Source organism: Cerasicoccus arenae (genome assembly GCF_014651635.1).
In the GTDB taxonomy this organism is placed as follows: Bacteria; Verrucomicrobiota; Verrucomicrobiia; order Opitutales; family Cerasicoccaceae; genus Cerasicoccus; species Cerasicoccus arenae.
In genome coordinates, this window is record NZ_BMXG01000025.1 from 1 (window position 1) to 57,671 (window position 57,671).

A 57,671-nucleotide genomic window follows, 5' to 3' on the forward strand; every position below is an offset into this window, starting at 1 on the left:
CCAACCCCATAACCCTCCCCCCCCTCACTCATGGAACCCATCCAATATTTCAATCGCTACACCGGCCAAATCGAGACCGAGCAAGTTTTCGGCGAACAATGGCTAGCCTGGGCCTACGGCACGCCGCTAGGCCGGCTGACCGTAGAACTCGCCGCCAAGCGCGTGTGGTTCTCCCGTTGGTATGGCTGGAAAATGAGCCGCCGAACCAGCGCAAGCCGCGTATTCCCGTTCATCAAGCAATATGGCTTGGACATCGCAGAGTTCCGCAAGCCGCCGGACTATTTTGCGAGTTTCAACGACTTCTTTACCCGCCAACTCAAAGACGAGGCGCGCCCCATCGACAACGATCCCGCCAGCGTGGTCTTCCCCGCCGATGGCAGGCATTTGGGCTGGGCGGACTCCTCGGCGGTCAACCAAGTATTCGTCAAGGGCCAGTCCTTCGACTTAGACGCCCTGCTCGGCGACTCAGCACTGGCCTCAAAATTCCGCGGCGGCGCTCTAGTGCTCTCCCGCTTGTGCCCGACCGATTATCACCGTTTTCATTTCCCGGCTGAAGGCGTGCCTGACGCCCCCCGCCAAAGCCCACGTACCATCCCCGGCCCCCTGTATTCCGTCAACCCCGTGGCCCTCCGCCAGCGCATCGAAATCTTTTGGACCAACCGCCGCGTGGTAACAATCCACCACAGCGAGAACCACGGAGACATTGCCTTGATCGAAGTCGGCGCAACCTGCGTGGGCTCTATCCAGCAAACACATGTCCCCGGCCAATGGACGGCCAAAGGCGGCGAAAAAGGTTATTTTGCCTTTGGTGGCTCCAGCACAATCACGCTTTTCGAGCCGGGAAAGATCGTTCTGGATGAAGACTTACGGGCCCATACCGCAGCCGGACGCGAGCTTTACGCCCGCATGGGCGACCGGATGGGCCAATCTGCCTAGTGCCCACGGAACCGCCAACCTTGCCAAGAAATGTATGGCCGAATGGGACTTACTTACCCGCCATTTCGCGAGAGGCCGTGTAAAGCCGTTCCGCCAGCCGGATGATTTTCTTCCGGTAGACAATCGTGTCGCGCCAGGCATCAGGAATCCCACCAATGCCATAGTATGCCCCCGCCAGCTGGCCATAGACGGCAGCGGTGGTATCGGCATCCTCACCCAAGTTAACCGCAGCTAACGCACCATCGGCGAAATTGTTTGTGCTAGCAAAGGCCCACATCGCGGCTTCAAGACAGGCAACGACCTCCCCCCTCCCCCGTATGGCCGGAGGGGCTTTATCCCAATAAGAACCTCTGGCAACCGACTCAATCTCGCCAGTCAAGGGCTGGCTCAACCAGCTACCGCGCACTGGTGAATAACCAGGCATCAGCAACTCTTCCTTACTCACGCCCTGAACGGCACCCACAATGAGCGCGCCAAAATAACGACAAGCGTCGATGCAAAGCCTCGTGGCATGCGTCAAGCGACTGCTCTCACCAGACATCAAAAGCGCCTCCTTAGGCTGCTCCATATAATAGAGCGGTACCGGTGCCAAACGCATCAGGGAACCATTGCTAGAGCTGGCCTCCGAGGTCAGTCCAGCAAAGGGAGCACCTTCGGCCTCATAATATTCGATCGCCGCACGAGTAGTCGCACCAATGCCAAACGCCGCCTCACGGCAGCTCCAATAGCCCGCCCGCCACCACTGGCGAATGCGGTCCATAGCGTCAGGTGCGTCAAAGCCGTTACGAGCCACAAGGCTCTCGGCCAAGCACATCGCTAACGAAGTGTCATCCGTCCATTCTCCGGGCTCGATCTGGTGAAAACCGCCCCCGGAAAAGTTGCTTACTTTTGGAAACATGCCCGGCGCGAGTCCTTCCACCGGTGCCCCAAGCGCGTCCCCAATGGCCAAGCCCAACAGACTGCCGTAGTAACGTTCGAGTGGATCCATCCCTTCCGCCATACCCACACTGTAAGCTAAGTCAGTGCCAATTCAAGAACGGAAAATCCGCCCCCCCTGAGCAAACCACTACGTTTTCGGCATTTCACACAGTTCGGCTGAGCCGCCATGCACGAGAACCGGATGTTGCTTGAGCAAATCTACGATTTGCTGCTTATTCTCGGCATCAAAACGCATGTAACCGACAATGTGATCGGAGGACGGAGCCGAGGGCTCCCCTAGCATACAGCGTTCCCCAATAGCGCTACCACCATTGAACAATCCACTTGCTCGAGCCGCGCAAAAAAAGGTTTCCCATTCCTCCGCAGTCGATTGTGTTTTCGCGTTTCCGTGGATGAACAGGATATATTGTTTCATAGCGAATTCCCCTCTGCCAACGCTTTAGCAGCTATCTTTGATTTAAGTGTGGCAATGGCTTCGTCCACTGAAACCGTGCCTTCAATACCCTTGCCAATGCGAGAGCGGATCGAGACATTTCCAGCTTCGGCCTCCTTCTCGCCACAAACGAGCATGACTGGAACGTGGTCCATCTCGGCACGACGGATCTTGGCACCGAACTTTTCGTCATGGCGGTCAATACTAGCCCGAATACCTGCGTCTTTGAGCTTGGCCAAAAGATCGTTGGCGTAATCGGCTGTCTTGTCCGAGATCGGTAACACACGGACCTGCTCCGGCGAAAGCCAGAGCGGAAAATTGCCCGCAAAGTGTTCGATCAGCACGCCGCAGAAGCGTTCCATCGAGCCGAAAGGAGCGCGGTGGATCATCACTGGGTGGTGCGGCTGATTATCTGCGCCGATGTAGGACAGGTCAAAGCGGACAGGCAGCACATAGTCGATCTGCACGGTGCCGAGTTGCCATTCGCGGCCAATGACGTCCTTGACCACGAAGTCGATCTTCGGACCGTAGAAAGCCGCCTCTCCAGGCTCCTCGGTGAATGGTACGCCAAGGGTGCTGGCGGCACGGCGACAGGCATCTTCTGCCTTATCCCATTTTTCGGCGTCGCCGGTAAACTTGCTGCTATCAGGATCACGCAGCCCAACGCGTACGCGGTAGTCATGCATGCCAAGCGTGGTAAGCACCGTTTTGACGAGAGACAGGCAGCCCATCACCTCGTCGCTGACTTGATCCTCGGTGCAAAAAATGTGGGCGTCGTCCTGGGTGAAACCGCGCACGCGGGTCATCCCGTTTAATTCACCAGACTGCTCCCAGCGATAAACGGTGCCAAATTCCGCCAAACGTAACGGCAGATCACGATACGAGTGCTGCTGAGAGGCAAAAATCTTGATATGGTGCGGACAGTTCATCGGCTTCAGCATGAAACCATCCAGAAGCTTGGTCGGGTCCATCGTGCGTTCGATGCCGATAGTTTCGCGGCCAGTGCGGCGATTGATTTCCTCCGCAAAATGCGGGGAAACGGCTTCCAGCCGCGCCGTCAGTTCGGCGCAGGAGCATCCCTCGTGTGCAATGCGTTCGAGGGCATCTGGCTCAGCGATGGCGGGGAATTGCGATTCCTTATAATACGGAAAATGGCCCGAAGTTTTGTAAAGCGCGAGCTTGCCGATGTGCGGTGTGAAAACCTGATCGTAGCCCTGTTTACGGAGTTCGTCGCCAATGAACGTCTGGAGTTCTTGCCGGATAATGGAGCCTTTGGGTGTCCAAAGGATCAAGCCTTGGCCGACGTCTTCATCGATAACAAATAGTTTCAGATCTCGACCGATCTTGCGGTGATCACGGGCCTTTGCCTGCTCAAGCGCGTCAAGGTATTGCTCCAATTCTTCCTTGTTGGGGAATGCTGTGCCGTAAATGCGCTGAAGCTGCTTATTCTTCTCGTTACCACGATGGTAGGCACCAGCAATACTCAGTAGCTTGAAGGCCTTAATCTTCTTCGTGTAATTGACATGGGAGCCGGCACACAGGTCAATGAACTCACCGTTGCGGTAAAACGAAATCGCATCACCCTCGGGAATGTCTGCGAGACGGCCGAGCTTGTAGCGCTCCTGCCCACAGCCTTTGATAATTTCCACGGCCTCGTCGCGGGTGACTTCCTGACGCTCGAAACGCTGGTTTTCCTTGATGACGCTTTTCATCTCGGCCTCGATCTTTTCGAGGTCTTCAGCGCTCAACTTCTGGTCGAGGTCGAGGTCGTAATAAAAACCGTTATCTGTGGGTGGCCCGATGTCGAGCTTGGCCTCGGGAAAGAGGCGCAGTACTGCGGTCGCCAGCACGTGAGACGCACTGTGCCGCAACTCTTCGAGCGGAGTCATCTGGGCTTTCATGGGATTTACTTCGTTTGAGCTTTCAGAAAAAGCAGAGGATAACAATGGATTCCGCTGTCGCTGTCAACCTGTGTCCACCCCATTACGGCACCTAAATTGCTACTTTCCGCATTTGACGCGGCGTTTTGTGCCGTTACCATGTGGCGTAATCTCCTGCCATTTATGAAAGTTCATTATTTCGCAACAGCCCTAATCGGCGCAATCTGTATTTCGGGTTGCACACAGCAACACGATGACCCGGCGCTAGCCGGATTCCACTCAACAATGCTAGGTGACGCTGGCGTGTTCTCAATCAAGGACGCTGATGCCCTAAAGGGCTACGATTCGATTTATATCAAATCGGTGACGGCAAATCCCTCCGCTGGAGCACGTAATTTGGATCCCAGTGAGATTGCGGCCTTGGAATATGCTCTGCAAGGTGCGATCAAAAGCCACATCGGCGGAGCCCTACCCATCGTAGAATCACCAAGTGTAAACAGCCTGAGTTTGGTGGCGACAATCAATGAAGTCGAAGGACTGTCTCCACTTAACGGTGCCACCATCACGGCCAATAACCTTGCAGATAACGCTAATCATTATGGAGCCGGTGCAGCAGCAGGCATAGGAACCTTTGACAGCCAAATCTCCGGCTCAACCTTGCGAGTCAGCCGTATCCAAGTGAAAATAGAACTACTTGGCTCCAATGGGGAAATGCTCGCAGTGTTCTCTGACAGCAATTTCGGCAGTGATATCGAATACAGTGCCAGCGGTATAACCAACTGGTCGCGGGTATCGGACGCATTTAACCGCTGGTGCAACGAACTTGGCAGCCAGTTAGCTAATGCGACAGCTAAATAGATTATTCAGCCACGATATCTTAAGTCTCCGCTTATCAAAAAAACCGCAATGCATCGTGCATTGCGGTTTTTTTATAAATAGAAGGAATTACGGGGTCGGACCGAATTTCCGATTCGGCATTACTCCTCAGTAACTCCGCGAATAATCTGCCATTTGTAGAATGATTGCCCCTCACCAATCGGCAATATGCGCTCGACTGGAACTCCCGACGGAGACCAATTTTCAAGGTCCTGACTCTGCCATAGTTGAATGCTCACTTCGACTTCAGTGCCGTTAGCATTGAAAATCGATTCGGCACCGAATCCACCCAGAGCATCGCGGGTGTATAGGCCCCACTCGGATTGTGCGTCATGGCTATTGATCAACGCGGCAATCAAGCTATCTCGTAAATCGTTATTAGGGCTGAGAGGATCTAAGCCGTGATCGACTTCAACTCCGTCGTCGAACAGGTCACCATCCGTGTCAGCCAGCAACGGGTTCGTTTGCTCAGCTTGCTCTTCAATGTTCGTGAGACCATCGTTATCGGGGTCATCACTCGCAGAGTAATCCAAGGAACCAAAACGTTCTAATTCCCAGCTATCGGACAGCCCATCCTTATCAGTATCGATGATATTCATCGCGATTGCGAAATCGCCCTGATAGTCGAGTCGAGCCCACACCTGATTACTATCCACATCCACACCCCAAGAGCCGACTGGGTCAGAGGCCAAAGGAGCGCGTAGCAATGGATCTGTGGCAGCAGTTCCGAGAATCGCCTTGGTTGCATTCAGCCAATTACCTGGATCAGCATCGCCAGTATCTTCGTCTAAGAAAGCAACAATCGTCAGGGCCTCCTCAATTGCAGGAGACATAGCGCCGTCGTCGTAATCAAGAACCAGTGTGTATGCGTCGCAACGGTTGCGACCCGGTGTTTCACGCATACCATTCAAGCTCACGATATCAGAGACGATATCCCGACCATCGGCAGCATACCAATCATCACGTTTCCACCAACCAGTTGTGATGTTGCGATACTGACCAAACGAAGTCGAACCGTAAGAATGCGTCGTCGCATCACTGTTAACACCGTCAATGACTCGGACACTTGTTCCGAGGAAACCTTCCACTTCCGGCGCGCTATCCATGATGTTGCGATCATTGTAATTTTCACCCGATGCAACAGTGAACTGTAAGCCATTACGCGAGTAGGTGTAGGCGTCCCAGACCGACCAGTCATTGAATGTTCCATTACCATCAGTGTCCGGCGACATGTATGTCTCAACACTTACAAACGGCCCATTGATCGTCACCAGCAAATAGGCGATCGGACGTCCGGCAATCGTCGTACTGTCGATCAGGCAATTAATATGCTGATCTTCGACAGGGCTACGGCTCAGTGCGTAGAATTTTTCCGACGCCGAACCGCAAGTGAAGTTGAACATATAAGGCTTGTTGCTATCGCTCAAGTTGATCGCCATCGAGCGGTCATAGATGTGATTATGCCCACTGAACCAACCATCAATTTCATATTGTTTGCCCGCTTCGATATACGGCTCTGAGCCTCCAGAAACGAACTCGCTCATCGCTGGGTGAAGGGCTGAAGCAAACAAACCGGAGTGTGAAAATCCGAAGATATGCGCACTTGGATTCGTGCTACGAATCTCAGCGAATTTTTCAGCAACCCAGTTGGAATAATTCTCAGCTGCACCACCGTTCCATTGGTCAACCGCGACGAAGAAGGTGTCATGACCAGCATCGTAGACATAGCAGAAGTTGCTATTATTCGGCGAAGATTCACTACCACCCGGGACGTCACTCGGATCAATGACCGCCCCATCACCTGAGAACAGGTATGGAAACGCTGCCGCCCAAGCCGACACATTGCTGGAAGTATGCTGATAGGCGTTGGAGTCATGATTGCCACGCACTGGATAATATCCAATGCCATTCTCGGCCAATGGATTGACGAGCAAAGCCTTCAAGTCTTCCAACTGAGCAAACTTCGTATCGCCATTGGAACTGTTACCATCCGTGATATCACCCACATGAATGATGAACTTCGGCGCATGTGCGATAAACTGTGCAGCGATCGCACTGGCTTCATCGACTGGCACCCCGTTCGTGCTTCCCTGTGTGTCAGGAATAACACCGAAGACCAACGCTTCGTCATTACCAGGCATCGAAGCGCGCGCTAGTTCAGCAGGCTCATCAACAAAGATATGTAACTCCGCCGTTGTCCGCCCATCGTCGTTATCAGTAACGGCGACGATAAATACGTTTAAGCCGACGTCTGTCACTCCAGGCGTGCCACTCAACGATCCATCAGGATCAATGGTCAGCCAGTCCGAGCCACTAACCTTACTGAAGAACATCTCATCACCGTCGGCATCACTAGCTTGATCCGCAATCGAAGCCGCGTAGGCGTCACCTGAACGACCATCCGGTGCGTCGATTTCCTGATTATTGAAGATCGGTGCATTTGGATCGAGCAGCGAAACAAGGTTCAAGAACAGGTCAAAACCAAGGTCTGAGCTCGTGCCATCGCGATTATGAATTTCCACTGCAAGAACGTTGTCACCCACGACCAGATAGTCAGGCTCAACCGTAAACTCATAGAAGTTGCTTTCCGCAGAACCAGAAATAATTTCAGAGGAGAATGTCTGATAATCAATCGCACCTGCTGGCATATTATCCCGAATGACTTCTTGGCCGTTCAGATAAACGATAACACCGTCATCCCGCAGAATACCGAAATCAAGCGACTTCACCGCATCAATATCCGCCACGTCAAAATGTGTGCGGAAGTAATAGGTAATGTGCTTATTCTGGTCATCTGAACCGTAGCTAAGAACGGTTTCTTCATCGCCGTCGCCAAAGCCCAACTGAGCCGCTCCGGTTGCCCAAGCAGAATCATCAAACGCAACTGCGCTCCATGCCGTCCCTTGGTCCGAACCATCATCAAGATATTTCCAATCATAGCCTGCAGCAATCACTTCTTCGCTGATCGTGGGTTGATTCGAATCCTCGTTAATAACTGTCAAGCTCAGGTCAAAGCTTAGGTCTGAACTCGAAGCGCTACCGTTGTGCAATTCGACCGCAATCACGTTTGTCCCTACGAGTAGTTGATCCAGTGAAACGGAGAATTCAAAATACGTTTCTTCCTCAGAGCCACTAATCGCATTCGAAGCATAGGTCTGATAGCCAACCGCACCGCTTGGCATATTGTCGCGAATGACTTCTTGGCCGTTGAGGTAGATCACGACGCCATCATCACGCAGGACTTCGAAGAACAGCGATTCAATGCCTTCCAGCGAATCAACTTCAAACGTTTTGCGCAAGTAGGTCGTGACATACTTATTGCCAGAATCCGGACCATAGCTAATGACAGTCGTTTCATCACCATCTCCATAACCTAATTGTGCGGCACCGACACTCCAGCCACTGTCGTCGAAATCAACATCCAACCAACCCGTGGAATCCTGATTGGAGCCGTCATCGAGATAAGCCCAAGTATCTCCCTTTTCGATTACGGTCCCCAACGGTTCGCTGATTGAATCTCCGCTGGCATACGCCGTAATGTGATCAGGAGAAACGCTGCTGGCAAAAACACGTAGCTCATCGATGAGGCCATTGAATCCGTAGTCCGAGCTAGCGGTCATATTACCAATCCGGAATGGACGGTCGGTGCTCAGAGTGCTTTGCAGCGTTTCGATTGTAACTGCAGTGCTAGCGACCTTTTCACCATTAACATAAAGTGCAACTTCTTCGCCAGGAACAAAAACACCAGCCACATGCACCCAGCCATCCGTAGTTCCAACTGAACGTGTTGTCAGATTGACCGTGTCAGTCGCCGTGTAACCCGATCCACCAGAAGAAACTTGGAAGCTTAATTGGTGAGATCCTGAAGTCGTCGTTTTAAGCACGTATTGATCATTACTTGGACCACCAGATTCATCGATACCGGCAATAACTCCGTAGTTGCTCACCCCTACCGGCTTAACCCAGGCCATAACCGTCACCGCGCCAGTAATGTTTAAAAGCCCGGGTGTTCCCGCAACGACTTCATCACCAGAAAATCCAGTAAACTGAAGCGCATTATTTAGCTTACCGGTTGTCCAACTGGTCGAACCTAAGATAGTGCCAGTGAGACCGTTGCCAGAATAATCGCCAGTTTCGCTGCCGGCACCTTCGTCAAATGGCCAGTAAGCGACCAAACCAGGTGCCTCTCCCTCGATCGCATCTGCTTCACCGGAAGTCGCCGAAGATGTGACCGACCAACCAGTCTGCCGACTGGATGCGACTCCTGCAATTCGGTAAGTGTAGGTCGAGTTGGGAACTAGAGACGTGTCCGTATAAGTTGTTACGTCGCCCGCTAGGCTGCCAGTTACCAATTGAAATTCGCCGCTATCGCCATAGCGACGTTCTAATACCAAGCGATCAAACACTTGACCATCCAGGTTCCAAGTCAGCACGATTTCGTTGCCTTCGCCAGTAGTCGAATTCAGGTCAATGATCTGGCCTGTAAGGAAGCCAAGCTCGACCGAAACCACTGCGGACCAATCCGAAGCATTTTCCGAATCATCCAACGCACGAATCCGATAAAGATATTCCACACCGCTAACAGCATCAGTATCGATATAGCTAACTTGGTCCGCAGTTAATATCGCAACAGTCTCATAGCTGGTATTCTCACCAACGGTACGCTTTTCCAGCTCAAGTTCGGTGACATCCAAATCTGCGATTACATCCCAACTCAGGCTAACGCCCACTCCACCATCAATTGCAGCTAGACCAGTTGGCGTATCCAGGCGAACCAAAGACTCGGTGGGAAAATAAAGCGTGCGGCTCGGCTCCCGGCCTTCACCTTTGACTTCAATGCGGTCTGTCCAGATTTCAATCTCGGCGTAAGCGGTGGTATCCGCAGTTTCCACCATGCCTTCAAGATTGATGTAGTGAACACCAGCATTTTCACCGTATGCACCGCCATGGTTATGACCATTCATCCATGCACGAACATTTGGATAATCGGCGATCAGATCAATTAATACGCCAGCTTGTGGGCTTATGTGTGCTGTGCCAGGAGGGTAAACCGGATAATGACTGAAAAGGATAACGGATTCGTTATTCGCTAAGGCCAAGTCTAGCCCATCGCGCAACCAAGCCAGTTGCTCATCACTGTGAATGCCGTAGCCAGCATCATTGCCGTCCAACACAAAGAAGCGCCAACCATCGATCGCATAATCATAATAATTCGATGGAATCTTCATCACCTCGACAACTTCCGCCAGCGTATGACTACCAATCGACAAGTCATGATTACCCACCACATGATAGGCCGTATGAATGATGTCATCCCAAATGTCCATCATCACAGTATAGCTATTGAAATCGTCATCGATAAAGTCGCCCAGACAAATGACGAACTCAAGGTCACGGGCATTAAAATCAGTCACCATTACAGGTAGTTTCTGCAAGCTGTTGCGATAGTAACGCGATCCAGCCGTAGCAGCATCCTTGTATTGTGGATCGGCCACCGCACCAAATGAAAATAGGTATTCGCCCTCGACGACTACATCGCTGTCAGCCAGCTCCTTCAATGCATCTGTGGTAAGCGCTGATCCGTAAACACGCACATCATCGATAGCTCCGTTGAAACCAAATTCCCCGTCACTGGTCATATTACCAATGCGAAACGGAATGCTCTCGCTCAATGTACTCTGTAGCTCAGTCATCTCCGTAACAGTCTGAGCGACCTGCACGCCATTTACATAGATGGTTACCGACTCACCGGGAGAAAATACACCAGCTACATGAATCCAACCATCAACATCGGCGGAAGCGCGATCAACAATTGAGATCGAATCAGTGGCAGTTACGCCGACTCCACCAGCACCAGTCGCTTGAAAGCTCAAGTAGCTAGTGCCCGATGCAGTCGTCTTAAGCACATACTGATCATTCGCTGCACCACCCGACTTATCGATCCCTGCAATGACACCATAGTTACTCATGCCAGCCGGATGAACCCAGGCAGCAACTGTAACTGCACCTGTGAGGTTTAGTTCCGGCTGCGCACCGACCACAACTTCGCTTTCGCTATCTGGAGCAGTTTGTATGGCACCTCCATCGAGGCCTTCAGTCCATGTCGCATTGCCCTGAAGCGTTCCCACGATGCCATTGACAGAGTCTGTCGCAGTCGTGCCTTCTCCTTCATTAAAATTCCAAAATGCGACTAAGTCATCACCGCTCACTTCAGCACCCGCAAATTCGGCGATCGCGTTCGCTTCAACGGCCTCATTAAAGATGCGTATCTCATCCAGCGCACCATTAAAACCGTAGTCGAAACTGCTCGTCATGTTGCCAATGCGAAACGGGATACTCTCGCTCAACGTGCTTTGTAATTCCGTCATTGATGTCGCCGTCCGCGCAATCTCTTCGCCATTGATGTAAATAATGACTGCCTCACCGGGCGAGAAGACGCCAGCAACGTGAATCCAGCCATCATCATCGGCTGCAGCTCGGGCCACAATCGACTGATTATCAGTAGCAGTTACACCCACGCCACCAACACCAGTTGCTTGAAAGCTCAAGTAACTGGAACCCGCAGCAGTGGTCTTCAAAACAAATTGGTCATTCGCCGCACCACCAGATTTATCAATGCCAGCAATGATGCCGTAATTACTAGCTCCAGCAGGTTTGACCCAACCCATTACGGTCACCGCACCAGTGATGTTCAACGCACCGGGATTACCCACCAGAACCTGGCTATCAACATCCCTCACAGTCTGGATTGCCGAACCGTCCCAGCCCGCCACCCAAGTAGCGTTGCCTTGTAGGTCACCGATTAATCCATCAATGGAATCTGTCGCAGTTATGCCGCTGCCCTCATTGAAATCCCAATGAGCGACTTGATCCGCATAACCGGTTATCGAGAATGCGCTAAGACAAGCGCAGAGAAGTGGAATCGTTTTAAGCTTCATTTAATTATCCGTTGCCGCACTTCAAACCAACCAACAAAAATCCATTAAATAATGGGGTTTTGCCAATTGACCCGAGGAAGTGAAAAGAGGAACCAACGAAAAAAGCTTTCAACAGATTGAGTCAATGTACGTGACCTGAGCTTAACGAAGAAGGCGATTTTGTCACCCATGTCACTGCAACGCCACCTCCACGCCTCCATAGCGTAACGTAAGACGCCTCCTCAACTTGACCAGACAGGGAAATCCGACGGAAAACGCCAATATAAGCTAGCTTGTGACAGGAATGAAGAAAACGTAACTTATCGACTAGAAACACACCATTGATCAAAGTCACCCATCAAGCATTACCCGTTCATAAACGTGAGGCCCTGCTATTCACCCCGTCCATATTTGCATTTTCAAATCAGATTCGGCAATTTTGTTAGATTCAGTTCACTCGAACTGCATCTGTTTGCATTTTGATTACTGCAAGCATGTCCATGCCTTATTTGCTAGTAATTGACTTTTAATGCCTTGATCGAGTGGTACCCAGGGTGGGGGTCGAACCCACACTCCTCTCGGAAACGGATTTTGAATCCGTCGCGTCTGCCAATTCCGCCACCTGGGCCCTCGTGGAATATTGGAAAATGTATTGGTCTTGGCTGCTTGTAAAGCAACTTTATTCATACGTTTTTCAACGCCACCCTCCCCTATTACTCGATCACCCTGCTCGACCGCACTAATCGGAATTGAAAAACGCGCCCTAAGGCACCGAAGGATCGCTCGGAAAAGCCTTACTCGTAGCGCAGGGCGTCGATTACTGGCAGACGAGCGGCCTTAATCGCTGGGAATACGCCTGAGCAAAAGCCAACGATCATGCTAAACAGGAAGCCCCAGCCCATCGCTTTGGCCGACAGCGCAACATGCCCGGTGTCCTCCGGCATCACGCTACGCAGCAGCTCGACCAGCCCCACGCTCGCGATTATTCCGAGCAGCCCACCAATAACGCTGATCACCAGCGCCTCTGCCACGAACTGGATGAAAATGTCGCCCCCGCGCGCACCCACTGCTTTGCGGATGCCAATCTCGCGGATGCGCTCTGAAATCGATGCGAGCATAACGTTCGCAATCCCAATGCCCCCCACCAACAACGTAATCGCGGCAACCCCGCCCAGCGAGTAAACGAATGAGCGCTCAAGCTTCTGAAACTCCTCCAGCTCCTCAGTTCGTGTTTCCACGGCAAAGTCCTTGATGCCTCGATGCGTGACCAGCAAGGTGCGCTCGATCTGGTCAGTAAGCACCGGGATGTCCTCCATTCTTTCAGCTTGAAGACCCAAGTCTTGGATCGTGTCGTCGTCCGGTTCCGCGAAGTAATGAATCGCTGTGGATATCGGAATAAACGCCACCCGTGATCGCGACCAAGAGCCGGTATCGTCTGGTTCCAACACACCAATGACGGTGAAGACGATACCCCGAGTGCTCACTGTTTTCCCCAGCGCATCTGCCGCATTGCCAAACAGAGTGCGGGCATTGCGGTTGGCTAACACGATCACGCGGTTTCGTTGCTCAACATCCCAATCCGAGATCAATCGTCCACCCGGCAAAGTGGAAAATCGCTCGATTTCAAAAGTTTCAGGGGTTGTCCCACGCATACGAACCCACTCGCGCTTAGTGTCACTTTGCAGGCGACTCCAGTCGACGTTTTTTTCCGCTGATACACGACGCGCACTGGGCACCGCAGCCTGCAATGCGTAATAATCTTTCATCGTACGCTTGGGGGAGCGGTGGGCAATGGCCTCCTGCTCCATGGGTGGCTCAGCGCGCTCAATCTCCAGCTTTTCAATGCCGCCCGTGCCCTCAAATGTTTTGCGAAAGCCCGACATCATACCTTCGACGACACCCACCATAGCCACCAGCGCCGCAACGCCCAGGATGATGCCAATCATCGACAGTAGACTACGAAACTTGTGCGTGCCGATCTCTCGAACACCATGGATAATTGCACTACCAATAATCATTCGGAATGCCCTCCCTCTTCCGTTCCAACCAAGTGGCCGTCGCGCACAAGAATGATTGACCGTGCATGCTGGGCAACTTCCAAGTCATGCGTCACAATAATCAGCGTCTGCCCTTCGTCCACCAAGGCGTCAAAAAGCTCCATCACGCGCTCCACATTTTTGGTGTCGAGATTCCCCGTCGGCTCGTCCGCCAGAATCAACTTGGGCTGGTTTACCAGAGCACGCGCAATGGCAACACGCTGACGCTCGCCGCCGGAGAGTTGGCCTGGTCGGTGCTCGATACGATGGCTCATACCCACGCGGTCCAGTGCCTCACGTGCCAGGTCATTCGCATTGCGTGCTTGGCGGGCATAGTCCAACGGTAGCCGGACGTTTTCCAGTACGCTCAGTCGCGGCAGCAGATTGAACGTTTGAAAAACAAAGCCCAAACGGTTCGCACGATACCAAGCGCGCTTAGACGGGCTAAGCCGCGAAACATCGTCTCCATCGAACAGCATCGTACCCGAGGTGGGAAAATCCATGAAGCCCAGCAAATGCATGAGCGTGGACTTGCCCGAGCCGGACGGCCCCAGCACCGCCGCATAAGAACCCGCCTCAATGTCCAGCGTAACACCATCGAGCGCCTTCACGGTTTCGTCGCCCATGCGGTAATGCTTGCGAATTTCTTGGAGTTCAATGAGGGCCATGATCGAGCGAGGTGCAGTGCGAAATGAGATTAAGAATCCGCCGACGGGCCAATGCCTTCGGGGAGTGTGAGGCTGACAACGTCGCCCTTATCCAGACCAGACTTTACCTCCACGTGATGCACGTCGCTGAGGCCCGTTTCGACACTGACTTTTTCCCACTGGCCTTCTCCCTTTTTCTTATAAGCCACAAAGCCTTCCTTCGATTTAAAGAGCGCCGTCGGGATCACCACGGTAACGTCGTGCACCTCGGCAATGGGCAGCGTGACCGTCGCACTGATGCCGGGCCGGATGCGTTCGTCGCCCGCTTCAAACGTCACCAGCACACGGAAAATACGTTCGTTGCCCTCGCTCTCGGCATAGCTGAATATCTGCGACACAACGCCGGTAAACTCCTCCTCCGGCAAAGCGTCAAAGGTGATCCGCGCCGCCATGTCTGGCTTGATTTTATTAATGTCCAACTCGTTCACTTTGGTGCGAACGTGAAGCTTCAGTAGGTCATTAATCGTCATCAGCGTAGTGCCTTGGTTAACCGATGTGGCACCCGTGATGACCTGCCCGGGGTTTAGGTCAAAGTTGCCCACCACGCCTTCATGCGGGGCGCGAATGGTGGTCTTGGCCAAATTCTCACTGGCTTTATCCAAACGAGCCTGGCGGACATCCAGCTCGATTTTCATCAACCCAAGTTCCGTTTTGGAATCGAGGAAATCCTTTTCATTGGTGAAGTTTTTCGCGCGCAAATCTTCCAGCCGTGCATAATCGCGTTGCGCTTGTTCGAGCCGCAGTGCCTGAGCTTCGTAGAGACGCTTGGCTTCTTCCAACTCGGTCAAACGCTCCGTTTTCTCTAACTCCAAAAGCACCTGCCCGCTCGCGACTTTTTCTCCGTCCTTGATGTGGATCGTTTCAATGCGCCCCGTGATTTCGGAACGCACTTCGGTGGAGATGACGGGCTCGACGTAACCACCCGCCGTGACGACATCTTCGATCGAGCCAATATCGACTTCGGAAGTCTGAGGCGGCTTCGGGCGCGACTTGGTGGATTCGTTTTCCAAGCGGCTCCAGGTCCACCAGCCTCCGGCGATGAGGAGGCCAATGATGATAATTGTGGGCAGGTGTTTCATTCGTATGTCTCCTCTGGTCCTAAATAAGTTTCAATAAGCGCATTGGGCGTCGCACCGTAATCGGCGGGCAGTTCCGCTGGATCAGCGTTAAAGCGTTGAAAATCGGGGGCAGGCCAAAGTTCTTCCTCGAGCGCAGCAATCGGGTCGGGAGAGGTCTGGGTGTCATCGTCCACCTCGTCCCAAGTGAAGCCGTGCCGCGCTAGCAGACGACCATCCAAGCGGGCCAGCAAAACAACCGCTTCGCGCAGGTCGTAGAGTGCGGACAGGTGGCGGAGCTTGGCGTCGTCAAAGTCACGCTGGGCTTCCAGCACATTGCGGAAATTAGAAAGCCCGGCGTCATAACGCGCACGCTCTTGCTCGAAGCTCTCCGCATTGAGCCGCAGCGAGGCGCGGGTGGTTGCCAGACGCTCGCGGCCAGATGCAATTGAGCGCCAAGCCAGACGCAGCCGACGCAACAGCTCTTGCTGGATTTCTGCGAGTTGGGTTTCCGCTCGATAAATTGAGCGAACGGATGAGCGTAGGCGCGCTTCCTCGGCCCGCATGCCCCAAGGCAAGCTCAGCTCCAGCCCCACATTCCAATCGTAACCCCGCGTCTCAAACGCGCTCTGGTAGGCGACCGTTGCGTTGGACTCACGGCCCAGAATCCCTGCCCCCGCGTAGACATCGAGATCCGGCAGCGTGTTGTTCGTGGCGACCACGCGGTCGACTTCCAACTGGCCAATCAGCTCCAGTTGAATCTGGCTTTCCATGTCACTGGCCAAGGCACCCGTTACGCTCTCCCGAAAAGGCGGGAGCAGCGGGTCATTTTCAGGAAGCGGCTCCACATCGAGCGGCTGAAGCGTTTCGGAATAGAGAATGCCCAACACCGAGCGCAAACGATCTTCCGCATTGTCAGCGGTTTCCTGGGACAAGATGACTTCCTCACTGCGAGCAGCAAGTGAGGCCTCCGCCTGGAGGACGTCCAGCCGGGTCGCCAAGCCAACGCGTTCGCGCTCAATATTTTCCTCCAGCAAGGATTTAGCGAGCCGGAGATTGGAAATGAAAAGCGCCTGACGCTGCCGGGCGGCAGCCAAATTCCAATAAGCAATTTCGACATTTGCAATGAGATCCAGCACTTCGCGGCGAACCGTCAGCCGACTGGAACGCAGACCAATCTGCGCCCGCGTGACCGCAGCCAAATTAACCGCCTCTCCGAAGCCCGCCAGCAGCGGTTGCCGCACCTCAAAGCCCAGGCGAGACGAAAAGTCCGGGTTGAGCAGCGCATTGGTCGAGTTCGTGGTGCCACGATTAAGTCGCGTTTCCAGCGCCACTTCAGTGCCCGTGGTAAAACGTTTGCCCACACCAAGATTAAACTGCTGGTCCGCATTGATCGCACGCCCAGAAGCAACACCCGCCAGTGAGGTAGACGGCGGTGAGGCATTTTCGCCCGCCGTGAGCGATGCGCTAAGGTTTGGATCAAAGGCTGCTTCCGCCACGGTAATGTTGTCCTGAGCCAGCCCAGGCGAATAGCGTGTAATGCTCAGGCCAAGGTTCTTGGCCAACGCCACGTCAATGGACTCGCGCAACGACATCTGCATCGGGGCAATATCGGCGTCGATATCCATGACCAGCGGGCTATTGCGCACCAACTCCAGAATATCCAGATCGGCCGACAACCCCTCAATAAACGAAGGCCCCGACGGCGAAGACGCATTCCACGCATCCAGAGCGGCCCGCCCCGGCTCGACTGCCTCATCACTCGCCGAGACCTCAGTCTGCATGGGTGATGCAGGAATGGTAGCCGGGCTCTGCGGGTCATCCGCCTGCGCGGTTAGGGCCACGAAAGCGCCAAGCATCCACCAAAGGGGCTGGAAACGGCCAAACAAGCTAGAATGAAACATTATGGGGAAATTGATCAAAGCCTTCAAAAACAATGCACGTATCACTAGATCGCCAGCCAATTCACCATATTTTTAATCGAACCCTTTGACTAGCTAACCGCAGGCTGACAAATTCGCTCTCCCACCACCTTGGTCGAAAACAAGTGCGCCCCCCCAACAAACATCCATTTCACTTAAATTTCCCATATTGAACAATGTAAGACGGTGATTAAAGGAATGAGCGCTGCAAACGAATTGATCCACGTCTTTGTTCCGCTTACTCGCTCCAGAAAAATCCAATAATATTCCCGTCGGGGTCAGAAATATAAAACTCCTTCCCATAGGGCATCTTTCTTAATGGCTGAATCACATCGATGTTTTTGCGGCAAATCTCATTATAAACCTCTTCGATATCGAGAACCCCAAAGGTAATATTCAGGTGTTCATTGGCTCTCATAAAAGCCCTGACACTCTCTGGAACACTGCCTGTTTTCAGGTGGATGGAGTGCCCATTACAGTTGATGCCAGCGTAGAAGTCTTGATATTTAAAATTCAGTGAAAAACCCAACTCTTCCGTATAAAAACGTATCGCTTGGTCGAGGTCTGAAACCAAGAATTGCGGGCTCATGCAATCTAGCTTTTTGACAGTTTCCTTTTTCATATTTTCGATGTAGAATGTTTGAAGTGTGGCACGGCGACAGAGAAGCAATGAGCTTCTTAAGGATCTTCAAGTCTTTCGGGGCGATTTGATAAACATCTACCACAGCTTTGGAAAGCACTCCGATCTCACCGCTTTTGATGTCAAGTAGCCAGCGATCTGAGAAGCTAACTTTATGAGTCGAGTTCTTTAAATGGGTGGAGGTGTCGCCCACACGTTTGGAACGAAGAAAAATATCCTGTATCGTCTTGATCTCCTTTGGGTCGTCGAACTCCTGAACAACAACAAACTGGTCATCCCATATCTTAACTGCGGGGGACTTGGGATGCAGAACAACCGCCGGACCCGCAATGCAAGCAGCGGCAAATGCAATGAGTAGCAGCGCAAAGACGAACGGTTTAAGAATGCTCTTCATTTTATTCGGCGAACGTCGAGGATGATCACGTAGAGGAGCGCAGCGACTCGGAGTTGATCACTCCGTCTTGATCTGATTTTGAAGGTAGCCATCCGCTTTTTCGGGCTGCGTCCATAATCTGCAAGGCATAAATCCAGAGCTCTTCGGAGCCGTCTTTGATTGTCTGATTCCTCTCAAACGCCTGCTCGTAGTATACTTGATTCTCAGTCCAAGACCTTCCTTCTCCATTATGATTCTGAATTAAGGGAAGGATTCGATCAAAAGCATTTACAAATAACGCTTCTTTGGTGGATCTATGTTCAAACTCCTGCCAAAGCTCAAGGTAAGTCTGAGACAGAGGGCTCGGGAGTATTCCGAAGATTCGCTTGGCTGCGGAGAGTTCTTTTTCATATTTTCCACTCTGGTCAGCATAGCAAAAGGTATCCCCTGCATCGATCTCTACAACGTCATGGATCAAGGCCATCTGAATCGCGCGGAAAACATCTAGCTCTGTATCAACAAGAGGAGCGATTGTCATGACGGCCATAGCTAGGCTCCAGCTGTGTTCCGCTGAATTCTCTTTTCGATTCAAGCCAATTGGATAACTCCGCCGATCAACAGCTTTGAGCTTTTCCAACTCATTGAGGAAGTTGATTCCGTCTGTAATCATTTCATTTTCAGATCGTCAAAGTGTGGCATGGAGTGAGGCACGAACGGAATTGTCCACTACTGCCTGGATCTACGCATCATTTGGTCGGTTGTTTGTGGTTGATCGAGCTCCTCTGTATTTTTCAATTTCTGAGTTCACTAAGAATGGCCAGATGATGAATCCGAGTCCACCGAAGAAGGTGAATGCAATAGCAAGCGTTAGGTTCCTCTTTGCATAGCCTGAACTGATTGATTCTTTTGCCGCCAGATACATTGCGGTGAAAGTCGCGATAATCATACAGAGAAGGATCACCGCTAGAGTGACTCCAGAAATTATCTCTTCTTCTTTAACGTAATGTCCAACGAATAGCATGATCCAAGTGCTCTTATATAGCGTCATCATTGCTTTCTGCTTATTCATTTTGTTTGTAGAACGCTAAGAGTAGCTGACCGTCATGGAGCGCCGAAAGGCGCGGAATGAAGGGTCAGCTATCTCGTTTTGTTCTCAATCATTCTTTTGAGGTTACTAATTTCTTTAATAATGGCCTCCTTGCCATCGATGAGATAGTCACCTTCTTCATCCATATATATCAAATCGAAATTTGGATTTTTGGAAAAGCTACATTGGTGAACATGCTCGTAAGCATCCCTTAGCGCTTGGAGGGCGGCAACTCGAAAACGGAGTTTCAAGTCGGAATATACTTCAAGGGCATTTTCTCCATATTCAATTGATGCGATTTGATCAGAGATTTCACGGATCATTTCGACACAGGCATTCTTAGGGATGGCTTCATCGAGACAACGGAGTGACCAATCGGCCATCCATTTCTGATTATCTCTATTCCTGTGTGTCTCAGTGTTTGCACTGATGTAAACCAATCCTTCTTCAATTCCCCCTTCAACGCCAAATGCACAGATAATCCGATCCGAATATTCGCTTTCGATCCAGCAAAAACACTTATGGCAAATTGCGTTTGTAATTTCCTGGAAACGGAACCAGTCAATGTCCGAAAGTTTCATTTTCTTTGAGAACGTAGAGCTCTGGCGACGGCGCGTTAGCGACGTTGCCCAGTAGCGACTTGTTCTACCTTTTTAGTTTGATTGGCTTGAGTGTCCCGTATCCATCAGGATTCAAGATTGTGATAGGGATATTCACTTTTGATAGGTCTGTGTGCTTTAATTCTTTTTCGAGCCAGCTGGAGGCGGTATCAACTAATGTATCGGCTGAATCAAAATCGAGATCAAAAGGGTCAAGCAAAGGCATAGGAGGTTCAACCTTTCCTTCGACGATCTTGGTCTCAAAGAGATCTGCTTTATCTTTTATTTCTTTGTTCAGGATGTAGAGGTCTGGTCCGTCCAGTGAGATTCGAATGTCTAGGAATCCTTCGCCGTCCTGATCAGTGAAAACACAAACCGCAATCGACTTCGCTTTTTCTGGTATGGCCCCAAGCGCATCATGGAACTTCTCCTTTATGTCCTGAGAGCTGGAGTCGAGGACTTGAGTGACTTGTGAGATGTATTCTTCTTTTTCCATTTCTCTCGTAGAACAGGTTAGTATACGCGCACGATGCGATTGTTGCAGGATTTGTCACTGGTTGGTTCAAAACTCATTGAGGCTGATTCAATCAGTGTGGAAGTGCCTTATCAATATCAATTTGCGGTACGAGGTGACCAATTCAGTGGCGCTTGAGGGGGATTGTGGTGATGAGGCAGCTTTTGGCCGAAAACCTCGCAATACACAGGGCTACTGGGCGATTTGAGCTTAGTGTATATCAAAAACAGCCATCCTAACCGGCGAGATTTGGTCTCAATCCAATGGAGGGCTTCGGGCCGATTTGGATGTTAACTGAATTTCCGCGCGAATGTTGAGTGGCTGCGGCAATCGCGGTAATTGGCAACCATCCGGTTGCGCTTCGCGATTTTACGGCGATTTTGACGCGTTCGCCCGAGCAAAACTTTGCTGTAGTTTCCATTTTTTGGCGAAAATAGGCTCAAATGGGGCATAAAAGTATCAGTTTTAAAAAAGGCCAAAAATCCGCCAAATCCCGTCAATCCCTGATTAATGCTAGCCCACAGCCGATTTAACCATCAAAAAAGACAAAGCCCCCCCCCTCGCGAAATTCATCGCAAAAAATTGAGTGCCCGAAAATTTATTTTTTAGGAGGCAACTGTGTGGTTAAAAACCATAACTCACACGATCCGGCTGAAATAAAACTATCGACCAGCGCCGACTTTTTCCGGTGCTTCCTTTTTCTTCTTGTTGGCGTAGAATTTCTTCTCCCACTCCTTCTGGTTCTTGTTCGCCTCTTTGAGATAGGGCGTGTGCTTGGCCAAGTTGATTACCAGCGAGTTAAGCCAGTGCCCAAAGCCGCGCTCAGGGCGTTGGAAGTCGACAAAAAGCACCACGCGGACGCCGGGCGTGTCGTTCCAGACCTCATGGTCAAAGGAGTCGTCAAAAATCACGCCCTTGCCCTCAGACCAGGAGTAAAATTCATCATGCACCCGAATGCGGCACTGCTCACGCGGCTCCGGCACGACCAGCCCCAAATGATACCTCAACACGCCATTGTAGGGCCCTCGGTGCGCCGGTATATGCTTCCCCTCAGACAAGATAGAAAACATGGCAGTCTTCATGCCCGGAATCTTCCCCAGCGCTTTGATAGTCTCAGGACAGCGGCGACGGTTCTCATCACATTCGATGCCATACCCAGCCAGAAAGAACGTCTTCCAGTGGCTATCCGTCGTTATGGTTTCGACTTCTTTGGTGATTTCATGAAAGCTTGGCAAATCCTCTCTATCCTTGAGCACATCTTCGAGCTCAAGGCGGATTTTCTTCCAATCTTTTTCAATTTCCTCGGCCCAAGGGAATAAGGAATTATCATAAATGGGCGGATTACCCACCTTAGAAAATTGAATATTACGTGCCTCAACCCAGTCGATCAAGGCATCAAAGATCTTGTCGAAGGTGCTGCGGTTCTGCTTGAGGGGAGCTTTTTTTGGTTCCATGATAATGATCTAACAGCGTGCGCGATTTAAAGCCTGACAGTAAAGAAAACGCGCGAACAAATTTCCACACATTTTTTGCATTCTGGTCACAAGCAAGCAACGCTGAATCAAATCTTCACGAACGATTAACATGAACGCCGAACCAAAACAGTCACTAATGCAGCCTTGGACCAATCTGGCGGTGCCAACGCTATTGTGGGTGCTACTCTGGGCGGAGCTCACGCCGGAGTGGCTGCTCAACGACCAATATGGCTATGGCCTGTTCGTGCCTGTTCTTGGCGCTTATTTGATTTTTCGCCGCTGGGCGGATCGGCCCATGCCTGAACCTAGTAGCAGGAGCGCTGGCCTGCTCTGGGGGCTGTTAGCGGTAGTCATCATCCTGCTTTACCCTGCACGTATTATTTACAATGCCAATGCCGACTGGCGAGTGCTCACCTGGGTTCAGGCACTGCTCACCTTAGGGATTACGATCGGTTTCCTGAGCTATTGGGGGGGGAGGCCTTGGATTCGGCATTTCCTGCCCGCGATCATTTTCTGGCTTTTTGCAAACCCATGGGTGGTCACCATTGAAAAGCCGATTGTGACCGGGCTAATGACCATGGTCGCCAGTTGGGTCGTCGAATCGGCCAACCTGATGGGCGTCTTCGCCGAACGCAGTGGTAACGTAATCCGGCTCTCCAATGGCTTGGTGAGCGTGGAAGAGGCGTGCAGCGGCGTGCGCTCCCTGCAATCCACCTTGATGGCATCTTATTTTCTGGGCGAACTCTTACGGTTTACCTGGCCCGTGCGGGGTATGTTAATCACCGCCGCCGCCGCTTTCGCTGTCCTCTTTAATTATACACGCACGCTTATCTTGACCGTGATCACGGCCCGACAGGGGGGGGAGGCAATGGAACGCTGGCATGACCCGGCTGGCTATATGGTGTTCATAATGAGCCTCATGGCGCTGTTGTTGCTCACCGCCTTAGCCCAGTGGCTGCGCCATGACTACCGCGGGGCGATAGATGGTACGCGGCCTCCGGAAGACTACCACCCTCGCCTGCTACCAATACAGCCACTGATCTTTGCGATGGTCACAATGCTCGCAACAATTCCGGCTGCGTGGTTTTGGTATGAATGGCGTGAGCAGCCCACCCAGTTTTCTGGATGGAATCTGGACTGGGATAATGTCGACGAACAAATCCAATTCGACCCCATCAATCCGCGTATTGAGGAAGTACTCCATTACAGCGAAGGCTCCCTTGCTCGTTGGAAGGGACCAGGAAAGCTAGAGTGGATGGCGTATTTTTTACGCTGGGATAGTGCCCGTGCAGCCCAACTCGGCGGTATCCACCGGCCAGAAGCCTGTCTTCCTGCTGGTGGCTGGGAACTGGTCCGCCAAGATGATAATTTCATTTGGACTAGCCCAGAGGGCCTTGAACTGGTCTTTAACACCTATGAATTCGAAGGAAACGGCGATCACATCTATGTTTTTTACTGTCAATGGGATAAGACAAATTTCCCATACTTTGAAAAAGCAGGACGTCTCCAGCTAGACCGCCTGACCGACTCTTGGCACGGCGAGAGAAAAGACGGTAAGATCAAGCTGGAAATCTTCGTCTACAATGCACGCACCCGTGCGGAGGCGCTGAGCGCGCTCAAGGACATCCTCAAAGATTCGATTGAGCCGGAATTGAACCAATCGAGCTGAGTGGCATGCTTTTAGCTTAGGAAGTCGCCGTGTCTGCGATTGACAAAGTTGAGCGCCGTGTGCGTAGCATGTTTGACCTTTCTCACGTGATTGGCGTTTTCGTCATGGATATCGAAGGCGACACCTTCGCAAGCATGACCTATCCGGGGCTTAACGAGGCTGAGAATGCCGGTAAATACGTCCTAAAGTACTATCAAGGCAACCGCGATTCCATCGGCACAGAGAAGCTAAAATCCCACATCCGGGGCAGTTTGACCATTCATATGATCCGAGGCCGAGAAGGCGCTGTCGCTATCGCAGCCCAACGCCAAGCCAATCTGCCCGGCATTGAAATCTTAGCCAAAAAGCTGGCTGGCGATCTAACCTCAGCGGTCATGACCGCCTTGACCGATGCCGCAGTAGTCGATGAGGAGCGTGCTCCTCAAAAGGCGAAACCCAAAAGCAAGCCGCCAATACCCCTCCCAGAATTGAAGAAAAAGGAGCCAACCTCAACGAGCGCCTGAAGCTGGTTTCGTTACATCCGGTGCGTTCACACATCTAACTAAATCGACCAAAAGGCCCGCTGTCGCCGAGCCTAACTATCCCTTAAAGTAGCCCTGCTGCTTCTCCGAAATGGGTAAACCAACCTTTGCCATCGCCAGCAAAATGTCCTCCCATACTAAGCGTTTGGCGGAGTTGGCCTGATTGCGCAGCAAATAGCTTGGGTGGTAAGTAATGATCAACGGCACGCCGGAAAACTCCAGCCATTGCCCACGAACCTTGCCCATCCTGCGCTCGGGATCGAAGCCCAGTAGACCGTTGGCGGCGGTCAGCCCGAGAGCAACGATCACCTTGGGCTGCACGATCTCCAGTTGGCCGATCAAATAAGGCAGGCAGTAATTGATCTCGGCTTCGACCGGTGCCCGATTGCCAAAGGGCTTATCGTGCTCTGGCCGCCAGTTCATGATATTGCCGATGTAGGTCTGCTCGCGGCTGACCCCCATCGCAGAAATGATCTTGTTGAGTAGTTGCCCGGCCTTGCCAACAAACGGCTCACCCTGCATTTCCTCGTCCTCGCCCGGAGCTTCGCCGCAGAAGAAAATATCCGCATCGAGATTGCCCACGCCAAACACGACTTGCTTGCTCGGACGAAGGTGCTCTTGGCAAACGGGATCGCCCAAGACATGATCGCGCAGCCAGTTCCAACGCGCCTGCTTGTCTCCCTCGGGCAGCTCAAACGGCGTAGGCGACGGAATTTCTTTCACGCCGGGCGGAAGCCCCTGCCCCGCTTTGGCAGCGCCTTTTTTCGCAACTTTCTTTTTCGGAGCCGTTGACGGCGAATCTGACTGCTGGAGGAAATCCTTGATCACGTCGGCGTTCTGCTTGATACGTGGACGAAGCGAACCCCTGCTTTCAGAGGAGGCCGCCTCAAAAGCAGGTGACGTATCGCGAGCCTGATTTTCTGGCAGGGCTTCATCGGGTGCGGCAGCACGCAGCTCAGCCACCTTGGCGCGCACGGCGTCCAGCGTACCAGGTTCCAGATAAACAGCGTCCTCCCCCGCGTCTCGCCAACGCTTGAGTTCATTTACGACTGCTTCCAATTCGACGCGCATGGCATGCATTACAGGCTAAGCAACGCGGCGGGAAAAGAATGAAGTGCAGACATTCTAAATTTTATCTTCATTCACTATGCAGAAATATTCACAACCCATTGCGAATAACCTGTGCGCAAGAATCCAAGGTGCAGGCTTGGCGACGAGGTGGTATTCTGCCAGTTTTCCGGGTTATGCCACGAATTGCGCGCAGTTGCATTGAAACCATCCGCCAGCAGGTCAGTCTGGTGGACGTGGCCGGGGCATATACCCAAATGAAGCGTGCCGGGGCGCAATGGCGTGGACTCTCCCCTTTTAATACCGAAAAGACACCCAGTTTTTACGTCCATCCCGAAAAAAACGTCTTCCACGACTACTCCAGCGGCAATGCCGGCGATCTTTTCCGCTTCGTTATGCTCAAGGAGAACCTGGGCTTTAACGACGCCATCGAGTTCATCGCCAGTCGCTACAACGTCCCTCTCGAATACGACAACGACGGTGCCCCTCCTGAGCGTGCCTCGCTACGCAAAGAACTTTTCACTTTGCACGAAGTCGCGGTTGATTATTTCCATCGCGCATTCTTCGCCGATCATCCTGAGGCAGAATTCATTCGTCAGTATTGGACCGAAAAGCGCCATTTCCCGATCGAAGTTGCCCGTGAGTTCAAAATCGGCTTGGCACCCTCGAATGGCGATGGCTTCGTCAAATACATTGTAGACAAGGGCTTCTCGATGGAGGCGCTGAAGGCCTGCGGACTGCTCTACATCTTCGACAATGCGCGTGACGCCTCCCGGGCACGGGCGCGTTTCCGCGGTCGGCTAATGATCCCCATCCGTGACATTCAAGGCCGCGTCATCGCCTTTACCGCTCGCCAGACCGACCTCACGCCCGACGACGACAGCTCCAAAGAGGCCAAATACGTCAACTCGCCAGAAACTCCGATTTTCTACAAAAGCGGCGTGCTCTTCGGCCTAGACCACGCCCGCCAGCACATCGACGAATCCAAAGCCTTCGTCCTCGTCGAAGGCCAGTTGGACTGCCTACGCTGCTTCGAACAGGGTGTCCACACCGCCGTAGCACCACAGGGGACCGCGATCACCGAACAGCAACTCGGCCTCTTGCGCAAATACACGCCCAAGCTGGAAGTCCTACTCGATGGCGACCGCGCCGGTCAGAAGGGCGCGATGCGCATGCTCCCTCTCGCTTTAGCCGCTGGGTTAGAGGTCTATTTTTTGCCCTTACCAACGGGTCTGGACCCCGACGACTTACTCCGCGACGGGGGGGGGGGGGGGGCTAGACGCACTCCGTGAGAAACGCCTCACAGCGATGAAGTTCGCCGTCCAGTCCTTATTACCAAATATGGGCCAAGCTACCCCGCGAGACAAAGCTGCGACCTTGGAAACGCTCTACACAGCATTAGCAGGTTGTGACTCAGCCATCGTCCGGGGGGAATATTTGGACGAGTTGGCGCATCTGACCCGCACTGACCGAAGCGCGATGGAGTCTGACTTCCGACAGCATCGCCAACGGGATAATCGCGCCCAAGGCCCAAGACCCTTACCACCTGCACAAGAAAACAAATCCAATGAAAAATTGACAAGTGCGGAATCTGTTCTATTGTTCGTCGCTTTACACCGGCCGGATTTGGCCCAGTTTTATGCGCAAACCATTGAACATGAATGGCTTGATCCTTCCAAACGCGACGGAAGGCTCCTTGGCCTTATCCTCGCGGAATCGGAGAATGACCACTGGGAAGGCGTAGAAACACTGGAACCACTACTTGAAAATGAGGACGAACGGAATTATATATATCAATTGCTCACGCGCGAACTTTCCTTCGAAGATCCGGTCCAAGCTGTTAATGAGTGCATCCGACGCATATTTGAGCAGCACCTTAAAGGCGCTCAACAAGCCTTGGAAGAACGCATTTTAAACGCTAATAGCGGAAACCCGGAGCAGACCCGCGCCCTGCATCACGAACGCATCCGACTTCGCCGCCTTAAGCATCAGCCACCCCAGATAGAATTGCCCACTTAATAGTCCACCAAGCAAAATTATGCCGTCCAAACCGAAAAAGACCGCAAAAAGCAGCACCACCAAATCCACCAAGCCGCAGACCGCAGCAGCCGCGAAGGCTAAAGTCAAGGCGGCCAGCAAGGCGCACGAAATGAACGCGCCCGCAGAAAAAGCTGCTGCCAAGCCGGAAGCTCCAGTGAAGAAGTCCGCTAAGGATGTTGCTGCCGCTGCCGAAGCGACCGCTCACCTGAACGACAAGATTCGCATCTTGATCCGTACGTCCAAGGAGCAGGGCTACCTGACCGTGCAGAACATCAACGATGCCCTCCCAGAAAGCATCAATAATCCGGAGGAAATCGAAAACGTCATTTCCATTCTCGAAAACCTCGAGATCGACATCCTCGACAACGAAGAAGTCGAGAACTACAAGGCCCGCCTCGAAGAAGAAGAAGAAGAAGAAAGCCGCGTAGCCAATCAGGACATCTTGGACGACCCCGTTCGCATGTATCTGAAACAGATGGGCCAAGTGCCGCTGCTGACTCGCGAGCAGGAGGTCTCCATTTCCAAGCGCATCGAAAAAGCCGAATCCAAGGCCATGGATGTGCTATTCTCCGTCGGACTGACCACCACTTATCAAATCGATCTGGCCAAAAAGCTTATCGACCGCGAAGAACGCTTCGACCGCATTGTTCTCGATAAGAAAATCGAAAGCCGCGAAGCCTATTTCAAGTCCCTGCCCGTCCTTATTGAAAAGTCGGAGGACCTCGAAGCCCGCTGCGAAAAGGCCTGGGCGGACATCCAGAAACACGATGACGGCTCTTCCAACGAGAAGCGTGCTATCACCCGCTTCAAGAAGTATGAAGGCCAGCTTAAGCCGATTTTCAAAAAATTCTGCTTCAAGATGAAGGTCTTCGAGGAGTTCCTCGACAACCTCTCCCCCACCCTGCGTGAGATAGAGGACCACCTCGACCACCTCGAAATTTCCAAGAAGGTCCAACAGCGCAAGCACAAGAAGCACGACCCGGCCACCATCAAGCTACGCCTGCATGACATCACGCAGATGTATCGCTTTGACGCTGCCGAGATGCTGGAGTTGATCCGCGACGTGCGCCGCAACATGCGTGAGGCCCACCGCGCCAAGACCGAAATGGTCGAAGCCAACCTGCGCCTCGTGATTTCGATCGCCAAGAAATACACCAACCGTGGCCTCTCCTTCCTCGACCTAATCCAAGAAGGCAACATGGGCCTCATGAAGGCTGTTGAAAAGTTCGAGTATCGCCGCGGCTATAAATTCTCTACCTACGCCACGTGGTGGATTCGCCAAGCAATCACCCGCTCCATCGCAGACCAAGCCCGCACGATCCGCATTCCGGTACACATGATCGAGACCCTTAACAAGGTCATGCAGGTTCAGAAACAGCTCCTCCAAGAACTCGGCCACGAGCCGACCCCAGAAGAAGTTGCTGACGAAATGGACCTCCCGGTCGAGCGCGTGCAGGCGATCATGAAGATGGCCCAACAGCCAATCTCGCTGCAAAGCCCAGTCGGTGACTCAGACGACACCAACTTCGGTGACTTCATCGAAGACAAGGGTGCCGAAAATCCTTACGACATGACCGCTTACTCGCTCCTACGTGAAAAGATCATGGACGTCCTCGACTCGCTCACCGAGCGCGAACGCCGCGTGCTGTCACTCCGCTTCGGCTTGGTTGACGGCTACTCCCGCACTCTGGAAGAAGTCGGTCGCCAGTTCAAGGTCACCCGCGAACGTATCCGTCAGATCGAGGCTAAGGCCCTGCGAAAAATGCGTCACCCGACACGTATCCGCCAACTCCACGGTTTCTTCGAAGGCGAAATGGACACCAGCGGCCCCGGCTTCGAGCACTTCAAGAAGTAAGCTTGTCAATCGCTTCACGGCGGCTCAAACCGCTCACTTTCAATCCTCCACCCTCATTGGTGGGGGATTTTTAATGCCTCAAGGACAGAACTACTAGGATCAATCCGCAAACGTGATCCCTGCGCCTACCAGCCTTTCCAACCACACACTGTAAATCAGCAGGAGAAAGATATCGCCTCAAAAACAGGCAGCGCAAATTTGCCCTACAAAGTAATCCGCACGCCACGCCGCAAATAAGTCGGCACGTCTAGGTCTTCACCATCGAAGATATTGCGCTCGGTGTTGTCGAAAAAACCGCGTTGTTCATCTTCCGCCACGAACAGGAACTCTTCCTGATCGATCTCAAACTGAGTCTGCTGCCGTTTGCCAAGCTTACTCTCGTGCACCGGACGATTCGAGCCCGCTGCCGAAGTGTCGAAAAGCTCGTCGTCCGTCGTTGCCCGTCGCGTTTGGCGAGGCTCAGGGCTCGGTGTCGCTTCCACACGAGGCATCACAGGGCGTGATTTACGCTCGGGCCGATAACCAGCCAGATGAGTCGCCCCGATGACACAGATCTCCACCGATTGCTGAAAGCTTTCATCGACCACCGCACCGAGAACAATCTGTTCCTTGCTGCCAAATTTTTCGGCAATCGCCGTCATGATCTGGTTGACGTGTGAGATGCTCAAATCGGTGCCACCAATAATATTGACCAATAGACTGTCTGCACGCTTGGCGAAGCCCGGCGTGTGCAGCAGCGGGCAGAGCGCCAAGTCGTTTAGCGCTTCTTGCATGAAGTCGTCGCCCTCTCCTCGCCCGAGGCCAAAGAGGGTCTTGCCGCCGCGACCTTGGAAAACCTTGCGCAACATCGCGAAGTCTAAATTAATCAGGCCCGTTTGCGTAAGCATCGCGCAGATGGATTGCACGCCACGGCCAATCCACGCGTCGGCTTGCGCGAAAGCGTCGAGCACGGTTGCAGACTCGTCCATCTGCTGCAGCAGCAAGTCATTGGGTAGCGGGATGACGGCATCGCAATGCGTGCGCATTGCCGCCAACGCGGTCTCTGCCACTTCATGATGACGTGCCCCTTCAAAAGTAAATGGCAAGGTGACAAAGGCGATAACCAGCGCTCCCTGCTCCGAAGCCAAGCGAGCAATAACTGGACCCGCGCCGCTGCCGGTGCCACCGCCAAGACCAGCCACGAGAAAAACCAAGTCCTGCCCATCGACGACTTGGCGTAGTTTTGCCTCGTCTTTTTCGGCCGCATTCTGACCGATCTCTACGTCACCGCCTGTGCTCAAGCCACGCGTCACTGACTTACCAATCAAAATCTTTTCGCCGATAGGTGAACTATCAAGCGCCTGTGCATCAGTATTGACCCCTGCAAGATGCACCTGCTCATGAGGCGTCATCTGCACGCGGTCCACGGCATTCACACCTGCCCCGCCGACACCGATGATTTTCACGCGAACGCCTTGAGAGTCCAGATCGCCACTAAATGATTTACTGTTTAGTTCGCTCATACCATGTCCCTCCTATCAGGTTCCAAAAAGTTGTGTTACGCGGCGTAGCAACCCACGCTGACGACGCTGCTGCGCGGTGTCATCCAGCGTCTGGCCGGACAGCGCAAAGTGCAGCAGCCCAAGCGCCGTGCAATACTCAGGCCGTTGTAAATTGTCGTGAACCCAGGAAGGTAGTTCGCCGCGCCGCGCCGGCACGCCCAGTGACTTCTCTGCCGCGACATCAATCTGATCCAGCTGTGAGCCGCCACCAGTTAAGAGCACGCCCGCAGGCAAATACTTTGCACTACAAAGCTCGCCAGCCTGCTTTTTGACCAATTCAAAAATTTCTTCCACGCGCTCACGAATCACCTGCACGAGAGCCTGCTTGGGTATGCGCCGATCACCGATCATCTGGTCGCCTACCATCCAGACTTTCTCCTGCTTGTCCTCGGCTTCGAGCACCGCCTTGCCAAAGCTAAGCTTGAGTTTTTCCGCGTATTTTCGATTCACGCGCAGTCCCAAAGCGATGTCATTATTGATATGATCGCTGCCCACAGGTAGCACGCCGGTTCGAGCAGCAACACCGTTTTGGTAGATCACCCAGTCGGTCGCGCCTGCGCCGAGGTCAATCACCATCACACCTGCACGCTTCTCCTCGTCGGTCGCGATCACGGTTCCCGAGGCGATGCTGGATACGATGATGTCTTCCACATTAAGCCCGAATCCATTGATCACGTGGATGTGGTCACGCACTTTTCGCTCGTCGCCGAGCACCGACCAGTAGCCAACCTCCAGCTTTTCTCCCTGCATACCCAGCGGTTCACGCGTGGGCCGACCATCGAGTAAGAAGTGATTACGAATGTGGTGAATATAGAGCCGGTCCTCAGCAAGTTTCTTGTTCTTGGCTTCGGACATCACGCGGTTCATGTCTGCGTCACTCACGCGATTATCACTCGCGCTAACGTTGACTGACGCGCTGTTGTAGAGCCCTTCCAAGTGGCTCCCGGTCTGCGATAAAAAGATAGCCTCGATCTGCGTGCCCGCACTTTTTTCCGCCCCCATGATCGCTGCGTGCGTGCTGTTGCTGACCGCCTTGAAGTCGACGATCTCGCCTTTTTTCACGCCCTCAGAGGTAGCATCCTGCTTGCCGATAATGTTTAGGCTCCGGCCGTTGACAATGTCGCCAACCAGTACTGTGACTGAGGCGGCACCAATATCGACGGCTCCGATTATTCTACTTTGGCTCATGGTGCGGTCGTTCGGTTAGCATTTCAGTTTGAGCTTATCGAAATCGGACAGGCCCTCGCGGCGTAGCTTCGGCCAACTTCACCACCGCGTCCTGCATGGACAAGTCGATGTGGTCGAAACGCTGCCGTTGCCTTTCCAACTGTTTCAAGATGGTTTCCAATTCAGCGAACTGCTCGTCTAGGTCATTAGGAGAAAAAACAATTGTGTAGCCCTTACTTGTCGTAACAGCCAAACGTGAGCTGAGAGTCTTGCCGCTCGGGTCAAAGTCCGCCAATGAAACGCTTTCCCACTCGCTCACGCGATCAGGCATCAGCCTGCGGGCATGGTGAAGGAAATCGGCCACATCACCTATCCCGTCAAGCGGCTGGTAATCTCCATTTTCTTTGCGATGCAAAGTAACACCTGCCACATAAGGTAGTCCGCGAATTGTATCCGCCGGATAACGCTGCCCTGGATAAATATCTCCCTCGTAGGAGATCAAACGCATAAACTTTTTACCCGAAGAGTCTTGCAGTACCATACGTAACACTGGCTGGCGTTCAGCAATGCGGATGCGCAACGCGTCCGGAAACACGCGCTCGACCAACACGGAGCGGACTTGGCCGTTGTCGCGCAGAGTGCGTTGGATTGCCTCAATGTCGACGGCCATCAGCTCGATATTCTCCGGCAACGAAACTTGCTGGTTGAGCCACTGCTCGTCGAGCACGCCATCAGTTTCTAGATAAACGGCACGCATGCGTTCCGAGCCACCAGCCATCAAGCGGGAAAAAGATTCACTGCGAAGATATTTCACCCCGCCCCAGATCGCACAACTCAGCAACGCAAATGTAATGAGGCCGCCCAAAAACTTTAGATTAATCATCCATCGCCGCTTCCGCGCGTGGGTAGTCACCGCACGCCCGGAAAAGCTTTGCTGAATGCTTCGCCAGGTGCTCGGTGCGTTGGACTTACTGGTAGTTTTTTTGGCCATGATCAGGTAGCGGCGCGTGCTTGCACTGCGCGCACGATTGCGGGTTCGACCATTCTTCTCACCAGAGGTTGGAAACCCAGCCCAATGCAACTTGCGCTTTTGGGCAGGAGGCTGGTGGGCGTCATGCCAGGAATGGTGTTAATTTCCAAGAAGTAGGGCCGTTCGTCAGACGTGATGATAAAATCTAATCGAGCAAAATCGCGGCAACTGCAAGCAGCAAAAGCATTCTCGGCGAATGTTTTTACTTTGCAAGCCAAAGTTTCGTTAATGTCAGCAGGGTAAAGGTACTCGGTGGCACCGTTAGTGTATTTATGCTGAAAATCATAGACCCCGCTTTTAGGGCGAATTTCCACGATGCCCATCGCTTTTCCATCAAGCAGACCGATAGTCATTTCCCGCCCAGTGATGAACTGTTCCGCCATCCAATGACCGTCCTTGATCTGCTCCAAAATGGCTGTTAACTCGTAGCGATTATGCGAGATATGGACACCTACGCTGCTGCCACTGTCCGTCGGTTTGAGCACTAAGTGATCACCCAGCGACGCCATAATGATGTCAGCTGAAGGCTTACTTTTGGCAATAAAGGTGAGGTCCTTCGCGCGTTCAAATCCACTCTCCGCAATAGTGGCTTTGGCGTTAATTTTGTGTATGCACAAGGCGCTTGATTCCGCCCCGCAGCCCGCGTAGGAAACGCCAGCTTTGTCCAGCAAAGCTTGCAGCTGGCCATCCTCACCGAAGGGACCATGCATCGCAGGAAAAACAACCGTGCGCTCGGAATCAAGCGGCGGCAAATGGTCGTAAGCAAGGTCGATAAGCTCGACGTCGTAAAGATTCCCCAGCGCCTCGGCGACCGAACGGCCAGTAACGCGGGAAACTTCAGCCTCTGGTGAGTCTCCACCACAAAGCACGGTGACATGTTGGCGTTCGCTCATAGGACATCCTTCCAGTTGTGACCAACCAACAATGCTTCGGGCTCCAGCTCGACGCCACGTTCACGGAGGACAACAGCGCGGATCTTTCGAATCAACGCCAGTACATCCGCAGCAGACGCGCGATTGCGGTTAATAATAAAATTCCCGTGCACCATGGAGACCTCCGCCCCGCCGATGCGATGCCCCTTGAGGCCCAACTCATCGATCAATTTCCCCGCGTGGTTGCCCGGAGGGTTCTTAAAGATACAACCAGCACTTGGCTCCCGTGGCTGAGACTCCTTACGCCGTCCGGCGTAGGCGTCCATCTGCTCACGAATCGAATCGCCTGGAGTCGATGCCCCTGAGCGCAAGACAGCACTGAGCGCCATGGAGTCCAACAGCTCATTGCAACAACGGTATTCCACGTGAAAATCTTCACTCGGCAATTGAGCAATTTCTCCGCTCGGTGTCATGAATTCAACGCTTTCGACCACGTCAAACATCCAGTTGCCCATCGCCCCTGCGTTCATGCGTAACGCACCGCCCAAGGTACCTGGGATGCCTTCGAGAAATTCAAATCCACCGAGACCTTGTTTAGCCGCCAAGCCGCAGAGTCGCTTCAGTGGCAAGCCTGCGCCAACGTTCACCCGACCATTATCCAGCAACGTGAATTCGCGGAAACCCTCACCGCGCAAACTAATGACCAATCCCGGAAAGCCCTCGTCGGCCACAATGAGATTCGAGCCTCGGCCCAAGGCAAACCAAGGCAGGTTACTTTGTTTGGCAAAGTATAGCAGTTGCTCAAGGTCATCCGTACCATCGGGCTCAGCGTAAAAACGTGCAGCTCCACCAACGCGAAGCGTCGTCTTGCCAGCAAGTGGCTCACCTAAAGTCAATTTGGTATACAAGGAAAGCTCTTCGCGCCAATCATCCGCAATTTGCCAGTCTCTAGCAAAACGGCGAGCCAGCTCGTCAATATCTCCCGCACCAATAAACAGTACCGTAGCTGGTCGTGAACCACGGATAGCTTGGTCGAGTACACGGGGTAAATCATCGGGGGTAAGTACCGGCCAGTCTTGACCACTGGCATCGACAATCGCTTCGCTCTTACCAGTTACGATCGGGGCCTCACTCGCTGCATAAACGGGCAGCAACATGACGTCATCCGCGGAGCTCAACGAGCGTGCAAACTCCGCCGCAAACTGGCGGGTGCGAGTGTAGCGATGCGGCTGAAAAATGACAATCTGACGCCCTGGCCATTCACTCCGTGCGTGCTGAAGCAGCGCAGTTACCTCGGTGGGATGGTGTGCGTAATCGGCCAACAGCGTGACGCCACGTGTTTTACCAATAATGTCCTGACGGCGGCGAATCCCGGGGAAATCGGACAGTAAGCTCAGCGAGACTTCAGCGCCAAGCTCACGAGCGGTAGCCAAGGCAAGCGCACTGTTGGATGCATTGAAACCCGCCGACGATTGGCAACGAAGCGCCTTATTCGAGGGTGCAATGTGGTTAAGCACTTCGCAATCCTCCGGGATAATAACATAGTCCTGCGTGCGAGCAAAGAGGCGAACAAATGCGTCGCGCAAATCCGATTCCTGAGCGTAGCGATCGGCGTGATCCCAATCAAAATTAACCGCAACAGTGATGTCCGGAGCAAATCCTTCCACGGTGCCATCGCTTTCATCAACTTCAGCAATAATCCATGGACTTTCAGCACAATATTTTGCCGGAGAAAGATCGCTACGGAACAACCCTCCGAGCAAATAACCACAAGGAAAGCCCACCTTCGTAAGCAAGTGAATGAGCAGCCCTGTCGTGGTCGTTTTACCGTGACTTCCCACAACGGCAACCAGTTGACGCCCCTGCACCACCTGGGCCAACAGCTCGCCACGACGCAAGACCGACGCACCTCGGCTACGAGCATCGATAATTAATTCGTGATCATCACCAATCGCACTGGAACGCACAACCAACGTAAATGAGTCAGGCAATACCGGACTCAACTGAACGCCATGTTCGCGGAGCAGCACCTTCATTTCAGGACGTAAGCAATCGTCCCAACCGGTCACTGAGACACCAGCCTGAGAAAGATAGATCGCAAGTGGGGCCATGCCCATGCCACCCACGCCAAGCATATAAACAGCGTCGGGCAGGCAGGAGGAAGCTGGCTCTGTCATCATCTCAATCATGCGGGGTCTGCGGCGATACTCGCCATGTCTTTCACAATTCGGTCGACGGGATTAGCACGGTCGAGACGTTCGAGGTTTTCCCTGAAACGTTTGATCAACCAATCATTAAAAATCAGGTCCGTCACCTCGCCCAATAAACGGTCTAGCTCGGACTCCTGCACGACCATGGCTCCACCTTGCTGTTCGAGGAACTGTGCGTTGGCCATTTGATGATCGTCGGCGGAGTACGGATACGGCACCAGAATAGAGGGTAGTCGGCATCGAGCAAACTCTGCAATGCTACCTGCCCCCGCACGTGCAACAACGAGATCCGCAGCGCTCAGCGCAACTGCCATGCTGTCGACAAAAGGAGTAAATACTGCCCGTGCAGTCTGACCGTCAGACGAAATCCGTTCGATTGCGCCACCCGCAGTCTTATTCAGACCAGTGATGCAGTACACGCTAATATTGTCCTTGGCCAGTGCCTCAAAGTTATCCGTCACCCAAGTATTGAGCGCAGTGGCACCTTGACTACCGCCAAGAATCAGCAACAGCTTACCCGTAACATCCAGTCCGAGTTTGGCGCGCGCTTCGTCTTGTGGCATGCGCTGGATTTCCTTGCGAATTGGATAGCCACAGTGGTGGATCATTCGACGCGGCAGACCCTTGATGTTCACACCAGGCGGCAGATACACACGGCGGGCGAATCCGGCCAGCATACGGATTGCGCGCCCCGCCCGTCGGTTGGCCTCGTGCAACATCACCGGAACTCCTGTTAAGAAGGCAGCAAAGACTGCGCCCACTGTTAAGAACCCACCAAAGCCAATAACGGCGTCGGCCTTAAACTCACGCATGAGTTTCATCGTAAAAACCAGTGCGCGAATTTGCTCGATGTTGAATTTAACGAACTTCACTGGGCTCATGGAGAACCCCATACCCGGCGAGCGGGCATACTGAAGCTGCGGATAATTCTTAACCAATCGAGAGTCGACGTCCTTATTGCTAATAATCAAGCGGCAATGATGGCCGCTCTCTTGCAATGCTTCGGCAATAGCAATACCCGGTGCCAAATGACCACCCGTTCCACCGCAAGATATGACAAAGTTGCTCATAGCTCGCGGGGTTTAAGTAGAGGTGAAGCAGACCAACTCGCCAAGCAATTGAAGAGTAGCCCAATGAGGACAAACATCGTTACCAAATTCGTGCCGCCGTAGCTGATAAAGGGCAATGACATCCCCTTGGTCGGCAATAGCCCAGTCACCACACCCATATTGATGAGCGCTTGCATCGTCAAGAAAAGCAAAGCTCCGGTAGCCAGTAAAAATTGGTACAAATTAGGTGCCCGCCGTAGCGCCAGCACGCCAATCGTGAAAATTGCCGCAAACAGGCAAACTACAGCCGACGTTGCCAACAGGCCAAGTTCTTCGCCAATAACGGGGAAAATAAAATCCGTATGTGCCTCCGGTAAAAAGAACAATTGCTGACGCCCCTGCCCCAGCCCAACGCCAGGCACACCGCCAGCGCCAAAGGCCAAAATGCCCTGCCAGAGCTGGTAACCGCTATCGGCTTTATTGGCCTCCACGTCCAGAAACGACGTGATGCGACGAAGACGCACGGGATCCAAATACACCGCGACACTGAAACCGACCACTCCGATGACCGCCGAAGGAACCAGATACCACAATCGCGCCCCCGCCAGAAACATCATGGCAAAACCAACTCCACCGCAGAGAGCCGCAGTGCCGAAATCCGGTTGCAGAAAAATCAACCCGCACGTCAAACCAATCGCCATACACGGAACGAGGAAGCCAGTAATGAGATTTGTCACTTGGCGCTGCCGCGTCCCGTAATAATGCGCCATCCAAATGATCATTGCGATCTTGGCTAGGTCAGACACTTGTAGGCGCATCGGCCCCAAGTCTAGCCAACGGCGAGCGCCATTAACCTCCACTCCGATTTGCGGCACGACCACCAGTCCCAATAGAACGAGCACGCCAGCAGCAATGAAATGGCTGCACTTGCCAAGCCAATCGAGGCTCACCAGCGCCGCAACCAAACCCGATGCTAGTGCGATGCCCAGCCAGATAGCCTGCCGACGAAATAAATAATATGCGTCTTGATCGATGATCTTATTGTGGGACTGGCCAGCGCTGGTCAGCATAATCAACCCCAGCGCAGTCAGCACAGTCACACAGGCCAGCAACGCCCACCCCGCACCGGGACGGCGCAAGTAACGGATCGTTTGCTGGCCAACATGAGTCATCTTAATTTGCGGGGGATTGAACGACTGGTGCGTTCTCAATATCAAACTCGTCAATTTCTACGACCTCTTCAGTGAACGGTACCGAAGGCTGAATCAGCAGCGGCGGATTCGTGTTATTGCCTGATACTGGTGGTGTAATCTTTATCGTCGGCTTTGGCGCGGGGGGTCCAACTGGCTCCAGCCCGGTCGGAATCGAAAGCACTTGACCAACACGCAGACGACGTGGGTCCGAAATCCCGTTGGCCACCATGATGTCCTTGACCGGAACACTGTAGCGCTTGGAAATGCCACCCAATGTGTCACCGCTGGCAACGATATAAGTGACCTCTCCGTCAGCGTTTGGCACTCCAACCACAGGCGCGACTTCAGGCTCACCTTGTGGAATCAGTAGTGACTGGCCCACATAAATACGGTCGCTGGCCAGACCGTTGGCACTGATAATTGCGCGAACGGTCGTGTGGTTCCTACTGGCAATACCTGATAGGTTATCTCCAGATTTCACCGTGTACTGCGTGCCTTCCTCATCAATAATAGCAGAGGAATACTGTGGTCCTTGGCTAACTACGGGGACCGAAACCTCACCATCTGAGTCAGTGGGAATGATGATTGCTTGACCGATTTTAAGCTGGTTCGCCGATGCGCGGGTGAAACCATTGACGGCCATCACATCACTCAGGCTTGCGCCATTTTCTCGGGCTATCTTCGAGAGCACATCGCCTTTCTTAACAATGTAGGTCTTGCCGGCCGACGTGGATCGGCTCGAATACGTCGAAGCAGGTGGAGCTAAAACTGTCGTTTTTGTGGGGCGCACGGTGTTAAAGCCAGCCACGCTGCTGTCCTCGATCGGACCACTCGGCAGTGGGTCAGCAACATAGGCCTCAGTGATACGCTCTTCGGCCACAATCACCTTGGGCTGCGCGGAGTCGCTAATATTCCAGTCCGGCCGGGTGGGTGGGTAACGAGTCTGGCCGCCAGACTGACTGGCAACGGCATTCGGGCGAGATGGTCCACCTGCCGGACGGTATGGCTGCTCCTGCACATGACCGGGCTCACCAACTGGCTCTGCAGCGGCGGCGTTCGTATGACCGGTTTCCGAGGCGCAACCGGGCCCGACAAACATCGCAGTAATTACTACCGCATGCAGGCCGAGGACGATGGTGAAAATATGGGCGAGTTTCATAACAATTTTATTTACGGTTTGACGCATTGGGTGACGGTAGTTGCTGGCGTCGCGCCCTTCAAACTCAAAACCGCTCGCCTGAAGCATTCACCTCGGTCGGCATAGCTGGTAAATTGGTCGTGGCTCGAAAAGCCCGGGCTTAGTAGGATATTGCCCCTATTAGGGTGATGTACCCAAGCGTCTTGGACTGCACTTGTAAGCTCTGGTGAGCGGTGGACCGTGACCCCGGCATTGCTCAGGGCCACCGATAAATCAGCCGCGGATTCTCCAATCAGACATGCGTAATTGATTTTAGGCGCAATGCGTTGCGCAAATGCTGTAATGTCTCCGCCCTTGCGACGCCCCCCCCCTATCCAGACAACTGGTCCGTCCATTGCAGCCAACGCGGCCTCAGCAGCATGAAAATTTGTCGCCTTGGAATCGTCCCAGAAACGCACGCCATCGTATTCGGCTATCAGTTCCAGTCGGTGCGCGGGTAGATCAAAGTTGTAAGCGGCCTGCTCAAGTATCGATAAATCCAGGTGCTCCGACTCCCAATAGGCGCGGGCAAGCCCGTAATTTTCCCGTTGGGGTGGCCCGGCGAAAGGACTGCCCGCCGGAGACGAAACACCAGCCTCGTCGACCACAATGGTGTAACTCGGCAAAACAAATCCCAAACGATCAGCCCATTCCACCACGCTCCGACCAACAATTAAACGAGGACGACGTAGCCGCTCGATTAACCGCCATTTGGCCGAGAAATACTGTAACATCGAGCCGTGACGCTCTAAGTGATCTTCAGCAAAATTCGTCCACAACACAGCCTGAGGACGCAATGCGCGGAGACCCTCCGCTTGAAAAGAACTGACTTCGCATACCGCAACCGTGTGCTCAGCGCCACCAGTTTCAAAGAACCGTGACAGCGGAAAGCCTACATTGCCCGCCGCAAAGGAGTCCGTCCCCGACTGCTTGAGGGCGTGGACAAGGAACTGGGTAAGCGTGGTCTTGCCATTGGCACCCGTAACGGCGACCAATGCACCTGGCCAATAAAGCGAAGCAAAATCGAGCTCGCCATAAATGTCGGCGCCAGCTTGCCGCGCGCGCTCCAACCACGGATGGTCAGGCTTGAATCCCGGACTGTAAATTACAAGGCGATGATGCTGGGCATCCCGTTCGGTGAAATCTGTTTTCGCACTATGTGCACCCTTTTCGTCGAAGAGGTTTACCCATGCGCCTTGGCTCCGCAGCAGCGCCTGTGCCCCCTTCCCACTCACACCGGCACCCAACACAGCGGCTGGGCCGTCATGTAGATTGGGAAGCTGATTGGTGAGCGTTGACATGTTAACGGATCTTGAGTGAGGCCAGACCGATGAAAGCGAAAATCAGCGACAATATCCAAAAGCGAATCACGACCTTGGATTCATGCCAGCCAGCAAGTTCAAAATGATGATGGATCGGTGCCATCCGGAAAATGCGTTTGCCAGTAAGTTTGAACGAACCGACCTGTAAAATGACTGAAACCGCCTCCATCACAAAAATGCCGCCGACAATGATTAACGTGACCGGTTGGTGCACCATGAAGGCGATTGCGCCGATCAGTCCGCCGAGCGCCAGCGAACCAGTGTCGCCCATAAAAACTGTCGCTGGGTGCGAATTATGCCAGAGAAAGGCCAAGCTACCGCCCACAAGCGACGTGCAAATAACCGCCAGCTCGCCCGTCCCCGGTATATAGCTGAGCAAAAAGTAATCGGCAATTATCCGGTTGCCCGAAGCATAGGCCATTAGTGCGTAGGTAATCGCCACGGTGACGGTACAGCCGATCGCCAAACCATCGACCCCGTCGGTCAGATTGATCGCGTTGCTCGAGCCTGCCAATACGAAGAAAAAGAAAATAAACGCGAACCAAAGCGGCATCGATTCAATCAGCGGAAACTTGTAAAACGGAACCCAAAGCTGGACCATCTCGTTGCGCGTCTCAGAGTTGCCCAATAACAAGCCAAGTGCGAGGAAGGTCAATAACGCCTGCCCAGCCAATTTCCACCGACTAGCCAGCCCAGCACTGCTTTTTTTCGTTACCTTCAGATAGTCATCGAAGAAACCAATCGCGGTCAGCCCAGCATAAACAATAAGCGCCGTGATGACATAAACATTGGGCCGCGCCCAGAGAATTGAGCTGCCCGTAACGGCGGCAAAAATCATCAGCCCGCCCATTGTGGGCGTGCTTTTTTTACTCGCATGCAGCGCGGCCAGCTTGCCAACTTCACTTGCGTTGCGAAGCGCCTGCTCGGCCTTGAGCCGACGTAAACGATCAAAAATATGCGGTGCGATAATGAAGCCAACGCACAACGCAGTCGCGGCGGCCATCATCATACGAAAGGTGATTGATCCGAAGAGGCGAAACGGTCCCCACAGATGCTCCAAATGCTCCAGATAAACTAGCATGCTGCGGCCTCCTTTTGCTTCAGTACACCCGCAGGTAAAAGAGCTTCCAACGCATAGGCCCGGCTACCCTTGAGGAAGAGTGCTCCAGAAAAACCGTCCACGGCGTCATGTGCGGAAGCTGTATCGATGGCCAAAGTCAATTGCGCGGGCTGGGCACCTGCTTCGCGTAAACCGTCGGCATAAGCTTCCCCTTCGTCGCCAACCAACACCGCACGATCCTCTGGCCGGAAGGTTAGCTCAGCACCTACTTTTCGATGCATAAGTTCGGTCGAATCTCCGAGTTCTTTCATTCCACCGAGCACGTAAAGGCGTGGCATTTCAGGCGGCGTAAGAGCAGCAAATGTATCGAGTGCATCGCGCATCGAGGCTGGGTTGGCGTTGTAGCAATCCACGTAGTAAAGGTTATCTTGAAAATGGTAAACGGCACCGCGGTCTGCGCCAGGCTGCCAGGTGAGCAAACGCTGCTCGATACTTGGCCATTTTGCGCCGCAACGTATCGCAGTCAGCACAGCAAGAACGACGTTGGATACCATACCAGAAGTCAATACCGCGTTGATGACAAACTGGCCTGCGAACAATGCGGAGAAAATCTGCACGCGCGTAGTTTCGCCTTCACGGAAAAAGCGAAAACAACTGCGGTACTCCGTATAATCTAAAGCTGGCGATTCCTCGCAAGTTTCGCAGACGGCAAAAATCTCTCCAGAAAAATGATGAAAGGCCTCGTATTTCAGACAGTCCCCCCCACAGAACAGCGATGCGCCCGGCACCGCAAAACGGATAAGCTCAGCCTTTTCGTGGGCAATATTTGCCATGCTCCCGAGTTTTTCCATATGCGCTGGGCCAATCATGGTCACCACAGCAAAATCAGGCGCAATCATTCCGCCAAGCACCGTCATTTCGCCGGGCTGATTGATGCCTGCTTCGACCACCGCATACTCGTGTTTATCGGGATCAATCGAAGTCAGCGTCAGCGGAACCCCGAGCGTGTTGTTGAGATTTTTCTCCGTCCTCAGGCACGAGGCACCGAGCAGGTGTGCGAGAAGATCCTTGGTCGAGGTCTTGCCGCAGCTCCCCGTTACACCAATCACCTTACCGGAAAACGCATGACGGTGTTGGTGGGCAATAGTCTGAAAGGCCAGTAGCGAATCCTCAACGACTAATTGCGGAAAATAAATATCCTCCCGTGGGTTGCTTACGAGAGCAGCAGCCGCACCCGCGTCTCGCGCCGAAGCGAGGAAATCATGGCCGTCGCGCTGTTCCGTTTTGAGCGCAACAAAGCAATCGCCCGGTCGAAGCTTCCGGGTGTCGTGGCAGAAGCCACGGATTTCCGTGTTTGGCTGGGCCCCCATCCACTGGCCCGTGGTCCATTCGGCTAGCAGTTGGGGCGAGAAGGCTGGCATCAGTGGGGTCGGAGTTTTTTGAGATTGAGCAGCTCCCGGGCTACTTGACGGTCGTCAAACGGGAGAACGGTGTCAGCAAATTCTTGGTAGGTTTCGTGGCCCTTACCCGCGATCAGCACACAATCTCCCGGCTGGGCAGCCTCAAGCGCCAAGCTGATTGCGCGACGGCGGTCATCAACGAATTCGATGCGGTCTGCGTCAGTCACGCCAGAGCGCATGTCGGTGAAAATCGCCTCTAACGCTTCGCGACGTGGGTTGTCGGCAGTGGCCCAAGCAAAGTCTGCCTGCTCTTGGACAGCGGTCGTCATCAATGGGCGTTTTTCGCGGTCACGGTTGCCGCCACAGCCAAAGACAACAAGCACCCGTCCAGGGGTAATTTCACGCAGCATCGTCAAAGCGTTACGGAGCGCATCGTCGGTGTGGGCGTAGTCCACAAGGACGGGAAATGATTGGCCGGCGTCGATGCGTTCCATCCGACCGGGCACACCAGGAAAAGTTTCGATGCGCGGCAGCAGGGAGCCAATATCGCGCCCCATCGCAGCGCAAATAGAGAGCGCGGCGAGCAAATTACTGATATTATATTTCCCGGCCAATTCAGTGGAGATTTCGGCCTCCCCCTGCCCCCACGTCAAGGTGAACACGCTACCAGTTGGTGACAGTTTGATGGCGGTGGCACGAATTTCGGCGTCCTCGCTGACTCCAAAGGTAATCACGCGGGTCTTCGCTTCCAGATCAGCGGCCAATTTTCGACCGTGCGGATCATCCACATTGACCACGGCAACCTCCGGCTTGTTGCCCGTTTCACCCGTGAAAAGTCGTTGCTTAACGTTGTAATACTCCTCCATTGACTCGTGGTAGTCAATGTGGTCCTGAGTCAAATTTAAGAACGCGGCCACGGGCAAACGCAGCCCACGCACGCGCTGTTGATCAATAGCGTGTGAGCTGACCTCCAAAACGGCGGAGTGACAACCCTCGATCCGCATCTGGTCGAGCATCGAATAGATATCGACGGATTCGGGCGTGGTTTTATAGCTGGGCAGCGTGCGGCGACCTAAATCATAACGCACGGTGCCGATCAGGCCGACCGTGCTGGGCACATCCGCCAGCAAATGCTGGGTGAGCATGGAAACCGTTGTCTTGCCGTTGGTCCCCGTAATCCCGACTAGCTCCAAGGCACGGTCCGGATGATCAAAGAAACGTCCTGCAATTTCAGCTAATGCGACTCGAGCGTCTTTAACATGCAAGTACGGCACGCTCAGGCGGGAACCCGGCGGACGTTCGCAGACAATGCCTACGGCACCGCGGTCAATCGCTTCTTCTACGTAAAGTGAGCCACTGGTGTTTGCACCATCGATTGCGAAGAACAAAGCACCCGGCGTCACACGACGGCTGTCAGTGATCAGGCACGTAATGGGCACATCGCTGTTCCCCGAAAATTTAATCTGCTCCACGCCGTGGATCAGTGCGCGCATGGTGCGCTTGGCCGCCATAGCGCCGCCAGATCCTGGACCATTGGTCCGCATCGTCATTCCCCAGCTAAGGGTGTTTTCCAGAGAAGCAAATCCGATCATCGTAAGTCCTCCGAGAGGGCCATTAGTGGGCTTTCCGGCTCCGGCGGAATGCCGAGATGCTGGATACAGTGTTCCGCAATATTCCGAAAGACCGGTGCCGCCACCACACCGCCATAGCCGACACCGCGCAATTGCGGGTCATCGACCACGACCGTTATGACTAGACGCGGGCTGGACTGCGGAAAAAATCCCACAAATGAGCCTACATGATGTTGGCTGGAATAGCGACCATCGACGATCTTTTGCGTCGTGCCCGTCTTACCCGCCACGCCGTAGTCTTCGATTGCAGCATCCTTGGCCGTGCCCTCTTTACTCACCACTTTCGCCAGCATATTCGTGAGCTGAGTAGCTGTGTATGAGGACACCACGCGCGTCCGAGCATCCGGAGAAAATTGAACAATCGTATTTCCGTTTTCGTCAAAAACCTCGCGAACGATCTGCGGTTTCATCAGCACGCCACCGTTGGCAATCGCGCTCATGGCGAAGTGCACTTGCATGGGCGTCGCACTCACAGCGTGTCCCATTGGCAGGCGTGTAATCGTCAAACCGTCCCACTTTTTAACGGGGTGCAAGATGCCGTTTTCCTCTAAATCAAGAGGAAATCCGGTTGGCGAGCCGAAGCCAAAGCGCTGAGCATAATCATAAAGACGATCTTCACCCAGCTCCAGACCGAGCAATGCAGCACCGCGGTTACTGGACTTGATGACAATATCCGACACGCTTAATTCGCCCAAAGCATGGGAGTCGCTCGGCAAGCGCAGAGTCCGTCCACGGTATTCTACAGTGGGTTTCGAGCAGTCATACATGCTTTCCGGCGTCACAAGGTCTTCGTTCAGTGCGGCGGACGAGGCAACGATCTTAAAGGTCGAACCTGGCTCGTAAATATCGCAGACAGCTCGATTGCGCAAATTATCTACCGGAGTGCTCCAGAACGTGTTCGGGTTGAAGGTCGGGTAATTTGCCATGGCAAGTACCTGCCCGGTGGCAACTTCACTCACGATCACAGCAACGCCCTTGGGCTTGTATTGCTCAACCACTTTCGCGATCTCCTGCTCCACCTTGTGCTGGATGTTCAGGTCGAGCGTCAATTCCACGTTGAGACCAGCGCGCGGCTCAACCTCACGCGAACTGAATTGTGAAAGCTCGTGGCGACGACCGTCTTTTTCCGACTTCCGCCAGCCATCTTGCCCTGCGAGGTAAAAATCGCAGAAGCGCTCAATACCAGACACTGGCGAGTCCTCTTTATTAACAAAGCCCAAAACATGCGCGGCGAGGGTCTCCGATGGATAAAGCCGCTCGTATTTGCGATTACCGTAAACAGCCTTAATTTTGAGCGCCATGACAGCGTCGTAGGTCTGTTCGTCGACAGAATCCGCCAGCTCAGCCCAACGCACGTTACGAATTTCGGGGCCGTTCGGGCCGTTAACGGTCCGCAAGCGTTGCTCAAATTTGTCCCAGACTTCTTGCGGGTCCAAACCGAGCAAGCTGGCGACTTCAGGCGCACGCACCATGTCTTCCGGCTGAACCGACTCAGGGTCCACACCGATTTCATACACAGCCTGTGTCGAGGCCAAGAGATTCCCACGCCGGTCAACGATGTTACCTCGACGGGCTTTAATTTCCTGAAAACGCTCCCGGTTTTGCTCTACGATGCGCGCCAACTTCTCGCCCTCGACGAGATGCAGGTGAACGAGGCGTCCGAGCAGGACGACGAAGCACGCGAAAATGACGACGGTAAGAAAGGCGAAGCGAATTCCAGAAACGTAAGCGCGGTTCATTGTGATCGAGTCCGGCTGGCCGACTCGTTAACGGTTGATAGAGCAAGGTCGAAAGAAATGGACAACGGTGACTCCTCCGCAGACGCAGCAGGTGCGGCAGCAGCGGTCGCAGGAAACTCAATCGTAGGCTTCACGGTACGAGCAGTATCCGCGACGGCGATCACCGCGGGAGTTGAAGCTGGAAGCGTTGGGTCCTGGTAGTCCGCTGGCACCAGCGGCTGGGCACGGGGCATCCACACAATCTGGTCTGGATTAGTTGGACGCAGATTGGTTGGCGCACGCGATGTCAAGTATTGCGGACTGTGAGCTTTGGCAATCCGGGCCTCCAACGCAGCAGCTTGGCGTTCGGCCTGAGTAATTTCGGTATGAATAGCCTGGGTTTCTTGAGCACTCTTCGCCACGCCCTGACGCAACCACACCACGCCAAACGAGCCTCCGGCGGCGACGACTAAGGTCAGCAGCCCGAAGGTGAATGCGGTGAAACGGCAAATTTTGATATTTTGCGTATAGTGGGTCATGGCGAAAAGTGGTTGATTTAACGTTGTTTCCGACGAGCGGACAAAGCGACGAACCGGCGCGACACACTCCGCCGAAGTCGGCGAAAGTTGAGTTGCGAGGTAGAGCGGCGCTTGAGCATATCCCAAATGTGATCTGAATTAATGGCAGTCTTCATAGCCTCAGCATTGAGGAGAGAGCAGCTTGCGGACGGCCCGGAGTTTGGCCGACCGACTGCGAGGGTTGGCGGCGATCTCCGCTTCCGAAGCGGTGACCGGTTTGCGGGTGAGCCGATCCGCGAGCTGAGTTCGCTCGTCTTGCGAGCGGGAGTCACGGCCATGCTCGGGACGTCCAGTGACGCGATTAAAAAATCGCTTCACCAGGCGGTCTTCCAGGGAGTGGAAACTGATAACGGCTAGCACGCCTCCCGGCGCGAGTGCCTCGAAGGCCTTAGGCAAAACTTCCTCAATCGCGCCCAGTTCATCGTTCACGGCAATGCGGATGCCCTGAAACGACTTGGTCGCGGGGTGGATGCGTTCGCCACGACGCTGTGGGCCGATGGCAGCCGCGATCAACGCGGCCAGCTTGGCCGTGGATTGCAGTTGGCCGGAGCCTCGCGCATCAAGAATGGCGTCGACCACCCGGCGCCACTTGAGTTCTTCACCGTGGTTGCGGATAGCGTGGACGACGTCCTCGCGGTTGGCGGTTTCAAGGAACTCGGCAGCAGACACGCCTTGACGCGGGTTCAAGCGCATGTCCGCGGGCGCGTCCTCGCGAAAAGAGAAGCCTCGCTCAGCCTGGTCTAACTGAAAGGAGGAAACGCCGAGGTCCAAAAGAACCCCGGCGAAACCCGTTTGCGTTAGTTTGTCCAGTTTGCGGAAATTAAGATCAAAGAACGAAAATTGGTCAGGAAAGCGCTCCCGAAGACGTTCGGCTCGCTCAGCAGCGGCCGGGTCGCAGTCTAACCCTGTCACATGAATGCCTTCGCCAACTTCGAGGAGAGCGGTCGTGTGCCCGCCGCCACCAAAAGTGCCATCTAGATACCGACCGGGCTGCATGGGCGCAAAGCACTCAAGTACCTCGCGAAGCAGCACGGGCAGGTGTCCAGTCATTTGGCGAAGGAGTGTGGGGCCACTAGCGAAGGTGCAAGACATGGGCGAGGACTCTCCATCCACGCGCCGATACCTTTATAGAAGGCTCTTCACGGGCTGACCCTTCGATAAAGGGTAAGTCCTGACGGGCAAGCGGGCGGCGCGGCTGGTCAAATTCCCAGTCGGTAGGTCCTGACCGTTGGCGGCCCAAGACGCCGGCGTTGTAGAGTTGTTTGCTGATTTTCATGTTCGGATGTTCGGTTAAAACTGTGCATTGGATTTGGTTTAGAAGCCCAGATCGGCGAGGATGTCGCCAAGATCGCCGTCTTCCTCGTCGGCATCCGCCACATAGGCGTCGTAGCGATCGGGTGACCAGAGCTGAAAGAAATTTACGGTGCCCACCAAGACCACCTCCTTGGAGATGTCGGCGTGCTGGAAAAGGCGATCGTTGATGTTGATGCGGCCGCTCTTGTCGAAAGAGAAACTATCAGCCGATCCCAACAGACGCGTAATGGCCCGACGCCCCTTCTTATCACCGATGCTGATCTTGGAGATTTTCTCCTTCAGCTCGGCAACCATTTCAGGCGGATAAACCGTCACGCAACCCGCAGGATCGGGGAACGCCAAGTAGGTCTGCTGCTCATCACCATCGCTCCGCCACTTAGACGGGACCGTGAGCCTCCGCTTGGAGTCCAGATTGTGTCTGAACTCACCTGCATATAGGCCCTGGTTAAAATCGATCATGGTGAAAAAGGAAGAAACATCAGCTCCACTCTCTCCCACAAGACCCCACTTTGACCCACTCGTCAACGTTTTTCTATTCGTAAATCTATCATCCGTAACGATTTTGGTGCATTTGGGGGCTGATTTTTGTGAATAACCTGCTAATTACGGTGAATAACTCTCTCATTATAGCAATTCACTCTTTCCCATGGCCTCCCCCCCCCCCCCATCCCACATTCGCGCCGACGAATTACTACTTTCACAAGGTGAAGTGGATTCCCGCGCTGTGGCCCAACGCCTGATCCGCGCCGGTAAAGTGCTGCGGTCTGACGGATCAGTCGTCAACAAGCCTAGCCAGAAGCTTCCCGAGGACGAACGACTAATCATCTCTGAGCCCATACGCTTCGTTTCTCGAGGCGGCGACAAGCTGGAGGCCTGGTTCCAAGCCTTCCCGCTGGATATCACAGAAATGAATGCGCTCGACGTGGGAGCCTCCACGGGCGGCTTCACGGACTGCCTGCTCCAACGCGGCGCGGCGCACGTCACCGGAATAGATGTGGGACACGGCCAACTCCACCCCCGCCTCGATGACGATCCACGTGTTGTCAGTCTGGAAGGAATCAACGCGCGCGCACTGGACGAAGTGGAACTGCCGCACGAAACCTACCCACTGGTCGTCGCGGATCTGTCCTTTATCTCTTTAAAGAAGGTACTCACGCCAGTCTGGAACCGCGTTGCCCCCAATGGGCGGATTTTTCTTCTCGTCAAGCCGCAGTTTGAAGCACCCAAGGAAATTGTCACCCGCACCAAGGGCATCATTCGAGATAAAGCTGTCCGTGCAGACGCACTGGCCTCGGTTCGGGATTACGCCCTTTCCTTGCCTGGTGCGATACTCATCGGTGAGCTCGAATGCCCCATAGCCGGCGGAGACGGTAATCGGGAGTATCTGATCGGTCTGCAAAAAGCCGCCCAGCCGTCAGATTAAGCAGGGCAATCCCTAAAAAAAACAGCGGCCAATGAAGAACATCGGCCGCTGTTAAAAAGATCGTTTGTCAGAAACTAAATCAGGAACTTACTCCGAGATATCACCCAAGTCCATAATCACAGGCTCTGATTGTGCCTTGGCAGGATCAGCCTTGGCCTCATCGACAGGCGGAGCTGGTTTGACTGGAGCTGCTTTGGATGGGCCAGCTTGCTCCACTGGCACACTGTTCACTGCTGGCGACTGTGGCGTAGAACCAGACTTGATAACAGGCCTACGCAACTCGTCATCCCTTGGGTTCTGATAGGTAACAACGCCGTCGCGGTCCTTAGTCCATTTAATATCGTTGCTGTCTGTGATCATTTCCACGCCGGGAGCAGGAGCAGGCGCAGTAACTGGTACCGGCGTTGGTGCAGGTGCAGGCTTTAAGACAATGCCCGTATCGCGGGAGGAGCCGGAAGAGCTTTTCATACTGCGGGAGAGCATACCATAATCAATAGCCCCAGCCTTAGCAGCAGGGGGGGGAGGTGGAGGGGGCGGAATATCAATGACGGTCTCCTCATACTCCTTGATCATTTTATTATCGACGACCAATTGAGCAGCGTCGGATTTTTCCTCCGTGTATTTTTCGGCGCTGGCGTTAACCGTGTGGGTATCCCCTTTGGCTTCACGCAGGGCGATGGCCATATCATCTGGCGTTTTGTAACCCGTGCGCTCGAGCTGAGCGATTAGCGCTTTTTTCTTTTCGCGGTATTCCGGCCAAGACAATTCGCCGTTCCAATACTGCTCTTTGAGCGGTTTGAGCGCGTGTTCGCGCTTCCACCAGTTATTAACGCCAGTGCAACCACTGAAGCACAGCGCCGTAAGCAAGATCCCGAATGCAATCCCGTGGAATGATTTCATGACAGCAGATTATTTTTAAGTTGAAGCATCCGGGCATGATAGCGAGCCCGTTGCAACCGGAGCAGTTCGTCTTTAAGTGTCTAGGAGCTAATAAGATAAACGCAAGCTCGCTGTCGGTAGAACCGCTCTTTTTACGAGCATTTGTCAATCAGTCCCTTTTTTGAGACATAAAAAAACCGGCACAGACTAGGTCTGATCCGGTTTTTTAAAAAGCAAATGCCAGAAAATTACATACTTTCGTAGCGCTGACGAAGCATGTTGCTGAACGCTGCAACCTTACGTTTGCGACGACGCACCTCACAAGGCTTCTCAAAATAGCGCTTGGCGCGGACATCACGGATGACGCCCTCGCGGTCGAGTTTCTTCTTTAAACGGCGGAGCGCCTTTTCCATGGGCTCGCCTTTACGGACTTTGACATCAACTGGCATAGGTGTTTGAAAGTGTTTGTGTGGGAAAAAGGAGAGGATAAAGCGCCATCCTGGCCACTGCGTCAAGGACTAATTAATGACGATTTGCGAAAGATAAAAGACGTACTGAGAATAACGAATTGCGAATCTGGACGTAGCAGAGAACGATCATCCCCCATTCGCCAATAGTCGCAATTCGCGTTTTGCGATTCATAATTTCCAATTCAACCTATGCCCAATCCCGTTCTGGACCCCCTCCCCGACTCCTTGGTCGACGCCCTCGAAGTGCTGCCCCGCGATGCGCTGGCGGCGTTACGCGAAGAATTAATCGCCGAACGCGCCCACCCGCGTCGTCTCACTGAAATGCAACGCGTGCTCGGCGAACGCACCCGCTGGCTGAGCGTTGTTCTGGAAGACATCTATCAACCCCATAATAGCTCTGCCGTCCTGCGCACCTGCGAATGCTTTGGCGTGCAGACCGTCCACGTCATCGAAATGGAGCGCAAGTTCAAGGTCAGCAACCAAGTCGCCATGGGCGGTGCCAAATGGATCGACCTGGAGCGTCACGCCGACACCACCACTTGTCTCGATCAACTCCGCGCCGGGGGCTACCGCCTTGCCGCAGCTACCCTGCGCGAAGACGCCATCCCGCTGGACGCCATCCCGCTAGACAAGCCACTCGCCGTTCTGATTGGCCACGAACGCAAAGGTTTAACCGAGGAAGCTCACGCCGAAGCCGATATCTGGTTTCGTCTGCCAATCCACGGCTTCACGCAAAGCTACAATCTCTCCGTTTTCAGCTCACTGTGCCTCTACGAACTCACCCAACGCCTCCGCGCCAGTACCCTCCCCTGGCGGCTCAGTGACGAGGAACAGGAACGCACCCTGACACGCTGGCTCTGCCAGGACGCCAAGTCCGTACAATACACCGCTCAAGGGTGGCTGAGAAAACACTCTTAGCCGTCAATCCCGCCGAGAAACTGTGCTCATCTCGCTGATTTGCACGTGAAACACCTCGCGCTGCTCGTTCGTTATTATGAGCGTATCGGCATCGAGAAACGCCACAGCCTCAGCCTGCCCGGCGCGAATCGGCATCCAAGAGACAGCTCCCTCAAATATACGCGCGCCGTCGCTCGTTGGCGGAGTGAAAACCCAAACGCCAGAATACGAGAGCACCGCCACACGTTGGCCGTCGTTCCAACTCGCCGCCCCGGTAACCATGCCGCGGAGGTTTCCCTGGGCCAGCAGGGTCAGTGCGTTGGACTCCGTTTCGTCGCGCGAATCCAGTCGGTAAAGGGTCGTCATCGTGTCGTCGCGGTGTTTGGTCAGCAAATAGATTTTCCCCTGGGCGACAAACATGGCCTCGCAATCGTAATTCTTCTCCTCTGGCGGGAACTCTTTTTGATCTGGAAAATGAAAGATCCAGCGGGCCGTTGCATCGGCGGTGGTTGCTGTCGCCGGATCTGGCATCGGCACTTGGTAGATAGACAAGTCGCGGCGATGATTATTGTTGTTGCCGAAGGCACCGATCAGCAAATTGCCACGAAAGTCCTCCGCCAAGTCCTCCCAGTCCACGTTACGCGCATTAGTAATGACTACACCGCTCTTGCCTGCTTGGCCGACCAGTTTGCCATAGGCGTCGATTGCGAAAACACGCGCCCGGTCACCGCTATCGTTTTGTGTCCAGAAAACGCCTGACTCGCTTGCTTGCGCCAAACCGGAGGATTCGTTGATAACCGATGGCAGCTTACCCGCCACCTTAAGCGGGACCGGTCCCCGTCGCGGCACATCAAAAAACACATCACGCGTCAATGGCTCCGGTGCTCCCGAAATCACCGCAGTTGGTGCCTCGGTGTTTGTGCAACCAGCCAAAATCCCCCCAATGGCGAGCGCCAGTATCATTGTCTTCATTTTATTCATCAGTCTTGCGGGAAGACTGGACAACGCGACAACCCGCGCAAATCATTTCGCTATGAGAATCCCCATCGAAGACGCACTCGAAGATGTTATCGCAAAAGCTCAATCCGGGCTGGGCCTCTCCGACGGTCAGCTCGACGAGCTATGCGGCATTGACCGCGACGCTATCCGCCGTTTGCGCCGAGGCAAATTTGACGCTGCTGTGGTACGAGGCATTGCGCCAAGCTTGGGTCTTTGCACTGACGCCCTCATTGCGCTAGCTGAAAAGTCCTGGTATCCTGACCCGATTGAGGTTGAGGGGCTCGTCTGCGTGAACCTGCCCTACCCGATCCCCAGCTACCCTGAAATGTCCGTCAACGCCTACCTGATCGGAGACCCCGCCAGCGGCCAAGCGGCCGTTTTTGACAGCGGGGCCGACGCCACACCCTTGCTCGACGTCCTCCAACGCAACGGCTGGACGCTTCAATCCATTTTCCTCACCCACACGCATGAAGACCACATTGAGGCCTTGCCTCAGCTCAAGTCAGCCCTCGTACCGGGCGGCAGCGTTTACGTCCACACCAACGAATTGCTTCCGGGCGCACAACCCCTCCGCGACGGCCAGGTCTTTAAAATCGGCGAACTGGAAATCCTTGCCCGTGAAACCAGTGGACACTCACCCGGCGGCACAAGCTACGTTATCCAAGGGCTGGCGCGCCCCATCGCTGTAGTAGGCGACGCCCTCTTTGCCGGATCAATCGGCGGCGTGCGCGCCAACTATCCTCTCGCGCTAAAAATGATCCGCGAACGCCTCCTTTCCCTGCCTGCTGAGACCGTGATTTGCGCGGGCCACGGTCCGCTAACCACGGTGGGTAACGAACGCAGCCGCAATCCCTTCTTCGCAGCTAATTCCTAAGCACAGATAAATCAACAACACCGCATTTAGGCCAACAAGACGCCTTAGCCAATAAAGGATGTAAGCTTACGAAAAACCGCGAAAAGATTTGGCACCCGCCAGCAATACGCGTACCGTTAACGCATTGAACGTTAACCCAACTTTTTATTATGAAAATTAGCGACTCCGTGGCGGCGGCCATCAATACGCAAATCAACAACGAGCTCACTTCTTCTTATCTCTACCTGTCGATGTCGGCGTGGTTCGAGACGCAGCCCTATCCAGGCTTCGCCCAGTGGATGCTCAAGCAGAGTGAAGAAGAACGCGTTCACGCGATGAAATTTTTCGGCTACCTCAACGACCGAGGCGGCGTGGTCAGTCTGGAAGCGATTGCTCAACCGCAACCAACCTTTTCCAAGCCACTGGAAGCATTCAAACTTGCTCTTCAAAGCGAAGAAAAGACCACCAACCAGATCCACCACATCTACGAAGTTGCCGACGAAGCAAAGGATTACGAAACCCGTCATTTCCTAAGCTGGTTCCTGCAAGAACAGGTCGAAGAAGAAAAAACCGCCTCGGATTGGGTCCAAAAACTCACCCTCGCAGGCGAACACGTCAACGCCCTCTTCAACCTCGATCACGACGCCGCCACTCGGCAAGACATCTAGCACCGAACAAGATACGGTCTTTTTTTAGCAAGAGATCGCAGAGAACGCAGAGCTTACTTATAAGGCTACTGCAATCTTTGCGGTCTCTTGTTTTTTTATCATCTTGCTCTGCTCCCTCCGCGACCTCCTCTTAAAACCATATCTGGCCATAGCAAAAGCCCCTTTTCACCGGACACAAAAAATCCCGGGCCATGATGACCCGGGATTTATTATAAATATATGCGTCGAACGACTCCTTACAGAGCAGCAACGATCTTGTTCTCCAGCTTGACGATGTCTTGGCCGAACTTGCGAATGCCTTCGGACAGCTTTTCCGTCGCCATTTGATCTTCGTTGAGCATCCAGCGGAATGCCTTCTCGTCGATGTCGAGCTTCTCGATGTCAGCTTCCTTCGCGGAATCAGCACAGAGCTTTTGCTCCAGCGTGCCTTTGTTGGCGGCCAACTCAGCAAGGAGCTTAGGGCTAATGGTGAGCAGGTCGCAACCTGCCAGCTCAATGATTTCGCCGGTGTTGCGGAAACTTGCGCCCATAACCTCCGTCGCGTAACCGAACTTCTTATAGTAAGTATAGATCTGCTGGACGGACTGCACGCCTGGGTCTTCGGCACCTGCGAAGTCCTTGCCCGTGTCCTTCTTATACCAGTCGAGGATACGGCCGACAAAAGGCGAAATGAGCTGTGCGCCAACTTGCGCTGCACCGACGGCTTGTGCCATGGAGAAGAGCAGCGTCATATTACAGTTGATGCCTTCCTTCTTAAGGATTTCTGCGGCCTTAATGCCCTCCCAAGTCGAAGCGAGCTTGATTAGGATACGTTCGCGGGAAATGCCGTTCTTTTCATAGAGGGCGATAATTTCCTTGGCGACCGAAACGCTGCCATTGACATCAAAGGACAGACGGGCGTCGACTTCGGTCGAAACGCGGCCTGGAACGATATTCAGAATTTTCGAACCAAAAGCGACGAGCAGGTCGATCATCACCTGGCGACTCAGGGCGTCACCAGTCAGGCTGGAGCCCTTGTTGTCGGCAATGGCTTTATCAAAAAGAGGGGCGTATTCGGGCATCTCGACCGCCGTGTAAATCAGGGTCGGATTAGTCGTCGCGTCCTGCGGCTGATATTCTTTCATCGACTCGAAATCACCGGTATCGGCAACCACCTTGGTGTATTGCTTCAGGGATTCGAGTTGGTTCGAGGCTGTTTGGGTGCTCATGATTATGATTTTTTATAGATAAGGCAGTATGGCCGTTGTTGTTGTTCAAACGCCAGCGTGTCCCTCTAAGATGAGATCATTGCGCGTGGGACTTCAACCTTTTAGCAGCAAAAACTGCCAAAATACCCCAACCAGCCAGAAAACATGCACCCCCCAACGGCGTAACTGGGCCTAGCCATTTTGGGCCACCCAACGCCAGCCAATAGAGCGACCCGCTGAAAAGGACCACACCCACTCCGAAAAACCACGCCGCCAAACCAATGGTGCGACCACGAGACAGCTCCACTGGCCGAAACGACAGCGCCAGCAGCGCCAATGCATGCCAGAACTGGTAGTCCACCGCCGTCTTCCAGACATCGAGCATGTCGTGAGATTCGAGCGTAGCTTTGAGGCCGTGAGCTCCAAAAGCACCCAGTAGCACAGATAGAAACGCAAAAACAGCCGCCGCCAAAAAAATGCGCGGAGAGCAGTTAAGAGTTGAACAATTATGGTCAGACATACAGATATTCATTGGTTTTCGGGAAAAAATGGCCGTAAACAAGCCATTTATGCCAATATGGGAAACATTCCATGAGAAACGGCATACGACATGCTGAAAGATAACTCGAAAAAAAACTTGAAATTTTGAACGTTTTTTGGAAATGTTCGTCTTGCTGAGCCTAACCAGCTCATAAAACCTAGCAAACAAAACCTAACTGACACACATATCATGAAAAAGACCATCGCGACTATCGCCATCATCGGCGCCGCAACGGGTGCATCTGCTGACTTCCTCAGCGATCTGTCCATCAGCGGTACCTTTGATTTCGAAACCGAATACGTCTACCGCGCTTCCAAGCTCGCTGACCAATCTTTCCAACCTAGCGTTGAGTTCGGCTACCCAGTTCTGGGCGGCGACCTTTATGCAGGTGTTTGGACCAACCAACCGATCACTCCAGCTACCACTGCAATCACCGTTGGTGGTATTCCAGTCGGAACAGCTCGTGCCGGTATCGGTAACGAAATCGACTTCTATGCTGGTTATGCATACCCAGTGACCGACATCTTCACCGTTGATCTTGGTGCTACCTATTACTGGTACCCTGAGTCGGCTGGTGCTGGTGCCATCAACCACACCACTGAAGTTTATTTCGGTGTGTCGGCTGACGTCCTCCTGAGCCCTGCCGTTTATTTCTACTATGACTTCGACCTCAAGCAGACTCTGGTTGAGCTTTCGATCGGTTATAGCCTGGACCTCGGCGAGTACCTCGGTGCTGAAGGCCTGTCCATCGACACAGGTGCATACTTCGGTCTGCTCAACACTGGTGACACATCAGGCGGTTCCGCAACCAACTTCATCCTGAATCCACCAGTTGCTGGCTTGACTGCACCTGTTGATAACAGCAATGGCTACACCTACGGTGGTGTAACTGGCGACCTCGTTTATGCATTCAGCGAAAATGTCTCCGGTTCCATCGGTGTTCGCTGGTC

The 57,671-nt window shown here is 53.6% G+C and carries 51 protein-coding genes and 1 tRNA gene (1 of these 52 running past the window's edge); 12 read left to right on the top strand and 40 right to left on the bottom strand.

The features are described 5' to 3' along the window. Positions 1–30: 30 nt before the first annotated feature. Positions 31–936 (top strand): archaetidylserine decarboxylase, encoded by a 906-nt coding sequence (asd, locus tag IE065_RS15680; protein ID WP_189516794.1) that lies wholly within the window; start codon positions 31–33, stop codon positions 934–936. 49 nt (positions 937–985) lie between these two features. On the opposite strand, the gene IE065_RS15685 is transcribed toward asd, so the two are convergent. From IE065_RS15685 to thrS, 3 genes are all read right to left on the bottom strand, one after another. After that, on the bottom strand, positions 986–1,924 hold the full coding sequence (locus IE065_RS15685) for an ADP-ribosylglycohydrolase family protein (RefSeq protein ID WP_189516796.1): 939 nt from the start codon (positions 1,922–1,924) through the stop codon (positions 986–988). A 78-nt stretch (positions 1,925–2,002) separates the two neighbouring features. Continuing rightward, positions 2,003–2,290 carry a hypothetical protein gene (locus IE065_RS15690; protein ID WP_189516798.1) on the bottom strand — a complete coding sequence of 96 codons (288 nt, stop codon included), beginning with the start codon at positions 2,288–2,290 and terminating at the stop codon, positions 2,003–2,005. Beyond that, positions 2,287–4,209: a threonine--tRNA ligase gene (gene thrS / locus IE065_RS15695; RefSeq protein WP_189516800.1), complete on the bottom strand. Its 1,923-nt coding sequence runs from the start codon at positions 4,207–4,209 to the stop codon at positions 2,287–2,289. The genes IE065_RS15690 and thrS overlap by 4 nt, the downstream gene beginning before the upstream one ends. 162 nt (positions 4,210–4,371) lie before the next feature. Between thrS and IE065_RS15700 the strand changes: the two genes are divergently transcribed. Then, positions 4,372–5,046 (top strand): DUF3313 family protein, encoded by a 675-nt coding sequence (locus IE065_RS15700; RefSeq protein WP_189516802.1) that lies wholly within the window; start codon positions 4,372–4,374, stop codon positions 5,044–5,046. Positions 5,047–5,165: 119 nt separating this feature from the next. Here the strand turns inward: IE065_RS15700 and IE065_RS15705 are convergent, their stop codons facing one another. The 13 genes from IE065_RS15705 to IE065_RS15765 form a co-directional block, all read right to left on the bottom strand. Next, positions 5,166–12,002, bottom strand: coding sequence for a LamG-like jellyroll fold domain-containing protein (locus tag IE065_RS15705; protein ID WP_189516804.1), 6,837 nt, complete (start codon positions 12,000–12,002; stop codon positions 5,166–5,168). Positions 12,003–12,524: 522 nt separating this feature from the next. Beyond that, positions 12,525–12,609 (bottom strand) — tRNA-Leu (locus IE065_RS15710). 166 nt (positions 12,610–12,775) lie between these two features. Next, positions 12,776–13,999, bottom strand: coding sequence for an ABC transporter permease (locus IE065_RS15715; protein WP_189516805.1), 1,224 nt, complete (start codon positions 13,997–13,999; stop codon positions 12,776–12,778). Further along, positions 13,996–14,685 (bottom strand): ABC transporter ATP-binding protein, encoded by a 690-nt coding sequence (locus IE065_RS15720; protein WP_189516807.1) that lies wholly within the window; start codon positions 14,683–14,685, stop codon positions 13,996–13,998. Before IE065_RS15720 ends, IE065_RS15715 begins: the two co-directional genes overlap by 4 nt. A gap of 29 nt (positions 14,686–14,714) precedes the next feature. Further along, a complete protein-coding gene (locus tag IE065_RS15725) occupies positions 14,715–15,803 on the bottom strand; it encodes an efflux RND transporter periplasmic adaptor subunit (protein WP_189516823.1) in 1,089 nt (362 codons plus the stop codon). Continuing rightward, entirely contained in the window at positions 15,800–17,683 is a 1,884-nt protein-coding gene (locus IE065_RS15730) for a TolC family protein (RefSeq protein ID WP_189516825.1), read from the bottom strand. The genes IE065_RS15725 and IE065_RS15730 overlap by 4 nt, the downstream gene beginning before the upstream one ends. A 256-nt stretch (positions 17,684–17,939) precedes the next feature. Beyond that, complete coding sequence (locus tag IE065_RS15735) at positions 17,940–18,230, bottom strand: VOC family protein (RefSeq protein ID WP_229792140.1); 291 nt, start codon at positions 18,228–18,230, stop codon at positions 17,940–17,942. Beyond that, entirely contained in the window at positions 18,208–18,735 is a 528-nt protein-coding gene (locus tag IE065_RS15740; RefSeq protein ID WP_189516907.1) for a hypothetical protein, read from the bottom strand. The genes IE065_RS15735 and IE065_RS15740 overlap by 23 nt, the downstream gene beginning before the upstream one ends. A gap of 25 nt (positions 18,736–18,760) precedes the next feature. Further along, positions 18,761–19,384 carry an HD domain-containing protein gene (locus tag IE065_RS15745; protein WP_189516829.1) on the bottom strand — a complete coding sequence of 208 codons (624 nt, stop codon included), beginning with the start codon at positions 19,382–19,384 and terminating at the stop codon, positions 18,761–18,763. Between the two features lie 69 nt (positions 19,385–19,453). Further along, a complete protein-coding gene (locus IE065_RS15750; protein ID WP_189516831.1) occupies positions 19,454–19,783 on the bottom strand; it encodes a hypothetical protein in 330 nt (109 codons plus the stop codon). A 68-nt stretch (positions 19,784–19,851) separates the two neighbouring features. Then, positions 19,852–20,382, bottom strand: a complete 531-nt coding sequence (locus tag IE065_RS15755; RefSeq protein ID WP_189516833.1) for a hypothetical protein — start codon at positions 20,380–20,382, stop codon at positions 19,852–19,854. 64 nt (positions 20,383–20,446) lie between these two features. Further along, positions 20,447–20,896 carry a DUF6389 family protein gene (locus tag IE065_RS15760; protein WP_189516835.1) on the bottom strand — a complete coding sequence of 150 codons (450 nt, stop codon included), beginning with the start codon at positions 20,894–20,896 and terminating at the stop codon, positions 20,447–20,449. A 680-nt stretch (positions 20,897–21,576) separates the two neighbouring features. After that, positions 21,577–22,368 (bottom strand): aspartyl/asparaginyl beta-hydroxylase domain-containing protein, encoded by a 792-nt coding sequence (locus tag IE065_RS15765; protein WP_189516837.1) that lies wholly within the window; start codon positions 22,366–22,368, stop codon positions 21,577–21,579. Positions 22,369–22,498: 130 nt separating this feature from the next. Here IE065_RS15765 and IE065_RS15770 point away from each other — a divergent pair, with 130 nt between their 5' ends. Both IE065_RS15770 and IE065_RS15775 read left to right on the top strand, forming a co-directional pair. Further along, on the top strand, positions 22,499–24,058 hold the full coding sequence (locus IE065_RS15770; RefSeq protein ID WP_189516839.1) for an exosortase/archaeosortase family protein: 1,560 nt from the start codon (positions 22,499–22,501) through the stop codon (positions 24,056–24,058). Positions 24,059–24,087: 29 nt separating this feature from the next. Further along, positions 24,088–24,561, top strand: coding sequence for a hypothetical protein (locus IE065_RS15775; protein WP_189516841.1), 474 nt, complete (start codon positions 24,088–24,090; stop codon positions 24,559–24,561). A gap of 75 nt (positions 24,562–24,636) precedes the next feature. On the opposite strand, the gene IE065_RS15780 is transcribed toward IE065_RS15775, so the two are convergent. Beyond that, complete coding sequence (locus IE065_RS15780) at positions 24,637–25,659, bottom strand: uracil-DNA glycosylase (RefSeq protein ID WP_229792141.1); 1,023 nt, start codon at positions 25,657–25,659, stop codon at positions 24,637–24,639. A gap of 164 nt (positions 25,660–25,823) precedes the next feature. On the opposite strand from IE065_RS15780, the gene dnaG reads away from it, so the two are divergent. The 3 genes from dnaG to rpoD are packed head-to-tail and all read left to right on the top strand — an operon-like array spanning position 25,824 to position 29,542. Then, on the top strand, positions 25,824–26,939 hold the full coding sequence (dnaG, locus tag IE065_RS15785) for a DNA primase (RefSeq protein ID WP_189516843.1): 1,116 nt from the start codon (positions 25,824–25,826) through the stop codon (positions 26,937–26,939). Positions 26,940–26,955: 16 nt separating this feature from the next. Further along, positions 26,956–27,666 (top strand): hypothetical protein, encoded by a 711-nt coding sequence (locus IE065_RS15790; protein ID WP_189516845.1) that lies wholly within the window; start codon positions 26,956–26,958, stop codon positions 27,664–27,666. Between the two features lie 19 nt (positions 27,667–27,685). Further along, positions 27,686–29,542 carry an RNA polymerase sigma factor RpoD gene (gene rpoD, locus IE065_RS18280; RefSeq protein ID WP_308437520.1) on the top strand — a complete coding sequence of 619 codons (1,857 nt, stop codon included), beginning with the start codon at positions 27,686–27,688 and terminating at the stop codon, positions 29,540–29,542. A 203-nt stretch (positions 29,543–29,745) separates the two neighbouring features. Here the strand turns inward: rpoD and ftsZ are convergent, their stop codons facing one another. Genes ftsZ through IE065_RS15885 form a run of 18 tightly spaced genes read right to left on the bottom strand, consistent with a single transcriptional unit; the run spans position 29,746 to position 49,263 of the window. Further along, a complete protein-coding gene (gene ftsZ / locus IE065_RS15800; protein ID WP_189516847.1) occupies positions 29,746–31,044 on the bottom strand; it encodes a cell division protein FtsZ in 1,299 nt (432 codons plus the stop codon). 15 nt (positions 31,045–31,059) lie between these two features. Further along, entirely contained in the window at positions 31,060–32,271 is a 1,212-nt protein-coding gene (gene ftsA / locus IE065_RS15805) for a cell division protein FtsA (RefSeq protein WP_189516849.1), read from the bottom strand. Between the two features lie 34 nt (positions 32,272–32,305). Then, positions 32,306–33,241, bottom strand: a complete 936-nt coding sequence (locus IE065_RS15810; RefSeq protein ID WP_189516851.1) for a cell division protein FtsQ/DivIB — start codon at positions 33,239–33,241, stop codon at positions 32,306–32,308. A 2-nt stretch (positions 33,242–33,243) separates the two neighbouring features. Further along, on the bottom strand, positions 33,244–34,173 hold the full coding sequence (locus IE065_RS15815) for a D-alanine--D-alanine ligase family protein (RefSeq protein ID WP_189516853.1): 930 nt from the start codon (positions 34,171–34,173) through the stop codon (positions 33,244–33,246). Next, complete coding sequence (gene murB, locus IE065_RS15820) at positions 34,170–36,332, bottom strand: UDP-N-acetylmuramate dehydrogenase (RefSeq protein WP_189516855.1); 2,163 nt, start codon at positions 36,330–36,332, stop codon at positions 34,170–34,172. Before murB ends, IE065_RS15815 begins: the two co-directional genes overlap by 4 nt. A gap of 5 nt (positions 36,333–36,337) precedes the next feature. Beyond that, the gene (locus tag IE065_RS15825) at positions 36,338–37,432 is read right to left on the bottom strand and encodes a UDP-N-acetylglucosamine--N-acetylmuramyl-(pentapeptide) pyrophosphoryl-undecaprenol N-acetylglucosamine transferase (RefSeq protein WP_189516857.1); all 1,095 of its coding nucleotides are present in this window, start codon (positions 37,430–37,432) and stop codon (positions 36,338–36,340) included. After that, entirely contained in the window at positions 37,429–38,583 is a 1,155-nt protein-coding gene (gene ftsW, locus IE065_RS15830; RefSeq protein ID WP_189516859.1) for a putative lipid II flippase FtsW, read from the bottom strand. The genes IE065_RS15825 and ftsW overlap by 4 nt, the downstream gene beginning before the upstream one ends. A gap of 1 nt (position 38,584) precedes the next feature. After that, complete coding sequence (locus tag IE065_RS15835) at positions 38,585–39,763, bottom strand: LysM peptidoglycan-binding domain-containing protein (RefSeq protein WP_189516861.1); 1,179 nt, start codon at positions 39,761–39,763, stop codon at positions 38,585–38,587. Between the two features lie 11 nt (positions 39,764–39,774). Further along, positions 39,775–41,082: a Mur ligase family protein gene (locus IE065_RS15840; protein ID WP_189516863.1), complete on the bottom strand. Its 1,308-nt coding sequence runs from the start codon at positions 41,080–41,082 to the stop codon at positions 39,775–39,777. A gap of 1 nt (position 41,083) precedes the next feature. Next, entirely contained in the window at positions 41,084–42,184 is a 1,101-nt protein-coding gene (mraY, locus tag IE065_RS15845) for a phospho-N-acetylmuramoyl-pentapeptide-transferase (RefSeq protein ID WP_189516865.1), read from the bottom strand. Further along, entirely contained in the window at positions 42,178–43,584 is a 1,407-nt protein-coding gene (locus tag IE065_RS18125; protein WP_200163139.1) for a UDP-N-acetylmuramoyl-tripeptide--D-alanyl-D-alanine ligase, read from the bottom strand. The genes mraY and IE065_RS18125 overlap by 7 nt, the downstream gene beginning before the upstream one ends. Next, positions 43,584–45,155 carry a UDP-N-acetylmuramoyl-L-alanyl-D-glutamate--2,6-diaminopimelate ligase gene (locus tag IE065_RS15860; RefSeq protein WP_200163140.1) on the bottom strand — a complete coding sequence of 524 codons (1,572 nt, stop codon included), beginning with the start codon at positions 45,153–45,155 and terminating at the stop codon, positions 43,584–43,586. Before IE065_RS15860 ends, IE065_RS18125 begins: the two co-directional genes overlap by 1 nt. After that, positions 45,152–46,933, bottom strand: a complete 1,782-nt coding sequence (locus IE065_RS15865; RefSeq protein ID WP_189516867.1) for a peptidoglycan D,D-transpeptidase FtsI family protein — start codon at positions 46,931–46,933, stop codon at positions 45,152–45,154. Before IE065_RS15865 ends, IE065_RS15860 begins: the two co-directional genes overlap by 4 nt. Then, on the bottom strand, positions 46,930–47,451 hold the full coding sequence (locus IE065_RS15870; protein ID WP_194500049.1) for a hypothetical protein: 522 nt from the start codon (positions 47,449–47,451) through the stop codon (positions 46,930–46,932). The genes IE065_RS15865 and IE065_RS15870 overlap by 4 nt, the downstream gene beginning before the upstream one ends. 17 nt (positions 47,452–47,468) lie before the next feature. Continuing rightward, positions 47,469–47,606 carry a hypothetical protein gene (locus IE065_RS17915; RefSeq protein WP_194500050.1) on the bottom strand — a complete coding sequence of 46 codons (138 nt, stop codon included), beginning with the start codon at positions 47,604–47,606 and terminating at the stop codon, positions 47,469–47,471. Between the two features lie 4 nt (positions 47,607–47,610). Further along, complete coding sequence (rsmH, locus tag IE065_RS15875) at positions 47,611–48,582, bottom strand: 16S rRNA (cytosine(1402)-N(4))-methyltransferase RsmH (protein WP_229792142.1); 972 nt, start codon at positions 48,580–48,582, stop codon at positions 47,611–47,613. Next, complete coding sequence (locus IE065_RS15880) at positions 48,563–48,766, bottom strand: hypothetical protein (RefSeq protein WP_189516871.1); 204 nt, start codon at positions 48,764–48,766, stop codon at positions 48,563–48,565. Before IE065_RS15880 ends, rsmH begins: the two co-directional genes overlap by 20 nt. A 38-nt stretch (positions 48,767–48,804) precedes the next feature. Continuing rightward, the gene (locus IE065_RS15885) at positions 48,805–49,263 is read right to left on the bottom strand and encodes a division/cell wall cluster transcriptional repressor MraZ (RefSeq protein WP_189516873.1); all 459 of its coding nucleotides are present in this window, start codon (positions 49,261–49,263) and stop codon (positions 48,805–48,807) included. A 187-nt stretch (positions 49,264–49,450) separates the two neighbouring features. Between IE065_RS15885 and IE065_RS15890 the strand changes: the two genes are divergently transcribed. Further along, positions 49,451–50,227, top strand: coding sequence for a TlyA family RNA methyltransferase (locus IE065_RS15890; protein WP_189516875.1), 777 nt, complete (start codon positions 49,451–49,453; stop codon positions 50,225–50,227). Between the two features lie 87 nt (positions 50,228–50,314). On the opposite strand, the gene IE065_RS15895 is transcribed toward IE065_RS15890, so the two are convergent. Both IE065_RS15895 and rpsU read right to left on the bottom strand, forming a co-directional pair. Next, positions 50,315–51,127: an SHOCT domain-containing protein gene (locus IE065_RS15895; protein ID WP_189516877.1), complete on the bottom strand. Its 813-nt coding sequence runs from the start codon at positions 51,125–51,127 to the stop codon at positions 50,315–50,317. A gap of 227 nt (positions 51,128–51,354) precedes the next feature. Then, on the bottom strand, positions 51,355–51,555 hold the full coding sequence (gene rpsU / locus IE065_RS15900) for a 30S ribosomal protein S21 (RefSeq protein WP_189516879.1): 201 nt from the start codon (positions 51,553–51,555) through the stop codon (positions 51,355–51,357). A 210-nt stretch (positions 51,556–51,765) separates the two neighbouring features. On the opposite strand from rpsU, the gene IE065_RS15905 reads away from it, so the two are divergent. Continuing rightward, positions 51,766–52,494 (top strand): TrmH family RNA methyltransferase, encoded by a 729-nt coding sequence (locus IE065_RS15905; RefSeq protein ID WP_189516881.1) that lies wholly within the window; start codon positions 51,766–51,768, stop codon positions 52,492–52,494. A gap of 3 nt (positions 52,495–52,497) precedes the next feature. On the opposite strand, the gene IE065_RS15910 is transcribed toward IE065_RS15905, so the two are convergent. Further along, entirely contained in the window at positions 52,498–53,445 is a 948-nt protein-coding gene (locus IE065_RS15910) for a hypothetical protein (protein WP_189516883.1), read from the bottom strand. 61 nt (positions 53,446–53,506) lie between these two features. Between IE065_RS15910 and IE065_RS15915 the strand changes: the two genes are divergently transcribed. Next, on the top strand, positions 53,507–54,346 hold the full coding sequence (locus IE065_RS15915; RefSeq protein ID WP_189516885.1) for an MBL fold metallo-hydrolase: 840 nt from the start codon (positions 53,507–53,509) through the stop codon (positions 54,344–54,346). A 149-nt stretch (positions 54,347–54,495) separates the two neighbouring features. Further along, on the top strand, positions 54,496–54,993 hold the full coding sequence (locus IE065_RS15920) for a ferritin (RefSeq protein WP_189516887.1): 498 nt from the start codon (positions 54,496–54,498) through the stop codon (positions 54,991–54,993). A 236-nt stretch (positions 54,994–55,229) separates the two neighbouring features. Here the strand turns inward: IE065_RS15920 and tal are convergent, their stop codons facing one another. Together tal and IE065_RS15930 are read right to left on the bottom strand one after the other, a co-directional pair. Further along, positions 55,230–56,201 carry a transaldolase gene (tal, locus tag IE065_RS15925; protein WP_189516889.1) on the bottom strand — a complete coding sequence of 324 codons (972 nt, stop codon included), beginning with the start codon at positions 56,199–56,201 and terminating at the stop codon, positions 55,230–55,232. Positions 56,202–56,277: 76 nt separating this feature from the next. Beyond that, on the bottom strand, positions 56,278–56,700 hold the full coding sequence (locus IE065_RS15930) for a DUF423 domain-containing protein (RefSeq protein ID WP_189516890.1): 423 nt from the start codon (positions 56,698–56,700) through the stop codon (positions 56,278–56,280). A 210-nt stretch (positions 56,701–56,910) separates the two neighbouring features. Between IE065_RS15930 and IE065_RS15935 the strand changes: the two genes are divergently transcribed. Further along, positions 56,911–57,671, top strand: the 5' portion of a protein-coding gene (locus IE065_RS15935) for a TorF family putative porin (protein WP_189516892.1). 109 nt of this gene lie beyond the right edge of the window; the window shows 761 of its 870 coding nt (coding positions 1–761); the start codon lies at positions 56,911–56,913; its stop codon lies beyond the right edge, outside the window.

Excerpts from the sequence above, each read along its gene's own strand:
- asd (WP_189516794.1), top strand. The coding sequence starts at position 31 with ATGGAACCCATCCAATATTTCAATCGCTACACCGGCCAAATCGAGACC.
- IE065_RS15685 (WP_189516796.1), bottom strand. The coding sequence starts at position 1,924 with ATGGATCCACTCGAACGTTACTACGGCAGTCTGTTGGGCTTGGCCATT.
- IE065_RS15690 (WP_189516798.1), bottom strand. The coding sequence starts at position 2,290 with ATGAAACAATATATCCTGTTCATCCACGGAAACGCGAAAACACAATCG.
- thrS (WP_189516800.1), bottom strand. The coding sequence starts at position 4,209 with ATGAAAGCCCAGATGACTCCGCTCGAAGAGTTGCGGCACAGTGCGTCT.
- IE065_RS15700 (WP_189516802.1), top strand. The coding sequence starts at position 4,372 with ATGAAAGTTCATTATTTCGCAACAGCCCTAATCGGCGCAATCTGTATT.
- IE065_RS15705 (WP_189516804.1), bottom strand. The coding sequence starts at position 12,002 with ATGAAGCTTAAAACGATTCCACTTCTCTGCGCTTGTCTTAGCGCATTC.
- IE065_RS15715 (WP_189516805.1), bottom strand. The coding sequence starts at position 13,999 with ATGATTATTGGTAGTGCAATTATCCATGGTGTTCGAGAGATCGGCACG.
- IE065_RS15720 (WP_189516807.1), bottom strand. The coding sequence starts at position 14,685 with ATGGCCCTCATTGAACTCCAAGAAATTCGCAAGCATTACCGCATGGGC.
- IE065_RS15725 (WP_189516823.1), bottom strand. The coding sequence starts at position 15,803 with ATGAAACACCTGCCCACAATTATCATCATTGGCCTCCTCATCGCCGGA.
- IE065_RS15730 (WP_189516825.1), bottom strand. The coding sequence starts at position 17,683 with ATGTTTCATTCTAGCTTGTTTGGCCGTTTCCAGCCCCTTTGGTGGATG.
- IE065_RS15740 (WP_189516907.1), bottom strand. The coding sequence starts at position 18,735 with ATGAAGAGCATTCTTAAACCGTTCGTCTTTGCGCTGCTACTCATTGCA.
- IE065_RS15745 (WP_189516829.1), bottom strand. The coding sequence starts at position 19,384 with ATGATTACAGACGGAATCAACTTCCTCAATGAGTTGGAAAAGCTCAAA.
- IE065_RS15750 (WP_189516831.1), bottom strand. The coding sequence starts at position 19,783 with ATGAATAAGCAGAAAGCAATGATGACGCTATATAAGAGCACTTGGATC.
- IE065_RS15755 (WP_189516833.1), bottom strand. The coding sequence starts at position 20,382 with ATGAAACTTTCGGACATTGACTGGTTCCGTTTCCAGGAAATTACAAAC.
- IE065_RS15760 (WP_189516835.1), bottom strand. The coding sequence starts at position 20,896 with ATGGAAAAAGAAGAATACATCTCACAAGTCACTCAAGTCCTCGACTCC.
- IE065_RS15765 (WP_189516837.1), bottom strand. The coding sequence starts at position 22,368 with ATGGAACCAAAAAAAGCTCCCCTCAAGCAGAACCGCAGCACCTTCGAC.
- IE065_RS15770 (WP_189516839.1), top strand. The coding sequence starts at position 22,499 with ATGAACGCCGAACCAAAACAGTCACTAATGCAGCCTTGGACCAATCTG.
- IE065_RS15780 (WP_229792141.1), bottom strand. The coding sequence starts at position 25,659 with ATGCATGCCATGCGCGTCGAATTGGAAGCAGTCGTAAATGAACTCAAG.
- dnaG (WP_189516843.1), top strand. The coding sequence starts at position 25,824 with ATGCCACGAATTGCGCGCAGTTGCATTGAAACCATCCGCCAGCAGGTC.
- IE065_RS15790 (WP_189516845.1), top strand. The coding sequence starts at position 26,956 with ATGAAGTTCGCCGTCCAGTCCTTATTACCAAATATGGGCCAAGCTACC.
- rpoD (WP_308437520.1), top strand. The coding sequence starts at position 27,686 with ATGCCGTCCAAACCGAAAAAGACCGCAAAAAGCAGCACCACCAAATCC.
- ftsZ (WP_189516847.1), bottom strand. The coding sequence starts at position 31,044 with ATGAGCGAACTAAACAGTAAATCATTTAGTGGCGATCTGGACTCTCAA.
- ftsA (WP_189516849.1), bottom strand. The coding sequence starts at position 32,271 with ATGAGCCAAAGTAGAATAATCGGAGCCGTCGATATTGGTGCCGCCTCA.
- IE065_RS15810 (WP_189516851.1), bottom strand. The coding sequence starts at position 33,241 with ATGGCCAAAAAAACTACCAGTAAGTCCAACGCACCGAGCACCTGGCGA.
- IE065_RS15815 (WP_189516853.1), bottom strand. The coding sequence starts at position 34,173 with ATGAGCGAACGCCAACATGTCACCGTGCTTTGTGGTGGAGACTCACCA.
- murB (WP_189516855.1), bottom strand. The coding sequence starts at position 36,332 with ATGATGACAGAGCCAGCTTCCTCCTGCCTGCCCGACGCTGTTTATATG.
- IE065_RS15825 (WP_189516857.1), bottom strand. The coding sequence starts at position 37,432 with ATGAGCAACTTTGTCATATCTTGCGGTGGAACGGGTGGTCATTTGGCA.
- ftsW (WP_189516859.1), bottom strand. The coding sequence starts at position 38,583 with ATGACTCATGTTGGCCAGCAAACGATCCGTTACTTGCGCCGTCCCGGT.
- IE065_RS15835 (WP_189516861.1), bottom strand. The coding sequence starts at position 39,763 with ATGAAACTCGCCCATATTTTCACCATCGTCCTCGGCCTGCATGCGGTA.
- IE065_RS15840 (WP_189516863.1), bottom strand. The coding sequence starts at position 41,082 with ATGTCAACGCTCACCAATCAGCTTCCCAATCTACATGACGGCCCAGCC.
- mraY (WP_189516865.1), bottom strand. The coding sequence starts at position 42,184 with ATGCTAGTTTATCTGGAGCATTTGGAGCATCTGTGGGGACCGTTTCGC.
- IE065_RS18125 (WP_200163139.1), bottom strand. The coding sequence starts at position 43,584 with ATGCCAGCCTTCTCGCCCCAACTGCTAGCCGAATGGACCACGGGCCAG.
- IE065_RS15860 (WP_200163140.1), bottom strand. The coding sequence starts at position 45,155 with ATGATCGGATTTGCTTCTCTGGAAAACACCCTTAGCTGGGGAATGACG.
- IE065_RS15865 (WP_189516867.1), bottom strand. The coding sequence starts at position 46,933 with ATGAACCGCGCTTACGTTTCTGGAATTCGCTTCGCCTTTCTTACCGTC.
- IE065_RS15870 (WP_194500049.1), bottom strand. The coding sequence starts at position 47,451 with ATGACCCACTATACGCAAAATATCAAAATTTGCCGTTTCACCGCATTC.
- IE065_RS17915 (WP_194500050.1), bottom strand. The coding sequence starts at position 47,606 with ATGAAGACTGCCATTAATTCAGATCACATTTGGGATATGCTCAAGCGC.
- rsmH (WP_229792142.1), bottom strand. The coding sequence starts at position 48,582 with ATGTCTTGCACCTTCGCTAGTGGCCCCACACTCCTTCGCCAAATGACT.
- IE065_RS15880 (WP_189516871.1), bottom strand. The coding sequence starts at position 48,766 with ATGAAAATCAGCAAACAACTCTACAACGCCGGCGTCTTGGGCCGCCAA.
- IE065_RS15885 (WP_189516873.1), bottom strand. The coding sequence starts at position 49,263 with ATGATCGATTTTAACCAGGGCCTATATGCAGGTGAGTTCAGACACAAT.
- IE065_RS15890 (WP_189516875.1), top strand. The coding sequence starts at position 49,451 with ATGGCCTCCCCCCCCCCCCCATCCCACATTCGCGCCGACGAATTACTA.
- IE065_RS15895 (WP_189516877.1), bottom strand. The coding sequence starts at position 51,127 with ATGAAATCATTCCACGGGATTGCATTCGGGATCTTGCTTACGGCGCTG.
- rpsU (WP_189516879.1), bottom strand. The coding sequence starts at position 51,555 with ATGCCAGTTGATGTCAAAGTCCGTAAAGGCGAGCCCATGGAAAAGGCG.
- IE065_RS15905 (WP_189516881.1), top strand. The coding sequence starts at position 51,766 with ATGCCCAATCCCGTTCTGGACCCCCTCCCCGACTCCTTGGTCGACGCC.
- IE065_RS15910 (WP_189516883.1), bottom strand. The coding sequence starts at position 53,445 with ATGAAGACAATGATACTGGCGCTCGCCATTGGGGGGATTTTGGCTGGT.
- IE065_RS15915 (WP_189516885.1), top strand. The coding sequence starts at position 53,507 with ATGAGAATCCCCATCGAAGACGCACTCGAAGATGTTATCGCAAAAGCT.
- IE065_RS15920 (WP_189516887.1), top strand. The coding sequence starts at position 54,496 with ATGAAAATTAGCGACTCCGTGGCGGCGGCCATCAATACGCAAATCAAC.
- tal (WP_189516889.1), bottom strand. The coding sequence starts at position 56,201 with ATGAGCACCCAAACAGCCTCGAACCAACTCGAATCCCTGAAGCAATAC.
- IE065_RS15930 (WP_189516890.1), bottom strand. The coding sequence starts at position 56,700 with ATGTCTGACCATAATTGTTCAACTCTTAACTGCTCTCCGCGCATTTTT.